We start from the raw sequence: 55,462 nt of genomic DNA on the forward strand, positions 1-55,462 counted from the left end.
TCCGGCGGCTCTTCTTCGTCATCTTCGCTCCTGATTCGCAGCAAGAATCCTCGCCGCTGTCAGGCAGAAAATCCACTCAAGCTACTGTCCGAATTTGCGGGGCCAGCTCTGTTGAACACCTTGCCGCTACCCTCATGAATGACGGTCGGCGGCGGCGGCGTGATCCGCCCGAGCTTGGCTTTGCCAGCGAGGAACTCGGCAACAGTGGTGCCCACGCCGCCCCGCTCGTACGGATAGACCTTGGTGAACTTCTTAATCGTCTCGGCTACCGGCTTGGGATCGCTGTGGTTCTCAAGGAATGACCGGCCGAACCACGCGATGGTGTTAGTGCGGGCGCGTGCGACAAAGAACCCGCCGTCTGGCAGCTCACCACTATAGTCCGGCGGCACGATCAGGTACTTGCCGCCCTCGCCGCGGTCGGGGCCGGGCAGGCCGAGGTCGATAACCCAGCGAAACCAGGCATCCTGCACAGTGCCCAGAAACTTGGGCGGCGTCTCCACCACCATGGGTCCTTTGCTGAGGTCGAGGGTGCCTATAACGTAAATGGTGTCGGCGTTGGCGGTCAGGAACAGCGACTTGGCATCCATCAGCTCGGAGAAGACGATTACCTCGTTGTCCTTTACGCCTATGTCCTGCAGGCCCTTGCGCAACGCGTGGATGCTGACGCCGCGCATGTTGTCCATGAACGCGCGATACGCGTAGGTGAAGTCGAGATTGTCGAAGACTTTCTCGGCGGTCGCCCTGTTCGGCGCGCCATCCTTGAACTCAAGTGTGCCAACGCGGGTCTCGACCTTGTCGGCTGTGGTGATCGATGGTGGAATCGAAGGGGCGGTCTGAGCGACAACAACGCGGGGCAGTATCAGTGTGGCGCAAACGACGATTGCTGCAAGTGGTCCGATCAGCTTCATGGGCCGCTCCCTTAGCAGTTACTAAGGACGGAAATTCCTGACATGCTATCTGACGGAGCTGTTCGTGTAATTTGTGAAAATGTGCGGTTGTTTGAGCTAAATCAATGTACCGATTGTGACACGGCCGCTTTGGGTCAAAATGCGAAGAACGCAGAGTGAGTAAAGTCAGTCCGCTCTACGCCACCAAGCGGACCTCAATGAAAGGTGTCGCCACTTCGCTGATGGGCCACAAGCTGACATCGCTGATGCCATACTCAATCACTTCATCTGCGATGCCCAGCGTGAGCGGTATCGTTACTCCCAGCGCCTTCGCGGTCTTCCGGAAATCAGCGCGCGAATTTGTAGTAAGCGAACGCCCCCGACGTGACCGTAAGCAATGCCGAAGCAATCCAAATCGGCCCCAGCAAAAAGATGGCTATCGCGCCCTGCCCACAGGCACCGCATGCAACCCAAAACAATATTGGAAACAAACATAGCAGGATGACTACGGCAAATCCCGTACTGAGCCAAACGCCTCTCGACCCCCATCGCGCACCCAAAAACCATGGCATGACGGGAAAGCCGAAGGACAGAATAACCAAGAGGGTCATCAGATTGTCGAACATGATTGGCTCTTGGTCGTTAACACGAGGCAGATGGTTCAAGCCCATACGAGAACCGCGCGAGCCCTTGTCATCACTGCTACCCTGACTCCGGGCGCATAAGTCGAATAACAGCAATTGACATTGCCGCTTGACGACCGCCTTGGGTCAAACGGCGAAATTGCCGGAGTGCGTGCCCAGCTCCGCTTCACATCATTAGGCGAACGTCGGATCTGAGAGGACACGCCTGAAGCCGCTTCCTCACTTCGACGGCAGCGCCGCTCCGTCCGCATTGTCCCGCACATGAATGACGGCGATGTCGTCCGCGTAGATCCGCTTCCAGCCCTTAAGCTGATCGAGGATTTGCGGGCCCGGCGCATCGGCGACCAATAGCGTCGCGTCGATCTTGTACTGGTCGAGCAGGCGCGGCAGCAGCTCGGGCTTCTTGCCCTCCGTCGCCTTGAAGAAGTCCATGACGAACTTTTCGCCATAGAGCTCGGCGCGGCCGTCGACGTAAACAGGGACGTCGCGCGAGATCAGATAGCCGCCGAACTGATAGGCGTTGAAGATGCGCTGCACCCTGAGTTTTTCGAGCAGGTCGACTGCCGCAACCGGGGTCTGCGTCATCGTGAACGTGAAGCGATGGTGTCCCATATAGAGCGAGGTCGAGGTCCAGCTCGCGGCCACGATCATGAGCGCGCCGAGCGCGGTGACATAGCGGACCGGCCAGCGGTCGGCGCCGGCGGTGTCCGCCGGCGGGCGGGGGAACATCTCGCCGAGCGGCTTTGCCAGCACCAGCGGCACCAGGAAGGCGAAGGCCTCGATATTCCTGACATGGGTCAGCGCGCTCCAGGTCAGGAACAGGATCAGGAAGATCCGCGGCGCCGACAGCACGAGGCCGCGATAATAGCCGAGCGCGATCAGGCCGAGCAGTGCGCCTTCGAACCCGGTGAAGGTGGCAAAGTTCGCCGGCATCCATTCGAAGATCAGTGTCAGCAATTCGCCGAGGCTGAGGATGTTGGTCGCACCCATCAGCGTCCGCCAGCCGTAAGGCGTGCAGCAGGCAGCGATCAGCGCGCCGACGCCGAACAGCACCCAGCGCATGAACAGCTTCAGCCGCTGTCCCTTCTCGGCATGCTCGACCGCTTCGAGCGAGATCGGACCGATCAGCGCGAGGCCCAGCACGAAGCCGCCATGAAGATTCGCCCAGAGCGCCATCGGCGGCAGCCAAGTCCAGGACGGCGCGCTTCTGCGGTCGGCCGCCGCCATCAGCAGGCCGACCCACGCCACCATGACGGGCAGCGCCAGGATATGCGGACGCGCCAGCACGTGATGGATCGACAGCAGCAGCGCCAGCATCGCGAACAGAACCGCGCGCGGCGCCTCGATCTGCGCGTCGAGCAGATAGACGAAGATCGCAGCCGTGAGCGCCATCCCGATCGCGGTGAGGATGACCGGACCTGCCCAGCCCCATTGCGCGTAGGAGAAGGCGAACAGCACCTGCGATAGCCACGACGTCGAGATCCAGGATTCCCCTGGGCGCGTGAAAGAATAGAAGTCGGTGTAGGGCAGGGCGCCGTGATCGAGGATCCATTGCCCGATCTTGATCTGCCAGAACGAGTCGGAGTCCTGAAGCAGCGTGTCGCCGACGAAGAGAAAGAACAGATAGGTGCCGGCACCAACGCAGAGCGGCAGCAGTGCTCGCGCGCGACTCTGCATCGCAATGCTGTTGGCAAAGGAAAGGGACATGCCGCCTCGTCGTCCTGCTTGTTCTTGTCGGTCGGAGCATGATCCGGACCCGAAGGGCCGCGTTAGCGCAAAGTGTGTAGCGGTTTTCCGAGAAGATCATGCTCAAACAATAACCTGAAGCGCGATGAACGATTCATCTCGTCGTGCTTCAGGCCGAGCGGGCGGCATTGGACCATGCGTGGTCATAACTTCGGGTAAATCGCGCCGCAGCGGCATTGCCGCGGATCGCTACGATTTAACGGATTGTTTTCAATTCTCCTTTACCATCGCCGAATACGTGCAATCCGCTTCGTGTTTCCGCAGTCGAATTAACTGCGGCGCAATTCTTTGCCTCTAGGTTCGGTTCCATGGTCGGGCGGCGCTGGGAAGCCGAAAAGACCAGACCATTTGTCAGCCTCGTGTACTCTTTGGGAGCAGTCTATGAAGAACCTCGTTTCGCGTTTCGTGAAGGACGAATCCGGCGCTACCGCCATTGAATACGGCCTGATCGCTGCCGGCATCGCGCTCGCGATCATCACCGTCGTCAACAACCTCGGCAGCTCGCTGAACACCAAGTTCGGCTCGATCTCGTCCAGCCTCAAGTAAGACCGGACGATCTGAGAGTTTCGAGAGCCCCGTCCCGGACGGGGCTCTTTTCTTTTGTGGGGTGGAGTGAGCCGGAGGGCTGCCCGGCCTGCATAGTTCGCCCGGCGATGCAAAGCATCGTCCGAAGATGCCCGCTTTGGCGGGCTCCTCACCATGAGGGTCTGATATCTTGCCGCGAAACGCGACCTCATCCTGAGGGCCCGCCGTAGGCGGGCGTCTTGAAGGATGGGCCCGCCGGCAAGCTTCCCGGCACGTTCTTCTTCAAAGCCCTCCAGCCGGTGTCACCAGGCTTGGCGCTCCCGTCCGTCCAGCGTGACGTTCTACGCATTTGCATCTTGTCATTCACTTTGAATAGTTGTTCAGTCCTTGCGGGACGATTTGCATCTATTGCAGGGACGACGCGTTCGGCCGCGCGGGGCGTGCGGCTGGCGTGTGGACAGGAAGCGCGCCATGGTTTATCGGCGAACGCATCAAGTGGTGAAGCGCCTTGCGGCAAGGCGCAGTGCGATCCTTGCTGCAGCGCGGGAAGCTGCGGCGGAAGGTGGGATGGCTGCGGTGCAGATCGCGCCGGTTGCGGTCCGGGCCAGTGTCGCGGCCGGAACGGTCTACCGCTACTTCCCGTCCAAGTCCGAGCTGATCTCCGAATTGATAGCCGAGGTGTCGCGCGACGAGCTCGCAGCGATCCGCCGGGCGGCCGATGCCGCGCCCGGCCCATCCTCGGCGCTGGCGGCGGCCGTCACCACCGTGGCGGTCCATACGCTGTCGCAGCGCAGGCTGGCCTGGGGCATCCTGGCCGAGCCGGTCGACGTCGATGTCAGCGCGTCCCGCCTGGCCAGCCGCCGCGAGATCGCCGGCGAGATCGCCGCGCGGATCGACGCCGCCGTGCGTGCCGGCCATTTGCCGGCGCAGGATACCGCGCTCGCCGCCACCGCGCTGTTAGGGGCGCTGCATGAGGCCCTGGTCGGGCCGCTCGCGCCCGACAATCTCGACGATCCCGCCAGGATGCGCGATGCGGTGCAGACCGTGACGCTGCTGGCCCTGCGCGCCGTAGGCGTGATGGATGCCCGTGCCCGCGGTCTGGTGGTGCAGCAGACGCTGCTGCCGACCACGAAAGCGCTGGTCGGAGCCTGAAGAGCAGGGCGCGGCCAGGGCCGAGACCTGATTCCGCTCAGGTCATTGCCTGAGCGCGCCTTTCCACGAAACCCGCGCACCTTCGCCGGCAACGCCGGCTACTGTGCATGGGGTTGTTTTCGACATTTTTGTCTTGGCCCGCACCTGCGGGCCTACAAATTCGCGTCGCCCTCGGGGCCGACGGAGGCGATGCGCACCATGTTGGTGGTGCCGGGGATACCGAGCGGCACGCCGGCGACGATGATCACGCGCTGGCCGGCGCGGACAAAACCGTCGCGGAAGGCGATCTGGCCGGCGCGGCTCACCATGTCGTCCTGGTCGCGGGCATCGTCCGCCACCACGCAATGCACGCCCCAGACGACGGCGAGACGGCGTCCGGCAGCCATGTTCGGCGTGATCGCCACGATCGGCGGCTTCGGCCGCTCGCGGGCCACGCGCACGGCGGTCGAGCCCGAGCTGGTCCAGCAGATCAGCGCCGGCAGGTCGAGCGTCTCGGCGATCTGCCGCGCGGCGTCTGCGATGGCGTCGCCGGCGGTGGTTTCCGGCGCGGGGCGCTGCGCGGTGATGACGGAACGATAGGTGGGGTCGCGCTCGACCTCCTCGCCGATGCGGTTCATGGTCGAGACCGCCTCGACCGGGAATTTGCCGGCCGCCGATTCCGCCGACAGCATGATGGCGTCGGCGCCCTCATAGACGGCGGTGGCGACGTCGGAGACCTCGGCGCGGGTCGGCACCGGCGACTGGATCATCGACTCCAACATCTGGGTTGCGATCACCACCGGCTTGCCGGCGCGACGCGCCATGCGCGTCATCTGTTTCTGCAGGCTCGGCACGCGTTCCAGCGGCAGCTCGACGCCGAGGTCGCCGCGCGCCACCATCAGCGCGTCGGAGGCGTCGATGATGTCGGCGAGACGGTCGATCGCCTGCGGCTTCTCGATCTTGGCCATGACAGCGGCGCGGCCGCGGATCATCTTCTTGGCCTCGATCACGTCGTCGGCGCGCTGCACGAAGGACAGCGCGATCCAGTCGACGCCGGTCACCAGCGCGGCCTCGAGGTCGGCGCGGTCCTTCGGCGTCATCGCCGAGACCGGCAGGTCAGTGTCGGGCAGGCTGACGCCCTTGCGGTCGGACATCCGGCCGCCGACCACGACACGCGTCACCGCGTGCTCCTTCGAGGTCTCCTCCGCGATCAGGCGCACCTTGCCGTCGTCGAGCAGCAGCGAATGGCCGGGCCTGAGTGCAGCGAGAATCTCCGGATGCGGGAGATTGACGCGCGTGGCATCGCCCGGCGTCTTGTCGGAATCGAGCGTGAAGATCTGGCCGTTCTGGAGCTGGACCGCACCTTCGGCGAAGGCACCGAGCCGGAGCTTCGGGCCCTGGAGATCGACCAGGATGCCGATCGGCCGGCCATAACTGCTCTCGACGTTGCGGATCGTCGCGACCAGCTCCCGCATCTTGTCATGCGGGGTGTGGCTCATATTGATGCGGAACAGATCGGCGCCGGCCTCGAACAGGCGGCGGATCATCGCGAGGTCCGAAGAGGCAGGTCCCAGGGTCGCGAGAATCTTGATACGGCGAAGACGCCTCATGGCTTATTTCCAGACGGTGGCGAGGGGGCTGGCGGAAGGCCAGGCGCGGCGGGGGGCGTACCACCGGGCGGACTATTGGGCAAACCCGGAACGCCGCCACCCGGGCCGACAGGGCCCGGCAGGCCGGGCACGCGCTGCTGCTGTGACGGCTGCTCGTTGGCGTCGGTGAGCTGAACCGTCCAGGCCCGCTGCTCGCCGGTATCGACCTCGAAATAGCCGGTCCGGTCGTAGCCGCGCGCGAGGCAATCCTCGGTGCCGCGGATGGTGAATTCCTTGTCGCGCGAGCACATGAAGGCTTGGCCCGACCATTCGCCGCCGCGGTCATAGTCGATCGCGTAGATGTAATAGTAGCGGGCGACCAGCGTTCCCCGCAGCAGGGTCTCGCAGGAGCGGGACGAAATGTTCCACCAGCCCTCGGTGGTCCAGCCCTCGGCATCCTTGTAGCCGAGCGCAATGCCGACCCGGCTCGAGGTGTTGTTGCAAAGCCGGAAGTCGGCGGAGGCCGGGCTGGCCCAGAGGCACAGCAGGCCAACCACCAGCACCGGGACCAACCGGGCGAGCAGGCGAAGGGGGGCGCGGGGAGATTCGGCGATCATTGTCGCGGAACGTATACCAGATGATTGACGATTTGGCGTAGGGCCGGGGGCACCGGCCTTCGGGTTGGCTCTGGCGCCGTTTGCGCCGCGATGTGGCAAAATCTGTGACAAGGACCCACCTGATCCCGTAAGGGTGACCCCCATCGGGGGCAGAACCAATTCAGGCCGAAGGGATCCAGCCATGGCAATCGACGACAAAACCAGAACGGAGCTCGAGGCGGCCGCTTTCCGGCGCCTGGTCGATCATCTGAAGACGCGGACCGACGTCCAGAACATCGATCTGATGAATCTGGCCGGCTTCTGCCGCAACTGCCTGTCCAACTGGCTCAAGGACGCCGCCGACGCGCAAGGCGTGAGCTTAAGCAAGGACGAGAGCCGCGAGGCCGTCTACGGCATGCCCTACGAGACCTGGAAGTCGAAATACCAGGGCACGGCCACGCCCGAGCAGGTCGAGGCGATGAAGAAGGTTCATCCCGGGCACTGAACGGCCTCGCCGGCAGTCCGGCGGTGAGTCGCACCACACAACAGCTTTCTTCGCTCCGCCGCAGGAAGGTGTGGGCGCGCTGTGGACGAGCGCGATGCTGCCTTGAACGCGAGAGCCGCGAACCCTAAGGGTCAACCAGCACGCGCGGTGAGGATGCCGGCGTCACCTCGTTTTGCCAGTTCCATTGGGAGTACCAAGATGGCCACCTCCGCCGCCGTCCGCGACGATGAGCCCGCGACGAAATTTGCCAAGGACCAGCTCAAATCCATCATCGAGCGCATCGAGCGGCTGGAGGAAGAGAAGAAGGCGATCTCCGACGACATCCGCGACGTCTATGCCGAGAGCAAGGGCAATGGCTACGACGTCAAGGCACTGCGCACCATCGTGCGCATGCGCAAGCAGGACCCGAACGAGCGCGCCGAGGCCGAGACGATCCTCGAGACCTACATGCAGGCGCTGGGAATGCTCTGAGGCCCCGCTGTCGTCCTGGCGAAAGCCAGGACCCATAACCACAGGACGTGGTTATTGCGGCGGCCGGCAGTTGCATTATCGTTGCGCGGGATTGATACCGCGCTTCACCGATAGATCCCGCGGTATGGGTCCTGGCGTTCGCCAGGACGACACCGGTGTTGTGGCTTCATCGGGAGAGACGCTGTGACTGCGCCGCCGCTGCCGCGCGAGGTGGACCGTGCCTTCCTCGCCCTTCCGGCGCCGATCGGCAAGCGGCTACTCCAGGTGCGTGCGCTGATCTTCGCGACCGCTGCGGCGCATCACGATGTCGGCAAGCTCACCGAAACGCTAAAATGGGGCGAGCCGGCTTACCTGACCGATGAGACCGGCAGCGGCAGCACGATCCGGCTCGGCCGCCTGAAGGACTCCGACCACGCTGCCATTTTGTTCAACTGCAAGACGACGCTGGTCGATACGTTCCGCGAGCGCTTTCCCGATGAGTTCGAATATCGGCAGACCAGGGCTTTGCTGTTGCCCCTATCCGGCGCGCTGCCGAAGCAGGAGCTCACCGTCTGCCTCTCGCTGGCGTTGACATATCATCTGGATCGGCGGGTCAGGAAAGCGAGATAGAAGCTGCAGGCTTCGACACTGTAGTCTTGGAAGTGGCGAGCACGCCATTGCGCCGGTCCGGCACGCAGCCTCGATCCGCAAGATTGTCGGTCTCGGTCTCAATTGCCGCGTCCGCGTTTGGCGTCTCGTCGGGCCTGCGCCCGCTTGTTGGCCTGCGAGACTCTTCCGATTTTTTCCGGTGGGAGTTTCTTGATCCGGCGACGGCTTGGGATGGACCGCATGCCGTCCTGCGAAGTTGGGGTCGTCTGCGGGCGAGAAAACTGACGCGCCCGACGGAGTGCTAACGCCCGTCGCGCCGCTTCCCCCCCGAGTTCCCGTCGTGCTTCAAACTTTCGGATGCGCCTCAGCTCGTTCTTGACGCGCTTGATGGCGGCAGCGAAAACCGATTGGCGCCGGTTTGCATGCTCTGCCGTGCCGGAGAAACTCTTGCCGCGCGGGTCGCCTGTTCCCTTTGTTTCGCGGCGTCGATGCCGCGACAATGTACGCTCCCTGTCGCGCAGATCCCGAAGTCGGGCGCGAAGGCTCTCAAGTCCATCGCGCTCCATCTCTCCGACCACGGGATGGTGCGTACTCAATATGACTTCGCGCTCGTCGTGGTTCAGAAGGCTGAGCTCAGACTTGCATGGAACTGACATCGCATGCTCCTACTTCGCTGTGGCGACTTCCCTTGAGATGCCGGCGCCGCTGCGGAAACGCGGAACACCAAGGCAAACGCAATCGCGTCCTCGGACTTTGTCATCGCGTCCGTTCTGGGCGCATTGCCACAATGCGCGTTTGGAATGCGTAGCGATACCGGGTGGATTACCCGTTGGAAGTGGGGGAATCTCCCTTAGTGCAGATGCGCACCAGGCCGGGACGACACTTGAGCGTGTGGCGCTGTCGTGCCCCAGGGATTGCGCGGAGCCTGTCATCGGGCGGCGCTTCGCGCCGACCCGTTGGCTTCATCCCGGCTTGCGGGACTACCGAACGGCGTGAGGGGAAAGATCTCAGCGCAGCGCGGCGGTGCGCATGACGAACGACGTCGTCTCGAGCTTCGCGGTCGCGCTGCCCGTAAAGCTGTCGCAGGACAGGCCCTGCATCGGATCGTCGGCAAAGCCCATCGCGATCACCGCCTGCGGCTTGACGAAATAGCCGCGCAGGGCAACCGTATCGAGCTCGCCCATCAGCGTGACCGACATCGCGCGGCTGGCGCTCGGCGACAGCATCACGATCTTGAGCCAGATGCTTTCGCCTCTGGCGGCGGAGAGGCGGGTCGCGGTTGCGATCCTGCCGTCGATGCTCTTGCCGACCACCGTGTTGATCTCGGTCGCGGGCGCAAGGCCGCGCGTCGCGGCAACGGGGCGGCCTGTGCGCGGGACCGGCGCGGAGGCGGCGACGACGTTGGCGCGGTCGACCGGGGAGGCGGACGCCGGCGCATAGGCCAGCGCCTGATAGGCCGCGCTGGAGACGCTCGCGGTCGCTTGCGGCTCGGTGGCGGCGGCGAGCGCCTGGCGGGCCTTCAGCGCCGCCACTTGAGCTGGCGTCGCCTGCTGCGGGGTCGCAGGGGTATCCCAGAAGCCGCGGGCATTGATGATGTCGGCCGGGGTCTCGGGCTTGCCCTCAACAGATTTGCCGGCCGCCGGCTTGTCAGCCACGGGCGCGGGCTTCGGCTTGGGCGCTGCAACGAGCTGCGCATCGGCCGAAGCGAGCTGGATCGCAGCGGCGATCTGCGGCTTGGCGCGCGGGGTCGGCACCGGATCGGCCGGCTTGGCCGCGGCGGCAACCACGGTCGGCGCAACAGGCTTCGCGGCCGGGGCGGGTGCGCTCTCGTCATCCTCGTCGCTGCTCGTGGCGGCCGGAGCCGACTTGCTCCTGAACAGGGCGGCAAAGAAACTCGGCTTGCTGCCGGAATCGTCGCTAGTGCCGCGGCGCTCGATGTCGGCCTTGGCCAGCTCATAGCCCTTCAGCGGCGTGCCGTCGGTCGGGACGTGGACCGTGCGGCCATCCGGGAACACGCGGGCGAGCTGGTCATGCGTCATGCGCGGCCAGTGCCGGATGCTGCCGGTATCCAGATGCACGAACGGCGAGCCGGACGTCGGATAGAAGCCGACGCCGCCGCGCTGCAGGCGCAGGCCGGCGAAGCGGATCTGCTCCAGCGGCACGCCCGGAATGTAGAAGTCCATCGCATGCCCCAGCATGTGCTGGCTGAAGCGCGCCACGCCCGAAGAGCGGCGGCGGAGCATGGCGTTGGTGGCGGGGGAGCGGTAGGAGGAGATGATCTGGATCGGCTGCTTGCCGTCGACGTCGCGATAGACTTCCCAGAGGATGTCGAACAGGCGGCGGTCCATGACCGTTTCGTCCTGGGTGCGCCAGTCGCGCAGGAAGTGGTTGAGCTGCTTCAGCGCGACCTCGTCGAAGCGGCCATCGCGCTTGAAGGTGACGGTGAGGTCTTCGCCGGAATGGGTGTGGTGGAACGAGAGCGTCTTGGTCTCGTTCAGCGCGGCGGCGTCATGGACCGAGCCCGCGGCAGCAAGCAGCAGTGCGGAAGCGAGGCCGATCCGGGATCCGGCCTTCACTCCCGCATGGGACAACGACAGCACTGCGAATTTGCGTGCGAGACCAGTCAGCACGAATGAGCCCACCCAGTCGACGAGCGTTCAAAATGGACTCTCCCGGCAACCCCGTTAGCGCGCGAAAGAGGATGAACGCTTTCTTAAAGCGAGAAGGTTAATTCGAGGTTGACCTTCCCGACCCCAAACCAAGTCAGAACACGAACCTAACCGGCTCAGTGTGGCAAAAAAACGCCCGCTGCCGGAGTTCGGGTCGAGAATGGTTAACGTTAAGCGACCCCATCCAGGGGGATGAGGTCGCTGATCTTACTAGAGAATTTCCGGCAAAATCCTGTCGGGGAGGCCTCAGCGGGTAAACACCCGCTGCTGCTGCGGCCGCCGGCCGACCGGAGCCGGCGGCGGGGCCAGGGTCGGGGCCCCGAACAGCCGTTCGAAGAAGTTCGGGCCCGACGAGCCGAAGCTGCTGCCACCGTTGTTGGCGATCGCCACGCCCGAGGGCAGCGTCGTCGCCGGGCGCGAATAGCTCGGCTGGGAGTGTGCGACGACGTTCTCGAGGTCCTTGCCGCGGCCGTTCTTCAGGATGTTGATCATGGTCGCGTCACGGCCATAGACGTCCTTGCGGATCTGCAGCTTGCCGCCATCGTCCACGAACGCGGTCTGATAGGTGATGTTGACCGGGATCGGCGTCGGGAATTTCAGGTCGATTTCGCTCTTGCCGTACATGCTGCGCACGCGCTCCGGCGTGTACTTCTCGTTCGGCATGGCGATGTTGAGCAGCACGGAGGCGTATTGATCCGGATTCTGCACGCGCATGCAGCCATGGCTGAAGGCGCGATCTTCCTTGGCGAACAGGTTCTTGTCCGGCGTGTCGTGCTGATAGACCAGGAACTTGTTCGGGAAGTTGAAGCGGATGCGGCCGAGCGCGTTGGCTTCACCGGGCGGCTGCGAGATGTGCACGGAGCCGTCGCGGTTCTGCTCGAGCTTGAGGCCCATGCGCTGGAGCACGGTCGGGTCCTGCTGAAGCGCCGGCAGGTATTCGTTGTAGACGATCGACGGCGGCACGTTCCAGGTCGGATTGACCGTGATGTACTTCATCGTCTCGGTCAGCAGCGGGGTCGCATGCGTGCCCGGCTTGCCGGTGACGACGCGGGTGGTCCAGACCTGCTGGCCGCGCTGCATCACCTTCAGCGTGTAGTCGGGAATGTTGAGGATGACATAGGCATCGCCCAGCGAGGGGACGCCGAGGTCGCGCGGCAGCCAGCGCCAGCGCTCCATGTTCACCAGCACCGTGTCGATCTGCTTGTCGCGCTTCGGGGTGTTGATCGCCTTGACGGTCTTGTCGTCGAGGATGCCTGTTACCTTCATCTCGGCGCCGCTCTGGAATTTGCGCACGGCTTCGGCGACGGTGGCGTCATAGCGGGTGTCGCTGGCGTTCTCGGCGAGGCCGAGCTTGGCGCGGAGCTGCGGCACGCGCGGATCTTCGACGACGATTTCAGCCTGCTTCTTGCCCGCCGGAGTGTATTTCAGCGCCGGACCGTCGGCGATCTCGATCACCGGGCCGCTGCCCAGGCCGCGCAGCTCGGCGAGCTTGGCCTTCAGCTCCTTGTAGAGCTTCTGCGGCGGGTTATAGCTGTCGAGCGCTGCGGAGGCGTCGGCCGCGGTCGTGACCTTGGCGAGCACCTCGCTCGGATCAACCGGATGCTCGGGATAGAGGATGTCGCCGCTGACCTGCGACCAGTGCATGCGGCCGCTCTGGGCCTGGCGCGCATAATCGAACATGCTGGCGGTGAGCTTCAGCTCGGCATCGGCGAGCGCATCGGGCGTCGTGGCGGCGGCGAAATCCGGCACCGGGTAGTCGGCGGGATTGAGGCCATCGGAGGCAGCATCCTTCAGCCGCGCGATCACGCCCTTGGCCGCGGCGGTCAGGCTGCCGGCCTGGGTCCAGACCGGCGCAAAGTCGCGTGCACCGTAAAACTTCTCGATCGCGGCGCGCTCGTTCTTGCGGTCGAAATGGCGCGAGGTCTTGGCGCCGATGATGTCCTTGAGCTTGTCGGCGACCGGCTGGTCGGCGGCGGGAACGTTGCTCGCGGCCTTCACGGGCTCGGCGGCCGGAGCCGCAGCGGGGGCCGCAGGCGCGGCCGGCGTTGCCGTCGCGGTGTCGGCCTTTGCCGGTTCGGATTTGGCAGGCTCGGTCTTCGCGGCCTCGGACTTGGCGGGCTCGGTCTTGGCGGGCTCGGTCTTGGCGGGCTCGATCTTGGCGGTTTCGCTCTTCGGCGCCTCAGGTGCAGGCGTGGTGGCGACGTCGGAAGGCTTGGTCTCGACCTTGTCGGGGGCCGGTGCGGCTTCGGCCTTCACCGGCTCCTTTGCGGAGTCCTGAACCGTTGCGGTGGTGTCGAGCTTGATGTCGGATGCGGTCGGGGGCGGAACGTTTGCGGGCTCGGGGCGCGGGATCGCGGCTTCGATCGCGAGCTCGGCGGCGCTGCTGCGCGCCTGATCCTGCGCCAGGGCCGAGCTGGCCGATACCGTGAGGAAGGTCGCCGCGACCGTCATCAAGACGCGGTCAAAGCCCGCACGGTGGTTCAAACAGTCACGCATTGTGTCGCACCCCTCGGGTGAACTGTCCCTCGTGGAACAGCTTCATTATCGCCTAATGAGCTTCGGGCTAAACTGCGCCGGCCGCTCGAAAGTTGCACGCCTGCACGCAACGATTCATACGCGGACGAACGAATCCTACGCAGACGATATACAGGCCCCGTTTGGGCGGCCAGCGCTACCCGGGACAACTCACGACAAACTGACTTCAAGAAAGCCCGTTTGCAACGGATTGTGCGGCTTTGGCAGACGCTTTTCCATGTGTCTGTCACTTCCAAGTCACGGTTCACGTCGCAGCCGGATTTTGCCGTAATGCGAAGGGCTTGCGGCGTCATCGCAACGCCGGGCGAACCTCCGTTCGCATGAGGCTCAGGGCGTCTCCTCGCCGCTTTTACCGCCATGTCCGGGAACCCCGGCTTCGTCGAGCTTGCGGTAGAGGGTGGACCGGCCGATCTTGAGGCGGCGGGCGACCTCGGACATCTGCCCCCGATAATGCGAGATCGCGAAGCGGATGATCTCGTTCTCCATGTCGTCCAGCGGGCGGACGTCGCCGGTGGGGGTCAGCATGGAAAGGGTGCCCGCCAACGGCAGCGGCGCGATCGGTATTTCACCACCCGACACCACCGAGGGCGCCGCGATCGGCTCGAGCATCAGCGGCGCGGTCGGGATGTCGGCCTCGAGATGCGGCTGCGGGGTGAGCAGGGGGAAGTCGGCAAGGTCAAGCTGGTCGCCCTCGCTCATCACCACCGCGCGGTAGACCGCGTTTTCGAGCTGGCGGATGTTGCCGGGCCAGTCGAGCTGGGCGAGGTGCGCCACGGCCTCGCCGCTGATGCCGGTGATGAGGCGGTTCTCCTCGGCGGCAAAGCGCGCCAGGAAATGCCGGAGCAGATGCGGGATGTCCTCACGCCGCGCCCGCAGCGAGGGGATCGTCAGCGGCAGCACGTGGAGCCGATAGAACAGGTCCTCGCGGAAATGGCCCTGCTTCACCCGCTCCAGCAGCCTGCGGTTGGTCGCGGAGATGATCCGAACGTCGACCTTCAACGGCTTGCGCCCGCCGACTGCTTCGACCGCGCCTTCCTGAAGTGCGCGCAGCAGCTTGACCTGCGCGGTGAGCGGCAGCTCGCTGACCTCGTCCAGGAACAGCGTGCCGCCATGAGCCTCGACGAACTTGCCGGTGTGCCGTTCGGTGGCGCCGGTGAAGGCGCCCTTCTCGTGACCGAACAGGATCGACTCGACCAAATTGTCGGGGATCGCGCCGCAATTGACCGCAACGAACGGCTTCGCCTTGCGCTCGCCGCTGCCATGGATGGCGCGTGCGAACATCTCCTTACCGACGCCGGACTCGCCCTCGATCAGCACGGGGATCGACGAGCCCGCGGCCTTCTGCGCGGCGCGCATCACGGCCGCCATCGCCTCGGCGCGGGTGATGATGTCGGAGAAAGTCAGCCGGCCCTCGCGGCTGTGACGGATGCGCTGCAACTCGCCCTTGAGCGCGGAGGCATTGAGTGCGTTGCGCAGAGAGACCTGGAGCCGTTCCAAGCCAACCGGCTTGACGACGAAATCGGCCGCGCCCGCGCGCATCGCCGAGATCACGTTGTCGATGCCACCATGGGCGGTCTGCACGATGACGGGGACGCCGATGCCGGCCTCGCGGATTTTCGCCAGCACGCCCAGGCCGTCGAGGCCGGGCATCACGAGATCGAGGATGACGGCGTCGATCGCCGGTGCATCGGGGGCGGTGAGGGCGGCGATCGCGGCGTCGCCGGAGTCCACGACGACCGTCTCATAGCCGCATTTCTGCACCATGTTCTCGACCAGCCGGCGGGCTACAGCGTCGTCGTCGGCGATCAAAATACAGGCAGCCATGGTGTTCCCCGCACGCTACTACTATCTGTCTCGAATCGGGTCACTCTGGCCGAAGCCGATTAACGCACTCTTAAACCTTGATGCCCCCGCCCGCCGTCGCGCTTGTTGAACACAGGTTTCCCACACAATGAATTCGCGCTCCAAATCCGCTCTCAAGAAATCTGCGTCCAGCAAGCCCGCTCTCCGCAAGCCAAGCACCAGGAAATCCGCCGCCAAGGCAAAATCCTCCAAATCTTTGCCCGCAAAGCCTGCGGGCAAGACCGGCAGGCTTCCGGAGTGGAACCTCGCCGACCTCTATTCCGGGATCGATGCGCCGGAAGTGGCGCGCGATCTCGAAAGGATGGACGCCGATTGCGTCGCGTTCGAGACCGACTACAAGGGCAAGCTCGCCACAGGGACAGCAAACGAAGATGGCGGAAAATGGCTCGCCGAGGCGGTGCGACGCTATGAGGCGATCGACGATCTCGCCGGGCGTCTCGGCTCCTATGCCGGTCTCGTCCATGCCGGCGACAGCGTTGATCCCAAGATTTCAAAGTTTTACGGCGACGTCTCCGAGCGGCTGACGGGGGCGTCCACGCATCTCCTGTTCTTCGCGCTCGAGCTCAACCGCGTCGATGACGATATTTTGAACCGCGCGATGCAGGCCGCCGAGCTCGCGCATTACCGTCCCTGGATCGAGGATCTGCGCAAGGAGAAGCCGTACCAGCTCGACGACAAGCTCGAGCAGCTCTTCCTGGAGAAGTCGCAAACCGGCTATTCCGCCTTCAACCGGCTGTTCGACCAGACCATCTCGGGCCTGCGCTTCAAGGTCGGCGCCAAAGAGCTCGCGATCGAGCCGACGCTCAATTTTTTGCAGGACCGCGACGGCGCCAAGCGCAAGGCCGCGGCCGAAGCGCTGGCCAAAACCTTCAAGGCCAATGAGCGCACCTTTGCGCTGATCACCAACACGCTCGCCAAGGACAAGGACATCTCCGACCGCTGGCGCGGCTTTCAGGATGTCGCGGATTCCCGCCACCTGAACAACCGCGTCGAGCGCGAGGTGGTGGATGCGCTGGTCGCCTCGGTGCGCGCGGCCTATCCAAAGCTGTCGCATCGCTATTATGCGTTGAAGGCGAAGTGGTTCGGCAAGAAGCGGCTGGCTTATTGGGACCGCAACGCGCCGCTGCCGTTTGCCGCGACCGACGTCATCGGCTGGCCCGATGCGCGTAACATGGTGCTAACGGCCTATCGCGGTTTCTCGCCCAAAATGGCCGATATCGCCGAGCGCTTCTTCACCGACCGCTGGATCGACGCGCCGGTGCGTCCGGGCAAGGCGCCGGGCGCGTTCTCGCATCCGACCACGCCGTCGGCGCATCCTTACGTGCTGATGAACTACCAGGGCAAGCCGCGCGACGTGATGACGCTCGCGCATGAGCTCGGCCATGGCGTGCACCAAGTGCTGGCGGCGAAGAACGGCGCGCTGATGGCGCCGACGCCGCTGACGCTGGCTGAGACCGCGAGCGTGTTCGGCGAGATGCTGACGTTCCGCCGGCTGCTGGCGCAGACCAAGAGCGCGAAGCAGCGCCAGGCGCTGCTCGCCGGCAAGGTCGAGGACATGATCAACACCGTGGTGCGGCAGATCGCGTTTTATTCGTTCGAGCGCGCGGTCCACACCGAGCGCAAGAACGGCGAGCTCACCGCGACGCGGCTCGGTGAGATCTGGCTGTCGGTGCAGGGCGAGAGCCTCGGGCCGGCGATCGAGATCAAGGCGGGCTATGAGAACTACTGGATGTACATCCCGCACTTCATCCATTCGCCGTTCTACGTCTACGCCTATGCCTTCGGCGATTGTCTCGTGAACTCGCTCTACGCCGTCTACGAGAATGCGGCCGAGGGCTTCGCCGAGCGCTATCTTGACATGCTCGCCGCCGGCGGCACCAAGCATTATTCCGAGCTGCTGCGGCCGTTCGGGCTCGATGCCAAGGATCCCAAATTCTGGGACGGCGGTCTCTCGGTCATCGCCGGGATGATCGACGAGCTCGAGGCGATGGGCTGAGGCGAAGCGCGAGTTCCTTCCCGGCGCACGGAATGCGGGTGTCGCAAGTTTTTGCGGCCCCAGTTCCATCCATGGGCGCGGGCGACCTTCGCGGCGGAGGCCGGCAATTTGCTACGTGCGATTGAACGTTCGCGCGGCCCGCAAGACTAACTCAACAGATACTCGGAAATGATTTTCTACTATTGATTGTGGATTGATCGGTTTCTCCCTGGGGAGGCACCCATGCTCCATCAAGGGCCCGCCACGCCGGTTCCGATGGCGAGAAATGCTGCCGCCGTCGATCAGGAAACGCCCTGGTGCGAGAAGCACCATCAGATCGTCTGCGATGAGACCGAGGCGATCAACACCCGACGCGAGCCGGAACGGCGCCTCGATGCCGACGGCCTGCAACCCTGCCAGTTGCTCGACGTCGTCGGGCTTGCGTTGTCCGGCGGCGGCATTCGCTCGTCGGCCGTTTGCCTCGGCGTGCTCCAGGCACTGAACCACCACAATCTGATCGGCCGGATCGACTATCTCTCCACGGTGTCGGGCGGCGGCTATATCGGCACCTCGCTCAGCGCCACCATGACGACCGCACGGCGCTTTGTGTTCGGCGAAAGACCCGCTGGCGTAACCGTCACGTCCGCCGAGATCAGCGATACGCCGTCGGTCGGACACCTGCGCAACTATTCCAACTATCTGATCCCTGCCGGGGCCCGCGATCTCCTGACCGGAGTTGCGATCGTCGTGCGGGGACTGGTCGCCAATATCGGGTTGACGCTGCCCATCGTGCTGCTGCTTGCCGCCATCACCATCTGGTCAACGCCGCTGCGGAGCTGCCTGACGGATGCGAACATCTTCGGCATCAGTCTCAACAACAGGTCGTTGTGCGAGCTGCACGATTTCAGCGACATCGATCGTTATGGATTCAGCACATTCGGCCTGGTCGTCGCGCTGGTGATGTTCGCTTGCAGCGGGCTCGCCTATTTCACCTCCCGCTCCGTCCGCGGCAGCGGTCCCAGCGTCGTGTTCGCCTATGTTGGCGGGATCGCGCTGTTGCTGGGCGTCGCGTGCGACTTCGCGCGGTTTCTCAAGGTCCAGCATTTTGCGTTGAGCCTGTCGATCGCGATCATCGGCGGCGTCCTGTTCTTCGGATGGGCGCTCAAGCAGTCGCTCGCGAGTCCCGGCAAGCGGCAGGAGTTTCGATCGCACTGGCCGAGCATGGGCGCGACCTTCCTGGTGCTGCTGGCGGTGATCGCCTTCTTCGAGTTTCAGCCCTTCATGCTGGAGCAGATGTTCGATGTCGCCGAGAGCAGCGCAATCGGTGGACCGGCTGCTGCGGTTGCGATCACCTGGATCAAGTCGCTCGCGGCGGTGGCTGCGCCAATCGGCGTCTTCGTCACCGCGTTCAGGCAGCAATTCGTAGAATTGCTGAAGGGCAACAGCGCATCCTCGCAATGGGGTTCGCTTGTGCTCGCGGTCGTCGCCAAGGTCGCGCTATGGATCGCGGGCCTTGCGCTTCCGCTCGTCATCTGGGTCGCATACCTCTATCTGTCCTATTGGGGCATCGCCAACGATCTGTTCGAGAGGTGCCCGTCCGTTATGGGCGCAACCTCCCAGCGAGAGTGCCTGGTCAATGCCAAATCGAACGCGCCGTCCGGCAGCCTCGCAGGCAGGATTCAGTTCGATGCCAGCAAGGGGACCTTGTCGGCGGAAATCACGCCGAAAGCCGCACCGCAGGTCGTGGCAGATGCCGAGCAGTTGACGCCGACCTGGCACACGCCCGCCTGGCTCCTGTTCCTGGCTCAGAAAGCGGGGCAGGTGGTTCAGGTGCGTTTTCCCAGCCTGTTCCAGGGCAATGCTTCGGAGCTCGCCTACTCCTACAGCCTGCACATGGTGATCCTCTACACGTTCGCCGGCGTCCTGCTGTTCGCCATCTCGTTCTGCCTGACGCCGAATGCGAACTCGTTGCATCGGCTCTATCGCGACCGCCTGAGCAAGGCCTTCCTGTTCGATCCGACGCGTTCGGCCGACGGGCGCGTCGCGCCCGCCGAAGCCAGTCTCGACCAGGGGCGCGATTTCAAGGCGCTCGATCGCATGAAGCTGACGGATCTCTACGCCGCTCCGGCCGCGACGGCCCGGACTCCAGGGCCGCCGGCTGCGCCGAAGCTGCACGCGCCCTATCAGCTCATCAATACGGCGCTGAATATTCAGGGCTCCGACTTTGCCAACCGGCGCGGACGCAACGCGGACTTCTTCGTGTTCTCCGCCCTGAACGTCGGCAGCGAGGCGACGGGCTATGCGCCCACCGCTCTGGTGCAGGACGACGAGCAAAGTCTCGATCTCGCCACCGCAATGGCAATTTCCGGAGCCGCGGCCTCCTCGAACATGGGGTCGAGCTCGATCAAGGCGCTGACGCCGACGCTTGCGCTCCTCAACGTCCGGCTCGGCTACTGGCTGAAGAACCCGCGTTACGTCGATGAGCGTGTCCGACCGCAGCGCCGCTCCACGCCGATCTATTTCTGGTCGGAGATCTCGGGGCGCCTGTACGAGAACAGCGACAGCGTCTATCTGACGGACGGCGGTCATATCGAGAATCTCGGCGTCTACGAGCTGTTGCGGCGCCGTTGCAAGGTGATCATCGCGGTCGATGCGGAAGCCGATGCGCCGATGAATTTCGGTTCCCTGATGACGTTGCAACGTTACGCCCGCATCGATCTCGGCGTCCGCATCGACCTGCCATGGACGCCGATTCGCGAGCGCACGCGTGCGCTGATGGCGCGCAATGCCGACAAGGCGGGTGATCCCGGCGCGGCCGACGAGCGCGACGACATTGCGCGAGACCACGTCCACGTCGCGATCGGCACCATCGACTATGGAGGCGACGAGCAGGGTTATCTCGTTTACGTCAAATCGTCGCTCAATGGCGACGAGAACGACTATATCCGGGACTACGCGCGGCGAAACGACCGCTTCCCGCACGAGACCACGGGTGACCAGTTCTTCTCGGAGGAGCAGTTCGAGGTCTACCGCGCGCTGGGCTTCCACATGGCGCACGGTTTCCTGTCCGGTGACAATCCGGTCGCGGTCGGGTCCGGCGTCGATCCGCATATGGCCCGATTCACTGAAGCGGGCGAGCCGGCGATCGACGCGGTCCGCGAGGCGCTCGGTCTTCCGATACCCCGGCGGCAAACCGCGAGCGTCACCGCCACGATGATCGATCAGGGCTGAGCAGCGCGCCAGCCGGATTCCCGGCAATCGGAATTCCAAATCACCTCATTTGCCCGAAAACCGGCCATCGGTGCCGTTGCCCTGCCCGAAGGTTTGCGGTATCCCAGCCCAAGAATTCGACTTTCGACTGGGGACAATACATGGCTGACCATAGCGAAGTGGCGTACACCACCGCCGACGGCAACGACTACGTTGCCCACGAGCAGACCTATGAGGGCTTCATCAAGCTGGTGAAGTACGGCACGGCCTCGGTCGCGCTCATCGTGATCCTGATGGCGATCTTCCTGACCTGACCTATCGGCAGCTGCACACGCCAGCAGCAGCTGCCGCCTACAAAATTTGCATCCAAGCCGGTCCCAAAACCGGTATCGAACGCTGCGGGAGTAACGCTTAAGTTTGCGCGCGCGCTGTCCCGCGTCGCCGGAGGGCCTATGAAGATCGCCGTTGCCAAGGAAATCGATCCGTCGGAGCCGCGTGTTGCCGCTTCGCCTGATACGGTGAAGAAGTTCAAGGCGTTGGGCGCCGAGATCGCCGTCGAGCCGGGCGCCGGCCTCAAATCGGGCCTGCCGGATTCCGAATTCACCGCCGTGGGCGCCACCGTCAGCGCCGATGCGCTGAAGGACGCCGACATCATCATCAAGGTGAAGCGTCCCGAAGCCTCCGAGCTCGCGCAGTACAAGCGCGGTGCGCTCGTCATCGCCATCATGGACCCCTACGGCAACGAGGCCGCGCTGAAGACGATCGCCGATTCCGGCGTCTCCGCCTTCGCGATGGAACTGATGCCGCGCATCACCCGTGCGCAGGTGATGGACGTGCTGTCGTCGCAGGCGAACCTTGCCGGCTACCGCGCCGTGATCGAGGGGGCCGAGGCCTTCGGCCGCGCCTTCCCGATGATGATGACCGCCGCCGGCACCGTGCCCGCCGCAAAGGTGTTCGTGATGGGCGTCGGCGTTGCCGGCCTCCAGGCGATCGCGACCGCGCGCCGTCTCGGCGCCATCGTCACCGCGACCGACGTGCGGCCCGCGACGAAAGAGCAGGTGGAATCGCTCGGTGCGAAGTTCCTCGCCGTCGAGGACGAGGAGTTCAAGAACGCGCAGACCGCCGGCGGCTACGCCAAGGAAATGTCCAAGGAATACCAGGCCAAGCAGGCCGCGCTCACCGCCGAGCACATCAAGAAGCAGGACATCGTGATCACGACCGCGCTGATTCCGGGCCGGCCTGCGCCGAAGCTCGTCAGCGCTGAAGTGGTCAAGTCGATGAAGCCGGGCTCGGTGCTGGTCGATCTCGCGGTCGAGCGTGGCGGCAATGTCGAGGGCGCCAGGCCCGGCGAGGTCGTCGACCTCGATGGCATCAAGATCGTCGGCTACACCAACGTCGCGGGCCGCGTCGCGGCCTCGGCCTCCAGCCTCTACGCACGCAATCTGTTCTCCTTCATCGAGACCATGGTCGACAAGAAAGAGAAGAAGCTCGCCGTGAACTGGGACGACGAGCTCGTCAAGGCCACCGCCCTGACCAAGGACGGCGCCGTGATCCACCCGAACTTCCAGCCGAAGGTTTAAGGAGAGCCGCCATGGAGCATGCAGCACAGGTCGTCGACCCCTTCATCTTCCGGCTGTCGATCTTCGTCCTCGCCGTCTTCGTCGGCTATTTCGTGGTGTGGTCGGTGACGCCGGCGCTGCACACGCCGCTGATGAGCGTGACCAACGCGATCTCCTCGGTGATCGTGGTCGGCGCGCTGCTCGCCGGCGGCGTCGCCAATGTATCGAGCGGCTCAGGCTGGGCACGCGCCTTCGGCTTCGTTGCTCTGATCTTCGCCTGCATCAACATCTTCGGCGGCTTCCTTGTCACCCAGCGCATGCTGGCGATGTACAAGAAGAAGTCGAAGTAAGCGGCCACCTCGGGCTGATGGGATCAATGGGGACCTGAGATGAGCGCCAACCTCTCTGCATTTTTGTATCTCGTGGCGGGAGTGCTGTTCATCCTGTCGCTGCGCGGGTTGTCGAGCCCGGCTTCGTCGCGCCAGGGCAATCTGTTCGGCATGATCGGCATGGCGATCGCGGTCGCCACCACGCTCGCCAACCATCCGCCGGCAGACGGCCTCGCCTGGGTGCTCGTCATCGTTGGTATCGCGATCGGCGGCGCGATCGGTGCGGTCATTGCCCGCCGCGTGCCGATGACCTCGATGCCGGAACTAGTCGCCGCCTTCCACTCGCTGGTCGGCATGGCCGCGGTGCTGGTCGCCGCCGGCGCGTTCTACGCGCCCGAGGCCTTCGACATCGGCACCCCCGGCAACATTCATCCGCAGAGCCTGGTCGAGATGTCGCTCGGCGTCGCCATCGGCGCGCTGACCTTCACCGGCTCGGTGATCGCGTTCCTGAAGCTGTCCGCGCGGATGAGCGGCGCGCCGATCATCCTGCCGTTCCGCCACATCATCAATATCGTGCTCGCCGTTCTGCTCGTCGTCTTCATCGTCGGGCTGGTGATGTCGGGCAGCGCGCTCGACTTCTGGCTGATCGTCATCATCGCGCTGGCGCTCGGCGTGCTCATGATCATCCCGATCGGCGGCGCCGACATGCCGGTCGTGATCTCGATGCTGAACTCCTATTCCGGCTGGGCCGCGGCCGGCATCGGCTTCACGCTGGGCAATTCCGCGCTGATCATCACCGGCGCGCTGGTCGGCTCGTCCGGTGCGATCCTGTCCTACATCATGTGCCATGCGATGAACCGGTCCTTCATCTCGGTCATCCTCGGCGGCTTCGGCGGCGAGACCGCCGCGGCCGGCGCTGGCGGCGGCGAGCAGAAGCCCGCCAAGCTCGGCTCGGCCGACGACGCCGCCTTCATCATGAAGAACGCGCAGAAGGTCATCATCGTGCCCGGCTACGGCATGGCGGTGGCGCAAGCCCAGCACGCGCTGCGCGAATTGGGCGACATCCTGAAGAAGGAAGGCGTCGAGGTGAAGTACGCCATTCATCCGGTCGCGGGCCGCATGCCCGGCCACATGAACGTGCTGCTCGCCGAGGCCAACGTCCCCTACGACGAGGTGTTCGAGCTCGAGGACATCAACTCCGAATTCGCGCAGGCCGACATCGCCTTCGTGATCGGCGCCAACGACGTCACCAACCCGGCGGCTGAAGAGGACAAGACCTCGCCGATCTACGGCATGCCCGTCCTCCAGGTCTGGAAGGCCGGCACCGTGATGTTCATCAAGCGCTCGCTCGCCTCCGGCTATGCCGGCATCGACAATCCGCTGTTCTATCGCGACAACACCATGATGCTGCTCGGCGACGCCAAGAAGGTCACCGAGAACATCGTCAAGGCGATGTAGCGCGGGAAGGCGAGCGGACCGTGGCCCTGAACAAGGAGTGGCACCGGTCCCATCGCATGCCACCGAAGGCGACCCGCGAGCAGCGTGTCGCATGGCACGTCGCCCATGCGGCGGCGTGCGGCTGCCGCGAGATTCCCTTGAGCATCCGGCCGGACGTCCTCAAACTGCTCAAGAGCCGCCGCAAGTCCTGAACTCCGGAATGGCGGGCCGCGATGACATTCCTGAAATGGACCGCCACCATCCTTGCGGCCGGCTACCTCGCCGGTCTCGTCCTGCTGTTTGCCAAACAGCGCGCCATGCTGTTTCCGATACCGACGGCCGAGCGCACGGCGCCCGCGGCCGCGGGACTTCCAGACGCCGAAGAGCATGTCCTGACGACGTCTGACGGCGAGAAGGTCATCGTCTGGCACGTGCCGCCAAAGCCTGGCCGTGCCGTGGTGCTGTTCTTCCACGGCAACGGCGATTCTCTCGCCGGCCTTGCCGGGCACTTCAAGGCCATCACGGCCGACGGCACCGGTCTCGTCGCGCTGTCCTATCGCGGTTATTCGGGCTCCAGCGGCGCACCGGGCGAAGATGGCCTGCTGCGCGATGGCGCGGCTGCGTACGCGTTCGCGACGGCGCGCTATGACGCCCGGCGCCTTGTCGTCTGGGGCTTCTCGCTCGGGACCGGCGTTGCGGTCGCCGTCGCCTCCGAACATCCGGTCGGGAAGCTGATCCTCGAGGCGCCCTATACGTCGATCGCCGACGTCGCCGCCGCGCATTTCTGGTTCGCTCCGGTTCGCCTCCTGATCCGCGACCCCTTCCACTCGGACGAGCGCATCGCACGCGTCGCGGCTCCGCTCCTGATCATGCATGGCGCGCAGGACCAGACCATCCCGATCGCATTCGGCGAGAAATTGTTTGCGCTGGCCCGCGAGCCGAAGCAGTTCGTCCGCATTCCCGGCGGCGGGCACGACGATCTCGGCAGCTTTGGCGCCATCGAGATCGCGCGAAACTTCATCAATAGGTCCTGAGGGCTGACGTGCGCGATCTTCTCGCGCATAATCGGTCTCCCATTGGAAGGAATCGCCCGCATGAGCGCACACGGACCGATGCCGCGGTCGTCCTGGATCTTCCCCGCTCTGGCGGTGCTGCTGTTCCTGATCGTGACCGCGACTGGCTACGGCTTCACGCTGACGGCCGGCGGCGGCCTGTTCGCGATCGTCCTGCTGGTGATCCTGTTCGGCACCGTGTTCGCGGCCGTTCATCATTCCGAGGTGATTGCCGAACGCATCGGCGAACCCTACGGCACGCTGCTGCTGACGCTGGCGGTGACTATCATCGAGGTCGCGCTGATCACCACGATCATGCTGGGCGACAAGCCGGCACCGGAACTCGCGCGCGACACGGTGTTCGCGGTCGTGATGATCGTCTGCAACGGCCTGGTCGGCCTCTGCGTCTTCATCGGCGGCATGCGCTATCGCGAGCAGGGCTTTCAGGTCTCGGGCGCCAACGTCTATCTCAGCGTGCTGATTGCGATGGCAACCATCACCCTGATCATGCCAAACTACACGCTGACCACGCCGGGCCCGATCTATTCGACGCTCCAGCTCGGCTTCGTCGATCTCGCAACGATCGTGCTCTACGGCGTGTTCCTCTACACCCAGACCGTCCTGCACAAGGACTACTTCGTCCACGAGCGGGCGGACGGCGAAGGCGGGGAGGCCCATCTGTCGGGCAGGATGCTGGCGCTCAGCATCGCGCTGCTGCTGATCTCGCTGCTGGCCGTGGTGCTCCTTGCCAAGAAGTTCTCGCTGGTGGTCGATGCCGTTGCCGCCAAGATCGGCGCTCCGCCGGCGTTCGCCGGCCTCCTGGTGGCGCTCCTGATCCTGATGCCGGAGGGCGTCTCGGCGATTGCGGCGGCGCGCAAGAACGACCTCCAGAAGAGCATCAACCTGGCGCTCGGGTCCTCGCTCGCGACCATCGGCCTGACCATTCCGGCGGTCGGGCTCGCCACCTACGCGCTCGACCAGCCGCTGGTTCTGGGCCTGAACCCGGCGAACACCGCACTCCTGTTCCTGACATTCTTGTTGAGCATGCTGACCTTCGGCACCGGCAGGACCAATGTCCTGTTCGGGCTGGTCCATATGGTGGTATTTGCCGTCTACGTGTTCATGGTTTTCGTGCCGTAGAAGGAAATTCCCGATGCTTGCCGCCAAATCCGAGGTTCAGGTCGACAACGAGCAGGTCCGGGTGACCGAATGGCGGCTCGCCCCGGGCAGCGCGACCGGGCATCACACCCACGGCATGGACTATGGCATTGTTCCCGTCGTCGCCGGCGAGATGACCATCGTGGCGCCCGGCGGCGAGCGTTCCAAGGCGCAGCTCGCGGCCGGAAAATCTTACTTTCGCAAGGCCGGCGTCCAACACGACGTACTTAACGAAACCTCAACCGAGATCGTGTTCCTTGAGATCGAGCTGAAGCCGTAAGGCGAGCGAACCCTTTGCCATCGATCCGTCGCAGTTGATCCCTTACAATGCCCCAAAGTTCCCGCATCTGATCGCGCGGGGAGTGGCCGAGAAATGCTGAAATACCTCGCTAAAATCTCGATGGATATTTTCCCCTCGGTGCTCGCGACGATCATCGGGGCATACATCGTTAACCACTACATCAACGCCAGGCCGGCGGCCGATGCCCCCGCAGCCGTGGTAGCGCCTGCCGATGCCGGCAAGAGCGGCAAGCCCTCCGATGTGGCCAACCTCCCGGCCCCCGGCGTCAAGGCCAAAGGCGTCTCCGAGAAGAGCGTGACCGACAAGGCGGCGGCCGAGAAGCCCGCCGACAAATCCGGCGAACACCCGGCCGAGACCAAGGCCGCGGACGTTGCTCCCGCCGAGACCAACCCGCGCGGTCGCAACCCGGCGCGTGAGAAGGCGGCCGCCAAGTCCGCTCCGGCTGTCACGGCTCCCGCCACCACCCCGGTGGTCGAGGCCAATTCGGCGCCGGCGTCCCCGGCTGCGACCCCTGACGCCAACGATCTCGCGCGCGCCGCCATCGAGCGCCTGCGCAAGTCGCCTGAGGGCAAGGCCGCCGAGGCCAGATCTTCCGAAACCAAGTCTTCCGAAAGCAAGTCTACCGAGAGCAAGCCTTCCGAAGCCCGGCCGGCTGAAACCAAGTCGGCCGAGAGATCGCCGGAGCCTGCGGTTCGGGAAGCCTCCCGCACCCCGGAAGCCCCGCGTGTCATTCCTGCGGAGCCGTCCGCGCTCCGTCCGCTGCCGCCGCCGATCACGGTGTCGACGCCTTCGTCCGAAGCCTATGGCAATGGCGGCGTGTCGCCGGTCAATCCGCCCTACACCGCCTCGATCGGCAACGACGATCCGAACCGGATGACGCCACCGGCCGACATTCCGGTGCCGGTGATCGCGCCGCCACTCGACCTGCGTGCCGATGCCGGCGCGACCATGCCGCGGCCGAAGAAGACCAATGTTGCCGACGAGATGCTGTCGGGCATGAAGTCGATGTTCAACTCCGTCCTGCCGAAGAGCGCCACCCCCGATTAAGGCGGTGGCTGAGAGCGTTTTCGAGCGAAGTGGACACCGTTTCGCGTGAAGAAAACCCGTCAAAACAAGGATCTCTAGGAGCGCTGTCAGCCGCCGACGCGGGCGAGACCGCTGCGGGCGGTATCGTCGCGTGGACGAAGGGCGACCGCCTTGTTGTAGGACGTGGCCGCCTTGGCCTTGTCACCCAGCCGCTCATAGGCCTGTCCCCGCGCGGTCCACACCTGCGCGTTGTGTGGATCGACCTCGGAGGCCTCATCGAGATCGGCCGCCGCTTCCTTGACCTTGCCGATGGCGAGATAGCTGATGGCGCGGCCGAGCAACGGCTCGACCTTTTGCGGATTGAGCCCGTTGGCGGTGCTGAAATCGGCGATGGCGAAATTATGCTCGTTGTTGCCCTGATAGATCAGGGCGCGACCATAAAGTGCCTGCGCGTTGTAGGGATCGAGCGTGACGGCCCGGTTGAACTCGTCCAGCGCCCCAGCCGTCTCCCCCGCCTTTGCCAGGGTCTGGCCTTTTGCGGTGTGAGCCTGGGCCTCGCTGACATTACCCGCGCTGACCGCGCTGTCGGCGGCCGTCGCAGCGGCCTTGGGCGCTTCCTGCGGCTTCTCCTTCTCGGGCATCATGGAGCCGAGGTCGAAGGAGCAGCCGCACAGCACGATCCCCATCAAGCCGAGCGCGAACGGCTGTCGCCAGATCTGGCGTAGCCGCGCCAGGCGGCGTTCGGGGAAAGGGGAGGCCATCTACGGTTCGCTCGCGCTGGTGCCGCATCGGTAGTGCCCCCGTCCCAGAGAAGGCACCGCTCACAAAACAATAACGCGGGCCAGGGGCCCGCGTCATCGAAAACCGAAGTCTTGGAAAACTGAAGTCTTGCAGGCAGAATCAGCGCGGTCCGCGCGGACCTGCACCCGGGCCGCTGCGGCCGCCACGATCACCACCGGGACCGGCGCCGAACACCGGCTTCGGCTTCATCGGCAGCAGGCCTTCGCGCTGCAGCTTCTTGCGGGCCAGCTTGCGCGCGCGGCGCACAGCCTCGGCCTTTTCACGGGCCTTCTTCTCGGAGGGCTTCTCGTAGTGACCGCGGAGCTTCATCTCGCGGAAAATTCCCTCGCGCTGCATCTTCTTCTTCAGCGCCTTAAGGGCTTGATCGACATTGTTATCGCGAACGAGAACCTGCACGCGGCATCCTCTTCAGTGGATCGGATTTGAATTCTGATAAGTCAAAGGGGATGGCGAAACGCACAAGCCCTTAACCTTGAGGGCGCGGATGTATCAGACAAAACCCGCGATGTCCACCTGCCAAGCAGGTTTTCGGGCCAAGTTCAGCCATTAAATAAGGCGAAAATACCTCCGTACGGCCCCGATTTGGGTGATTCGGCGCCAAGGGTGGGGCAGTTCCCGGAGCTTTGCTCAGGAAATTCCTGGAGTTAGGGGAGACGTCACATGGATATGAAGAAATACGCTGCCGAGGCGATCGGCACATTCTGGCTCACATTCGCAGGCTGCGGCAGCGCGGTGATCGCCGCCGGCTTTCCGCAGGTCGGAATCGGCCTGGTCGGCGTGTCCCTGGCGTTCGGCTTAAGCGTCGTCACCATGGCCTATGCGATCGGGCACATCTCGGGCTGCCACCTCAACCCGGCCGTCACCGTCGGGCTTGCCGCCGGAGGACGCTTCCCGGCGGGACAGATCCTGCCTTACGTGATCGCGCAGGTCTGCGGCGCAATCGTCGCCGCCCAGCTGCTTTACATCATCGCCAGCGGTGCTCCCGGATTCGATGTCAGCAAGGGTTTTGCGTCGAACGGCTACGACGCGCATTCGCCCGGCCAGTACAGCTTGATCGCCTGCTTCGTCACCGAGGTGGTGATGACCATGATGTTCCTGTTCGTCATCATGGGCGCCACCCATGGCCGCGCGCCCGCGGGCTTCGCCCCGCTCGCGATCGGGCTCGCGCTGGTGATGATCCATCTCGTCAGCATCCCCGTCACCAATACGTCGGTGAACCCGGCGCGCAGCACGGGGCCCGCACTGTTCGTCGGCGGCTGGGCGCTGGCGCAGCTCTGGCTGTTCTGGGTCGCACCGCTGATCGGCGGCGCGCTGGGCGGGGTGCTCTATCGCTGGCTCAGCGAGGAGCCCTCAGGCGTCGTCGCGGGCGCGAAGACGGCCTGATCGAAAGGCGGGATCGCGGCATGCGCCGTGGTCCCGCTACTTGCCCTTTGTCGGCCTGACTTCGGTGACGTGGCCCATCTTGCGGCCGGGGCGCGGTGCGCCCTTGCCGTAGATATGCACGGTCGCGCCCGGCGCGCTCAGCCACTTCTCGTAATCGTTGATCTCGTCGCCGATCAGATTGGTCATGGTGACGATTTCGCCGTGGCGCACGGCCTTGCCGAGCGGCCAGCCGGCAATGGCGCGGATGTGCTGCTCGAACTGCGAGACCGAGGCGCCGTCGAGCGTCCAGTGTCCGGAATTGTGCACGCGCGGGGCGATCTCGTTGACCAGCACCTTCGGCCCGGTGCCGTTAGCGAGCACGAACATCTCAACCGCGAGCACGCCGACATAATCGAGCGCGCCGGCGATCTTGCCGGCGATGCTGCGCGCTTCTTCCGCGAGCGCATCTGGAATCTGTGCGGGGGCGCGGGATATCTTCAGAATGTGGTCGCGGTGCTCGTTCTCGGTGACGTCGAAGCACTCGACCTGGCCCGTCGCCGAGCGCGCCGCAATCACGGAGATCTCGCGCTCGTACGGGATGAAGGCTTCCAGGATCGCCGATTTGGTGGCGAGGCTGGTCCACACCTTGGCGATGTCGTCGCCCTCGCGGATGATGGCCTGGCCCTTGCCGTCATAGCCGAAGCGGCGGGTCTTCAGCACCGCCGGAAGGCCGATCCGGGCGATCGCCTCGCGCAGCGAGGAGACCGAGGTGACGTCGGCATAGGCTGCGGTGCCGATGCCGAGCCGCGTCACGAAATCCTTCTCGGCGAGCCGGTCCTGGGTGGTCTCGAGGATCTTGCGGTTGGGCAGCACCGGGCGGCGCGCGTCCAGCACCATCGCGGCGGCAGACGGCACGTTCTCGAATTCGTAGGTGATGACGTCGACGTCGTTGGCGAACAGCTCGAGCGCTTCGACGTCGGCATATTCGGCGCAGGTCGCGTTCAGCACGACGTCGAAGGCGGGCGAGTCCGGATCGGGCGAGAATACCTGGCAGCGCAGGCCGAGCCGCGCCGCAGCCATAGCGAGCATCCGCCCCAATTGTCCGCCGCCGAGGATTCCGATGGTGTCGCCGGGCTTCAGCTTCACCTGCTTTGCGTCAGTCACGCCTTGTCCTCCGGGCGCTCCGCAACCGCCTCGGTCTGTGCCTTGCGCCAGGCGGCGAGACGGTCGGCCAGGGCCGGGTCGGACAATGCGAGCACTGAAGCTGCAAGCAGCGCCGCGTTGATCGCGCCGGCCTTGCCGATGGCGAGGGTGCCGACCGGGATGCCCGCGGGCATCTGCACGATCGAATAGAGCGAATCGATGCCCTTGAGCGTCCTGGATTCGACGGGAACGCCGAACACGGGCAGTTCCGTCAGCGCCGCCGCCATGCCGGGCAGATGCGCAGCGCCACCCGCGCCGGCGATGATGACCTTATAGCCTGCCGCCTTGGCGCCCTTGGCGAATGCAAACAGCCGGTCGGGGGTGCGGTGTGCCGAAACGATGCGGGTCTCGGCGGCAACGCCGAGCGCTGCGAGCGTGTCGGCGGCATGCCGCATCGTCTCCCAGTCCGACTGGCTTCCCATGATGATGGCGATCGGCGCGGTCATGACGTCAATTGTGCTGGAAAACAGAAAGATAGGCCAGATTAACGGTTCCGGCCGGTGGCTCGCAAGGCGGTGGCAAGGAGAAGGGAATGCACTATCCTGTCTTGGTGAATCCCCGCAAGCCTTCATTGAGCAGGATGCCCATGAAGAAACCAAAAAGGGCAAGCGCTGCGAAGGCCAAAAAGGGCCGAAAGACCAGCGCCAGCCGCTCCAAAGCCGCTCCCAGGCGGCTGGCGAAGCGCTCGGCCAAGCCGGCGCGGCGCGGAGCGTCGGCCGCCGACGACACCAGGGCGACCATCCGCGGCTTGCGGAGCAAGCTCAAGGAGGCGGAGCGGCGGATCGCGGAACTGGAAGCCGCGGCCGACACCGATTTCCTGCTCGAGATTCCGAACCGGCGCGGCTTCGAGCGCGAGCTCGCGCGCGCCATCGCCTACATGAAGCGCTACCGCGCCAGCGGCGCGCTGATCGTCCTCGACGTCGATCGCCTGAAGCCGATCAACGATTCCTTCGGCCATGCCGCCGGAGACGAGGTGCTCAAGGCGATTGCGGCCACCCTGACGCGGCAGGTCCGCGCCTCGGACGTGGTCGGCCGGCTTGGTGGCGACGAGTTTGCGCTGCTGCTCTGGAATCTCAGCGAGACCGACGCCAAGGCGAAGGCTGCGACCTTCGAGCAGGCGATCGACGAATTGTCGTTTGCCTTTCGCGGTCAGCGCGTGACCGCGGGCGCCTCCGCAGGTGTCGCGCTGCTGGGGGCGCAGTCCGATGCAGGTCGCGCGCTGGAGGAGGCTGATGCCGCCATGTATGTGCGCAAGGCGCACCGGCGGCACGAGCCGCTGATCAGGCTGGTCGGCAACTAGGGCACGATCTTCGCGACAAACGCGGACCGCGCTACGCGGAGATCATGCTCGAGCCACAACCCTTACAGCGTGGCCAGATCTTCCGGCACGTTGCCGAATTTGCGCAGCAGCGTGGCGTCGCCGAATTCGCCGGTCATGGGATCGCCGCTGCGGCTGAACGCAACCGCGCCGATATGGCCGGCACCGTGCGCCATGATCTCGGCGCGCCGCAACGCGGCCGCCGAGCTCTGGCATTCCTCCGCGGCGCCCGCGACAGGCGATCCGTCGGCATCGATCAGGAAGGGCATTGCAACGTAGTAGGTCACATCCGACATGGCGTTGCTCCGATGTTGAACTCAGGCGGCGCTGCTGTTGCTCCGCACTTTGCCGCGTGCGGTCTCGGGAATGCAGCCGGCTGAAATCGCCGCCTGTAATTCTTCCAGCTCTGCTTCCAGATATTCGTTGGCCATGATCAGCGCCTTGATGGTGCTGCGCAGATTGCCGTCGCACATCGCGATCGCCTGGTCGCAGGCCTGTTCATAATGGCTGTTGTCGAGAAGGGCGGTTGCCGACATCTGCGTTGTCCTCGGGGGTTCCTGGGCGTTTCCTGGGGCGGTGGGATACCCAAATGTTCCTATTTTGTTCTTTTCGAGTCAAGCGGATTCGGATGCGGCGAGCTGCCACAAAAAGGGCCTCGCGGATCAGGCGATGATGTCCGGCGTGATCTGGTCTTCGATGAACGCGATACGGTCGCGCAACAACAGCTTGCGCTTCTTCAACCGTTGTAACCGCAACAGGTCGGGGGCTGGCGATTGATGCAGCGCATCGATCGCGGCATCGAGATCTCGGTGTTCTTGCTGCAACCGGGTGAGCTCGGCTTCGAGCTCACGCTCGTCTTCATTGGTCATGTTCGCGGTGGCCGAAACCCGATGGGCGTGAGATTCAAGGCTGTGGATGCCCTGTGGAAATTATCGTCCTTGCGCGCCGTGATCGCAAGCGATCTCGGGCCGTCGCTCACCGAACTCTCGCAAGATATTTCGACGATTCGTTACGGCATTGCGCAAGCACGTTGATATCATGGATTTTTCCAGCGCGGTTCCTTACTCACGATTCGTTACATATGAATTTTCAAAAATGACGCTGCGACGACGGATACTTATCGACAGAATGAATCGGTGATGTACACTTGCTCGTCCGGATCGAATCCAAGGTTTCCCCCTACCGAGGAGGTTTCGAATGACAATTCAGGCACATCTGGTTGAATTGGAACGGAAGCACAAAACGCTCGAAAACGAATTGCACGAAGCTCTCGTGCACCTTTCAACAGACGACCTGCAAATTGTTGAGTTGAAGCGACGTAAGTTGATGGTCAAGGACCAGATCGAGCGTTTGAAGCACACCGGCGACACGCTCCACTAGTAACCCCGTAACAGCGTAGAATTGAATCTACCCTTCACGCAGGGGTGAGAGCTATTGCTCATCCCTGCCGGAAGGTGCGCGCCGTGCAAAGCTATTTGCGCGGCGTTCTTTATGCTAGCCGGTATCCACTTCGTGCGAAAACGCTCTAGATGTTTGCGAGCTCGGCGACGTGATCCGCGATCGCGAGCGACGACGTCAGTCCCGGCGATTCGATGCCGAACAGGTTGATCAGGCCTTCGACGCCGTGATCGCGCGGGCCCTGCATCAGAAAATCCTGCGTGGCCACCGCCGGCGGCACGATCTTCGGGCGAATGCCTGAATAGCTCGGCATCAGCGCGCCGTCGGGCAGCGTCGGCCAGTATTTCCGGATCGCCGGATAGAAGCGCTCGGCGCGTGATGGATCGACCTCGTAATTGATCGTCTCGATCCACTCGACGTCGGGGCCGAAGCGTGCCTGCCCGGCCATGTCCAGCGTCAGATGTACGCCGAGCCCACCAGGCTCGGGCACCGGATAGATCAGGTGCGAGAACGGTGCCCTGGCGTTGCAGCTGAAATAGTTTCCCTTGGCGAGATAGGCCGGTGGAATCCGGTCGATCGGCATGCCGTCGATGTGGCGTGCGACCGTTGTCGCCGAGAGCCCGGCGGCGTTGACGAGCAGGCCGCATTGCAGCGTCATCGGCGCTTCGCCGCCAGCCTCGATCTCGATCACATCGCCGGCTGCCTTGGCGCGGACCAGCGGGGTGTGAAACGCAAAGGCGGCGCCGGCCGCCTCGGCCTCGCCGCGCAGCGAGAGCATGTAGGCGTGGCTGTCGATGATGCCGGTCGATGGCGAGAGCAGCGCGGCATCGCAGGCGAGCGCCGGCTCCAGCGCGCGCGCGGCTTCGCCCGTGAGCAGCTGCATGTCGAGCACGCCATTGGCCTCGGCATGCGCCTTGATCGATTGCAGCTTCTCGGTCTCCTTGGCGCTGGTCGCGACGATCAGCTTGCCGCAGTTCTTGTGCGGGATGCCGCGCTCGCCGCAGTAGCGGTACAGCGCATGCTTGCCGCCGACGCACATGCGCGCCATCCAGCTGCCGGCGCGGTAATAGATCCCGGCATGGATCACCTCGCTGTTGCGCGAGGAGGTGATGGTGCCGATGGCCTCGGCTTCCTCGAGCACGATCACCTCGCGCCCGGCCTGGGCAAGCTTTCGAGCCACCGCGAGCCCGACCACGCCGGCTCCGATGACGACGCAGTCGACCTTATCCATGGTTGTGCAGTGTGTCCGTTGAAAGCATCGGTGGCATCAGGCCTGAGAACCACGGCACCGGGCCGTTTTCCATTAAGGAAGCATTTATCATGTCAGGGCAATTGCCGTATTTGGCGTCACATTTTCTGTTGCGCGTACAGGCGTTTACCCGATCCAAACCCGTGAAGCCAGACAATCCGACGTTGAAATCGCGGGTGGCTGATGGCTGAGAAGAACTGGCACGTGGGCAGCACGCTTCCGATTGCTGTGCAGGCCGTCGTGTGCCTGGGCAGCGCGGTCGCGCCCGCGCGCGCCTTCGCGCTTTCGGACAGTTTCGCGCCGCCGAGCTATCTCGGCAAGCTCGATCCCAATTTGATCTGGGAAGCGCTGATTGGCGGCATCGTCGTCTGTGCGTTCCTGGCCGCCATCGCGCTGTGGATCCATTCCTCGCTGCGCCGCACCAAGCGCTTGCAGCTGCGGCGCAACGCCTTCGTCTCCTCCGCCATGAACAATCTCAACCAGGGCGTGGTGATGACGGATGCGCAACGACGCATCATGTTCTGCAACGACCGCTATCTCGAGATCTACGGCTTGGCGCGCTCGGATCTGTGGACCGGGATGACCGGCTACGACATCCTCGAACTCAGGCGCAAGCGCGACGTCCTCGGCGGTGTCTCCGACGATGAGTTCTACGAGAAGGCGGCGAGCCCCAACGGCCTGATCACCGAACTGCCTGATGGCCGCGCCATCCTGGTGAAATATTTCGTGTTGCCGAACGGCGGCTCGGTCGCGACGCATCTGGACGTCAGCGATCAGCGCAAGCTGTCACGGCAGCTCGCCTCCACCAAGCAATTCCTGGAAACCGTGTTGGACCACGTGCCGGCCTGCGTCGCCGCGAAGAACATCGAGGACGGTCGCTACATCTTCGCCAACAGCGCCTATGAACGGTTCTGGGGGTTCTCGCGCGACCACGCCGTCGGCAAGAATGCGCGTGAGCTCTTCGCGCCCATCTCGGCGGCCAGCATCGAGGCGGCCGACAAGGCGGCCCTGAATTCGCCGGACGGCCAGTTCCGCAATGAATTCGAGGTCGACCGCGCCGGTGAACGGCGCATGGTTGCCTCGATCCGGATCGTGGTCCGCGACGAGAGCAACAAGCCCGAATTCCTGATGCTCGTGTTCGAGGATATCACCGACCGCCGCTCGCTGTCGCAAGAGCTGGAGAGCACGAAGAAGTTCCTGGAGCTCGTGGTCGACAACATTCCGGTGGCGCTGATCGTGGAGCAGGTCAAGGACGGCCGCTATTTGCTCGCCAATCGCAGCGCGGAGACGATCCTCAACCGCCGGCGCGAAGAGGCCACGGGCCTGACCGCCTCCGACATCTTCAATCCCAAGGAAGCCAAGCTGATCATCGCGCGCGACGAGGCCGCGATCAAGAAGCGCGGGATGATCACCGAGGAGCACCCGATCTCCACCAAGGACGGCCTGCGGCTGTTCCTGACCCGGCGGGCGACCGTGCTCAGCGATGCCGGCGAGCCGCAATATCTGATCAAGACCCACGAAGACGTCACCGATCGCCGGCAGACCGAGTCGCGCATGGCGCACATGGCCTATCACGACGGCCTCACCGATCTGCCGAACCGCGCCGCCTTCCTTCAGGCGCTGACCCAGATGATCGAGGCCTGCGAAGGCACCAGCGAGGAGTTCGCCGTGCTCTGCCTCGACCTCGACGGCCTCAAGGAGGTCAACGACGTCTTCGGTCATGCGCTCGGCGACAAGCTGTTGATCGAGGTGGCCCAGCGGCTTCAGGATTCCGCGCGCGGCGGCGTGGTGGCGCGCCTGTCCGGCGACGAGTTCGGCCTGATCATCGACGGCAAGCAGCCGGAGGCGGGCCTTGCGCTGGCGCAGCAGCTCGGCGAGGCCGTTGCCCAGGAATTCCAGATCGACGGCCGGGCGGTCCGCGCCGGCGTCACCACCGGCATGTCGATCTTCCCGCATAATGGTGCCGACGGCGCATCGCTGCTGGCCAATGCCGGCGCGGCGCTGTTCCGCGCCAAGCAGAAGTCGCGCGGCACGATCGGCCTTTACCAGCCGGAGATGGACCAGCAGATCCGCGACCGCCGCGTGCTGCACCAGGACCTGTCGAAAGCGATCAAGAACGGCGAATTGTCGCTCGCGTTCCAGCCGCAGGGCATCGCGCGCCACAGCGTCGCCGAGAGCGAGATTATCGGCTTCGAAGCGCTGGCGCGCTGGCAGCATCCGGTGCGCGGTCAGGTCTCGCCGGCCGAGTTCATCCCGATCGCGGAGGAGAGCGGCCTGATCGTCGAGATGGGCGAGTGGATCCTGCGCGAGGCCTGCCGCGAGGCGGCGTCCTGGCCGAAGCCGCTCCAGGTGGCGGTCAACCTGTCGCCGGCGCAGTTCATGCACGGCGACGTGGTCGGGCTGGTCCATTCAATCCTGATCGAGACAGGCCTCGCACCCGGCCGGCTCGAGCTGGAAATCACCGAGGGCGTGCTGATCGAGGATTTTGATCGCGGCCTTGCACTGCTGCGCCGGCTGAAGGCGCTCGGCGTGCGCATCTCCATGGACGATTTCGGCAGCGGTTACTCTTCGCTGAGCTATCTCCAGGCGTTCCCGTTCGACAAGATCAAGATCGATCGCGCCTTCATCATGAATCTCGGCCGCAACCCGCAATCGGCGGCTATCGTCCGCGCCGTGATCGATCTCGGCCACGGCCTCGAAATGTCGATCATCGCCGAGGGCGTCGAGACCCTCGATCAGCTCGTCTTTCTTGCCAAGGAGGGCTGCGACGGCGTGCAAGGCTACCTGCTCGGCAAGCCGCTGCCGATCGGCAAATATGCCGGCCTCGTCGGCCGCGCCGAGACCTTGGAGCTTGCGCTCAAGACTGGCTAGAGCGTTTTCGAGCCAAGTGGATACCGGCTCGCGCAAAGAAAACACGTCAAAACAAGAATCCAAAGCCCCGTTCCGATTTCATCGGAATGGAAATGGCTCTAGTGATGGCGGGCGCTAGCTCCCATTCGACGGCTTCATGGCGGATTACGACCTTGCGATCATCGGCGGCGGCCTGAACGGGGTCAGCCTCGCCCGCGATGCGGCCGGCCGTGGCCTGCGGGTCATTCTGCTGGAACAGGGCGATCTCGGTGGCGCGGCGTCATCCGCGACGCCGCGGCTGATCCATGGCGATCTGTCGGTGCTGGAACGTCGCGGTTTTTGGCGGGTGCGCCGGGCTTTGGCCGAGCGCCGGACCTGGCTTGCCATCGCGCCGCATCTGGTCCGGCCGATGCGTTTCGTGATCCCGGCCCATTCCGAGGAGCGTCCACCGTGGCTGCTGCGCGCCGGCTTGTACCTCTATGACGGCCTCACCGGTCGGAGCGGCCTGCCTGCCGCGACCACCCTCGACATCACGCATCATCCGGTCGGCAACGCGCTGAAGCGCCCGTTCGGAACGGCTTTCGAATATTCGGACTGCGTCGTCGATGATTCCCGCCTGGTGGTGCTGACGGCGCTGGACGCCGCCGAACGTGGCGCTGCGATCCGGACCGGGGCTCGCTGTGCCCGCGCCGATCGAACCGACACATGGCGCCTCGCGGTGGTCGATCGTGGCCATCGCCGCGTGCTCACGGCCCGGGCGCTGGCCAATGCCAGCGGCGGCTGGACGTCGATCGTCGCAGAAACCGTGCTGCGCCAGCCGCAGCCCGCCATGGCGGCCATGCAGATGAACCAGATCATCGTGCCCAGGCTGTTCGAGTCCGATAACGTCTACGTCTTCCAGAACAGCGATGGGCGGCTGATCTTCGCGAGCCCCTTTGAGCGCGATTTCACGCTGATCGGCACGGTCACGCGTGATTTCACCGGTGATCCCGCGATCGTGGCGATGTCTGGGACCGACGTCAGCTATCTCTGCGAGGCGGCCAGCCGCTATTTCCGTGAGCGCGTCGCGCCCGCCGACGTGGTGCGCGCGGTCTCTGGCGTCAACCTGACGCTGGCGTCCGTGCGGCGGCGCGACGGGACGACGCTGTTCCACGCGCGCCGGCGCAAGGCGCCGCTGATCACGATGTTCGGCGGCGACGTCACCACCTCGCGCCTGCGCGCCGAGCGGGCCGTGACGAGGCTGACGCCGTTCTATCCGATGTCGCCGCCCTGGACGGCTGGCGCAGCGTTGCCCGGCGGAGACTTTGCCTGGGACCGTTTCGACACCGAAGTCGACCTCGCCCGCGACCGCTGGCGCTTTCTGTCGGAGCCGCAGGCCCAGCGTCTGGTCGCGGCCTACGGCTCGCGCTTGCCGGCCGTGCTCGGCGAGGCGAAGACCCGCGACGAGCTCGGCCCCGCCTTCGGCCCCGAACTGACCGGCGCCGAGGTGCGCTATCTGATGACCCGCGAATGGGCGCGTTTTCCCGAGGATATTCTGTGGCGGCGTTCCAAGCTCGGCCTGACGATGCCCGCGGCGGATCGCGACGCGCTGGCCGCGTTCATGGCGGATGTGAGCTAGTGGCGTAGCCCGGATGGAGCGTAGCGCAATCCAGTCTCACCACCGTCCCGGATTACGCTTGCGCTCCATCCGGGCTACGGGACTGCAGTGGAAGTTACCCCTGAACCGGTTGAGCTGCGGACGATCGGCCGCTAGCGTGCGGCGGAATCGGGGTTGGCAGGGACCATGACGGACGAATTGCCCAAGATAGGCGCCGGCGCGGATGCACTTCCTGCGGCGGGGCAGCCGCTGTTGCGCATCGAGGGCGTCGCCAAGACGTTCGGTACGTTCCGGGCCGTGGACGGCGTGTCGCTCGACATCAATTCCGGCGAGTTCTTTGCGCTGCTCGGGCCCAGTGGCTGCGGCAAGACCACGCTGCTGCGCATGCTCGCCGGGTTCGAGGCGCCGGACGAGGGGCGCATCCTGCTCGGCGGCCGGGACATCGCGCAGGCGCTGCCGCATGAACGCCCGATCAACATGATGTTCCAGAACTACGCGCTGTTTCCGCATCTCTCCGTGCGCGACAACATCGCGTTCGGCCTGAAGCGGGCCGGCATGGCGCGCGCCGACATCGCCACGCGCGTGGCGGAAATGATCGCGCTGGTGAAGCTCGAGGGGCTGGAGAAGCGCAAGCCCGACCAGCTCTCCGGCGGTCAGCGTCAGCGTGTGGCGCTGGCGCGTGCATTGGCGCGCCGGCCGCAGCTTCTCCTGCTCGACGAGCCGCTGGCGGCGCTCGACAAGAAGCTGCGCGAGAGCACGCAGGGCGAGCTGATGGAGCTGCAGCGTCGGCTCGGCATGACCTTCATCATCGTCACCCACGATCAGGAGGAAGCCATGACGATGGCGAGCCGGATCGGCGTGATGAAGGCCGGCAAGCTCGCCCAGGTCGCGAGCCCCCGCGAACTCTACGAGGCGCCGCGCTCGCGCTGGATCGCGGAGTTCGTCGGCGACATCAATCTGTTCGACGGCGAGTCCAAATTGCGCGACGGTCATCGTCTGATCATCGGCACGCGTGGTGCAGGTGCGCTGGTGGTGGCCGAGCCGCGCGAAGGCGTCGGCGCGGGAAAACTGTCGGTCGCGATCCGCCCCGAGAAGGTCAAGCTGTCGCGCCGCGGTCCGGTCAGCGAGGCCGGTCGTGAGACGGCGATCAACAGCCTGGACGGCGTGGTCGCCGACATCTGCTATCTCGGCGGCACCACCACCTACAAGGTGAAGCTCGATGCCGGCGGAATCGTGCAGGCGTCGGTCCCCAACAGCGCGCGCCTCGACGTCGACGCCTACAGCCTGAACCAGCATGTCGTCGCCTGGTTCACGCCCGACGACTGCGTGGTGCTGCAATCATGAGCTCGCGCCGCATCTTCGCAAGGCCGGCGCGCTTTGCCGCGATCGCGCCCTATGTCTGGATGCTGCTGTTCTTCCTGGTGCCGTTCGGCTTCGTGCTCAAGATCAGCCTGTCGCAGACGGCGATCGCGCAACCGCCCTACGAGCCGGTGTTCGACCTGATGGCGGGATGGGAGGCGCTCAAGGCAGCGTTCTCTGCGCTGTCGATCGACAATTTCAAGCTGCTCGCCTCAGACGACATCTATGTGTTCGCCTATGCGCGCAGCCTCACCGTCGCCGTCACCGCGACTGCGCTGTTGCTCGTGATCGGCTATCCCATCGCCTACGGCATGGCGCGGTTGCCGAAGCGCTGGCAGGCGGTGGCGATGGTGCTGGTGATCGTGCCGTTCTGGACCTCGTTCCTGATCCGCATCTATGCCTGGATCAACATCCTCCAGCATGACGGCCTGCTGAACCAGATCCTGCTCGCGCTGCATCTGGTCAGCCAGCCGGTGGTGTGGCTCTCGACCGACACCGCGATGTATATCGGCATCGTCTATTCCTATCTGCCGTTCATGATCCTGCCGCTCTACGCCACGCTCGCGAAAATGGAGCCGGTGCTGGAGGAGGCGGCCTCTGATCTCGGCGCGCCGCCCTGGCAGGTGTTCTGGCTCGTCACCTTTCCGCTGTCGCTGCCCGGCGTCGGGGCCGGCGTGCTGCTGTGCTTCATCCCCATCGTGGGCGAGTTCGTGATCCCGGACCTTCTGGCCGGCTCCAATTCGCTGATGATCGGCCAGACCCTGTGGCTCGAATTCTTCACCAACAAGGACTGGCCGGTTGCCTCCGCTGCGGCGATCGTGCTGCTGGTGGTGCTGCTGGTGCCGCTGCTGCTGTACGAACGCCTGCAGAAGCGGCAGCTGGAACAGGGGCGCTGAAGCGATGCGCAAGGTCTCCCGCCTGTCCCGCTTCAACATCGCCTCGCTCGCATTGGGCCTGGCATTCCTCTATCTGCCGATCCTCATCCTCGTCATCTACTCCTTCAATGCCTCGCGGCTGGTGACGGTGTGGGGCGGCTGGTCGCTGCGCTGGTACCACGAGTTCTTCAACGACCGCGCCATGATCGAGGCGGCCTGGATGAGCCTGCGGGTCGCGGTCTCCTCCGCGACCATCGCCACGCTGCTCGGCACGCTCGCGGCCGTTGCGCTGTCGCGCGGCGAGCGCTTTCGCGGCCGCACGCTGTTCTCCGGCATGCTCTACGCGCCGCTGGTGATGCCGGAGGTGATCACCGGATTGTCGCTGCTGCTGCTGTTCGTCGCGCTCAACGCCGAGCGCGGCTTCTGGACGGTGACGATCGCCCACACCACGCTGACGATGTGCTTCGTCGCGGTGGTCGTGCAGTCCCGCCTCGGCTCGCTCGACCGTTCGCTGGAGGAGGCGGCGATGGATCTCGGCTGCAACCCGGTTCGCGCCTTCGTCGCCGTGACGCTGCCGCTGATCGCGCCCGCGATCGTGGCGGGCTGGATGCTGGCCTTCACGCTGTCGCTCGACGATCTCGTGATCGCGAGTTTCACCACCGGCCCGGGCTCGGCGACGCTGCCAATCCGGATCTATTCGGAGGTGCGGCTCGGCGTGAAGCCCGAGATCAACGCGATCTGCACGCTGGTGATCGCCCTGATCGCGGTGGTCATCGTCATCGCCTCGCTTGCCTCGAAACTGTCGAGCTCGCAGGGCGAGAGCGCGGCGCCGCTGTAGGCTCGGAGCAATCATGACATTCGCCTACCATGCGGGCGACCGCGCGCTGGCGATCGTCGCCGGCCGCGCCATCTCGGGCGCGACCGCCGGCTACTTCATCGGCTCGACGATCGCCCTGCTGGTCGCGTATCGACGCAAGAGCGCCGAGAGATGATCAGCGTGACCGGGTTGTGCGTTTCGCGGCCTTGGTGCCCGTAGGACGCGACCGCGTCGCGGAGGCCGCGATGGGCCCCGCGTATCGCGCGCGCACCGCGCCCTGCATCGCGGCACCGAGCTGCCGCAGCGCGAGGCTGTCGAGCGGAAACTCGAGCAGGATGTGAATCAGGCTCAGCGCCAGCAGGAAGGTGAAGCCGAAAGCGTAGTCGTAGAAGTACAGCGCGGTGGAGGCGGCGCTTGCGGCGGCCATCGCCGCCAGCCGCGCCTTGGGCACCTCAGTCCAGCGGATGACGTCGGCTTTGATGAACCAGTTGAGGTAGTGGTAGGTGTAGACGAAAGCGAGCAGGCTCGTCAGCCGGGTGTCGAGGACGAGGCCGGGGACTCCGAACAGCCGGCCCAGCGCCGGACCGACATTGCCGAAATAGTCCTGCCCGACCCGGGCAAAGCTCGAGATCCGGATTTCGGCCGTTGGCGGCAGCAACAGGATCGTGGCGACCGCAAGCAGATAGACGACCACCAGCGCAGCCTGCACGCGGCTGCCCGACCGATGCGCGCCGAGCACCATGAAGATCAGCGTGAACAGCGAGACGTGGATCAGGGTCGGAATCAGGATGCCGATGACCGCAAGCGACGATCCGCTCGAATACATGATCGCGGACAGGGCGATCGCCACCATGAACAGCAGCATGCTCTCGATCGCGGAGGTGGTGGCTGCCAGCATGGCGCAGACGACCAGCGCGCCCCACATCGCAAGGCCGAACCACGAGGCGTTGTCGATCAGCACCGCGACCACGGCGACGATCGCGAGCACCGCCGCGATCCCGCGGTGGGGCAGATAATAGCTGCGATCGTGCAGCCACGAGATCTCGGTGAAGTAGTGCGCCGGGCCGAGCACGACATAGGCCAGCAGCAGCAGCTCAAATGGCACCAGATAGGACGCCGCGAACGCCAGCAGCATCAGGCCGAGATGGATCGCGTCGTTGCCGCGCATGGTGACGTGCCCCGTGACAGGGCTGCGAGGTTAGAGCAGGCGTGGACAACCCGCAATTGTCCACGTCGTCGCTCGAACGCCCTGCTTGCGGCGACGCGACGCGTCGCGGAGCGTTTTCGAGCGAAGTGGATACCGGTTCGCGTAAGGAAAACGCGTCAAAGCGGGAATCGAGAGCCCCGTTCCGATTCCATCGGAACGAGGCTCTCGATTGTCAGGACTTCACCGCGCCTGCCGTGAGCCCGCCCACCATGTAGCGGCGGAAGGCGTAATAGACCGCGGCCGGCGGCAGCGCGTAAATGAAGCCGGTGGTCATCAACAGCTCCCAGGGCGAATCGTCGGCAGCGAGGAAGTTGCCGAGCGCGACGGGGAGGGTGATCTCGCGGTCGTTGGACAGAAGCAGGAACGCGTAGAGATACTCGTTCCAGGCGAGCAGCACCGCATAGGTGCCGATCGCGACCAGCGAGGGCATCATCAGCGGCAGATAGACCAGGCGGAAGATCTGGAGCGTCGTGGCGCCATCCATCACCGCGGCCTCGTCCAGCTCGACCGGCAGCTTGTCGGAGGCCTGCTTGAGCACCCAGATCGCGTAGGGGCTGGCGATCGTCACCATGGCCAGGATCAGCGACCAGTGATTGTTGAGCAGGCCGTAATTGCCCATGGTGCGGTACATCGGCACGGCGAGGAACGCCGCGGGGATGAAATAGGTGAAGAGCGCGAGGTTCAACACGGTGCGGCCGCCCGGCACCTTCAATCGCGAGATCGCGAACGCCGCGGCGGTGGCGATGAACAGCGTCAGCACGCCGACGGAGACTGCGATCACCGTCGAGTTCCAGAACTGGATGTAGAAGTCGCGCAGGAAGTAGTGCTGCTGCTTGAACACGATCTCGAAGTTGTGGAGCGTCGGGTGATCCGGCCACAGCTTGCCCGAGAACGCGTCCTCCTTCGGGGAGATCGCGAACAGGAACATGTGGTAGATCGGAATCATCGTCCACAGGAAGACGGGAATACCGATCAGCAGCAGCCGCGCTTCGATCGCGACGTCGCGCCAGGAAAATTCGCTTACGCCGGGAAGCTTCATCGCGACAACCGTTTCATCATAAAGTACACGAGCGGCAGGACGAACGGCATCGCGCAGACGATGGAGGCCATCGCAAGCGAGAGTTGGTCGAGCCGGAGATAGCGGATACCGAGCGTCGCCAGCACGTGCGTGAGGTCAGCCGGGCCACCGCCGGTGAGCAGATAGACGCTGTTGAAATCGCCGAGCGTCCAGATCATCGAGAGCAGCGTGCAGGTGATGTAGAGCGTCTGCATCGACGGCCAGGTGATGTAGCGGAATTTCTGCCACCAGCTCGCGCCATCGACCTCGGCGGCCTCGAACAGATCGTGCGCGATCGCAAGGCGTCCGGTGATCAGGATCAGCGTCCAGAACGGCAGTGATTTCCAGATGTGCACGCCGATGGCCATGCTCAGCGCCACGGCGGGGTCGTTCAGCCAGTTCGGGCCGTCATCGCCGGTGAGGGAGAAGATGAGGTGGTTGACCACGCCCCATTCGGGATTGAACATGAAGCGCACCGACAGGATGGTCGGGATCGACGGCACCGCCCAGGGCAGGATGAAGATTACCGAGAGCCATTTGATCCAGGTGCGCTGCTGCGCGAAGAAGCCGGACAGGAACAACGCGATCAGCATCTTGATGTTGATGCCGATGACCAGGAAGATCAGCGTGTTGACCGCGGCGCGCGCGAAGATCGGATCGTGAAACAGCGCGACATAATTCGACGGCGCCCGCGCCAGCCACAGCCCGTAGCAGACGGGGTAGACGACGAAGGCGAGGAAGACGAGCAGATAGGGCGCGAGCAGCACGATGCCCCAGACCTGCGCCGGGGTCAGCCGCGACGACAAGGGCGGAGCGGGCATCGACTGATCGCCAGAGAGCGTAATCGCCATTCTTCAGGACTCTTTGAAAGGACTTCCGGCCGCACGAGGCGGCCGGTATTAGCGTTTCGCCTCTCCCCGCGCCAGCGGGGAGAGGAAGAAAGAAGATTTAGCCTGCAACCTGCTTGATGCGGACGATCAACTCGTCGACGGCCTTGTCGACCGGGACCTTTTCGCTGACGACCCGGTTCATCGCCTTGGCCCAGACGTTCTCGTTGTTGAGGATCGTGAACTTCCAGTTCTTGGTGAAGTCGAACGCGGCGGTGCCGCCGGTGAACTGGGCGTAGACCGCCTTGCGATGCTTGTCGGCCTGCCAGAACGGGCTGGCCTGGCTTTCCTTGGTCACCGGGAACCAGCGGCCGAGCGCGCCCTCGATATAGGGGCGAACATTCTCTTCCTGGAGCAGGAAGCTGATGAACTGCTTGGCCTCGGCCTTGTTCTTGGCCGCAGTGAACACCAGCCCGGTCTTGACGTCGGAGCGGTAGCGGATGGTCGAACCGTCGGGCGCCTTCGGGAAGGACGCCGTGACGATGTCCTGCTCATAGGCCTTCTTGCCAGCGTCGCGCTGCTCCTGCGTGAGCGCCTGGTTCTGCGAGTCCTCGAACCACTTCGCCGCGATCGAGATCGTGAAGTTGTGGGTCATCACGATGGTCTTGTTGTGGAAGGCGACGTTGTTGTCGGGGTCCTTCCAGGTTGTGGAGGAGGGCGGCGTGCAGCCCTTGATATAGGTGTCGGTGTAATCCTTCAGCGCGCTGATCAGATTCTCGCGCACCTTGGGATCGTCGACCAGGAGCTTGCCATCGTCGTCGACCAGCTTGACGTGGTAGGCGTCCATGAAGGTGTAGAACGACTGGAAAGCGTCGGTGGATTCCACGCCCATCGGCTGGCCGACGCCGTAGATGCGCTGGCCGGTGGCTTTGCGGATCCCCGGCTGCACCTTGTCGCACCAGAACGTCCAGTAGCCCGCCCAGTCGGTCGGAATGTCGCTCAGCTTGAAGCCGGCCTTCTCCAGCATGTCGTTCCAGATCTCGACATGCATGCTCTGCTGCTTCAGCGGGAAGCCGTAATAGGCCTTCTTCTTGGTGACGTCGTTATAGAGGATCGACGCGTCCAGGGTGTTCTGCACGAACCGGCCCTTGATCGGCTCCATGACGTCCGTGAGGTCCTCGAGCTTGCCCTCATAGGCCCACTTGCCCTGCGCCTGCACGTCGTAGGAATCGGAATAGGCGACATCGGGCACGGTGCCGGCATCGAGCGCGGCGACCGTCTTCGGAATCATGTCCTGGATCGCGTACTGCGACAATTCGACCTTGATGCCGGTCTTGGCTTCGAACTTCTTGATCGTCTCGATCAGCGCGTCGTCTTCGGACCGATAGAAGCCCTTGCCCCACCAGACCGTGATCGTCTTCTGCTGCGCAAAGGCGGGTGCAGTGGCCGCAAAAAGCCCAACCGCAGCGACCGCCAATGAAACTGCGCCAATAACCTTGGATCTCACGTTTTTCTCCCTCAAACGGCCGGTGTTTTTAACCGGTCGTATAAAACACTAGCGCATGGCCGTCAGCCGATCTAGCGGCTTCTTGTCAGACCTAGGTCGTGGGGTGTCGGGCCAGCGGAGATGCTTAATCCGCGCATCGATCCAATCGCCGCATCAATTCGGCCGGATCAATTCGCGATGGTCCGGCAGCGCCGGACGATCGCCGTCCTCAGTTGGACTTCGCGTTGTCCTTGGCGTTCTCGGCCGTCGGCGAATCTGGCGGCGCAGGGTGTTTCTCGCCGGTGATGCGCCGCTTCAGGAGGTCCAGGAAGGGGGACGCCGCAGGCGACTGGCGGATCAGGCTTTCGGGGTCGGGGAAGATCAGCGGATCGTCCCAGGGACCCTGCACCATGAAGGGCAATTGAAAGCCGGATGTCGTGTTGAGGCTCGCCACGCCCTTCATGTCGTATTCGCGCGTCGGCACCGAGGCAGTGCCCGTCAGCGTGATCTTCGCAGCCGGCCCCTCGATGCGGATGTCCTCGGCGGTCGCGATCCCATCGGAGAATTTCACCGCGACGGTGAGGGTGTCATAAGGGGTCGAGCCGTTGCGGAAATTACCGCCACCCGACAGCGGCCGCCGCTCCAGCCGCTTCAGGAGCTGCTCGGCGTTGAAGCCCGAGATCGCACCGTCGTGCCCGGTCACGGTGGCAGTGCCGTCGAGCGACTGCACGAGGCCGAACGGGCTGGAGCCGGAGGCCAGCAGCGAGACGTTGATGTTGCCGCGGCCGGACAGCTTGTTGAGGCCGAACAATTCGGAGGCGCAGGCCTGAAGATCGACATCGGTGAACTGGAATTGCGCCTTGACGTCGGCGACGGTGTCGGAGCGCGCGATCCCGAACGAGCCCTTGGCGATGCCGCCATAGACCTGAGCTTCGCCGACCGAGAGCGCCAGCGTGCCGTTGCGCAGATTGGCGCCGATCGCGGTGCGGCCGAGCTTCGACGTCCCGACTGTCAGCCTGGCTGCGGACAGGCGCATGTCGAGGTCGGTGGTCGAAAGCCCGTTGAGATCGAACAGCTGCCTGTTCCAGTCGCGGGCGCCGCTGGCGAGCAGGCGGAAGGTCGAGATATAGGGTGTGAAGTCGAGCGCGTCGGCGGCAAGCGTCGCTTGCAGCGTCTGCCGGCCGTTATTGGCGTAGGTCATCACGCCCTCGGCAGCGTTGCCGTCGAGCTCGACATTGACGTTGGTGAGCGCGATCGAGGCGCCGACGACATTGGCGCGCGCCTTCAGTGCGAAGCGGCCGAAGCCGCCGCTGCCGGGCTGCGGCTGACCGGTCCAGCGCAGCGCGTTGCGCAAGGACGGGCTGTCGATGGTGAGCGTGCCTTCCATCATCGGGCTGGTGCGGTTGGCGACGCTGCCGTCGAAGGCGAGCTTGAGCGGGGCGCTGGCGATCCGCGCCTTCAGTCCGGAGCGGTCGCCGGAGAGGGCGGCGACGAAATCGGCGAAACTGATCGAGCCGTCGACGCGCTCGCCGCGCCAGTCGAATTGTCCAGTCGCGGCGAAGGACCGCGAGATCGAGGGCCAGGCCAGCGACAGGTCGATGTCCTCGAACTTCTCGGCGGCGTGGGTGGTGGCGTCCTCGTAATTGAGCACACCGTCCTGGATCCTGATCTCGGAGAACGACACCTGGTTCTCGGCGCCCGGCTTCATGGTGCGCGCAATAGTCTGGATGAAGGGCGTCCAGTTGCTTTCGCCATCCTGCTTCAGGCTGACATGGATGCGCGGCCGCAGCAGGGTCAGGTCGGCGATCTCGAACCGCTGCAGCAGCAGCGGCAGCAGCCGGAGATTGGCGGTGAGCACGTCGACATGGAGCGCGGGATCGCTGGTGCCGCCGCCCTTCAGGCCGACGTCATGGAAGGAAATGTAGCTCGCCGGCAGCAGCGAAATGTCGATGCTGCCTGCCACGCTGAGCTCGAGCCCGGTGACGTCGCGGATCTGCGTTTCCACCGCCTTGCGCAGCGCGTCGCGGTTGATGAGCCAGGAGGTCGCGATCAGGGCGATCAGCGCGAGGCCGAGCAGCGCCGCGATCGGCGTCCCGAGGCGCTTCATTCCTTGGGCCATGGTCAATGGCATGTCCTGATCGGGTTGGTCGCTGGAGCCAGAAGAGCGGACCGGGAAACCTGCGTGCCCACGCCCAACCCCCGCAACTTGATGGGTTTTCTTGTCGCTTTCAAGGCCGCGGACGGTTCTGCCCACGGCGTGGGCAGCTTCTATCACCGGAGGGCGGAACGGAGAACCCCGTATCATTGACGGCTTTGGAGGATTTCGCCTAATAATCGCCGCCAATGAGGCGCGACGCCTGCCAGCCGAAGGTTCACCCGAAGGTTATTTGCATGAACAAGGTCTATCCCGACGCCAAGTCGGCTCTCGAAGGCGTTCTGAAAGACAATATGATGATCATGTCGGGCGGCTTCGGCCTCTGCGGCATCGCCGAGGAGCTGTCGGACGCGATCCGCGAATCCGGCGTCAAGGGCCTGACGGTCGTCTCCAACAATGCCGGCGTCGACGGCATCGGCCTCAGCCGCCTGCTCGAAACCCGCCAGATCAAGAAGATGATCTCGTCCTATGTCGGCGAGAACAAGCTGTTTGCCCAGCAATTCCTGGCCGGCGAGCTGGAACTCGAATTCAATCCGCAGGGCACGCTGGCCGAGCGCATCCGCGCCGGCGGCGCCGGTATCCCGGCCTTCTACACCAAGACCGGCGTCGGCACGCTGATCGCCGAAGGCAAGGAAGTGAAGGAGTTCGACGGCGAGAAGTACCTGATGGAGCGCGGCCTGTTTGCCGACCTCGCCATCGTGCACGCCTGGAAGGGCGACACCGCCGGCAACCTGATCTACCGCAAGACCGCGCGCAACTTTAATCCGATGATGGCGACCGCCGCCAAGATCACGGTGGCCGAGGTCGAGCATCTGGTTCCGGCCGGTGAACTCAATCCCGACCACATCCACACGCCCGGCATCTTCGTGAAGCGCATCGTCGAGGTCGGCACGGCCAAGAAGCGCATCGAATTCCGCAACACCCGCCCGCGCACCGCCGCTTAAGCGTCAGGAGACTCACATGGCCTGGACCCGTGAACAGATGGCTGCGCGCGCCGCCAAGGAACTGCGTGACGGCTACTACGTCAATCTCGGAATCGGCATCCCGACGCTGGTCTCGAACTTCATCCCCGACGGCGTCGATGTCAGCCTCCAGAGCGAGAACGGCATGCTCGGCATGGGCCCGTTCCCCTATGAGGACGAGGTGGATGCCGACCTCATCAATGCCGGCAAGCAGACCGTGAGCGAGCTGCCGTCGACCTCGTATTTCTCGAGCGCGGATTCCTTCGGGATGATCCGCGGCGGCCACATGGACCTGTCGATCCTCGGCGCCATGCAGGTGGCCCAGAACGGCGATCTCGCCAACTGGATGATCCCCGGCAAGATGGTCAAGGGCATGGGCGGCGCGATGGATCTCGTCGCCGGCGTCAAGCGCGTCGTCGTCGTGATGGAGCATTCGGCCAAGGACGGCTCGAAGCTGCTGAAGAAGTGCAACCTGCCGCTGACCGGCGAGCGGGTTGTCGACATGGTCGTCACCGATCTCGCCGTCTTCACCATCGACAAGCATGGCGACGGTGGCATGGCCCTGATCGAGCTCGCCGACGGCGTCTCGCTCGACGAGGTCAAGGCCAAGACCGAAGCCGAATTCCGCGTCGCGCTGAAGAACACGTAAGAGAGCAGTCGCGAATGATTGTGAAATGGCCGGGCTTCGTCCCGGCCATTTTGGTTTGTGGAGTAACCCGGGCGGGGCGTTGTTTGACACTCGCGCCTCCCGCATTTGACGCTGTCATGCCCCGCCTAGTGCGCAATTGCGCACGGGGGGCGGGGCATCCAGTACGCCGCGGCCTATCGATTCCAGCACAACCGTCTCGGAGTACTGGATTGCCCGCCTTCGCGGGCAATGACAGCAGCGGCGTGTCGCTACGACCTCGCCGCCCACACCTTGCCCCACCGCGCCGACACGCTTGCGACCCATGACGGCTCCTCGCGCACCAGGCGGAAGCCGAGATTGGCGGGCGGCACGCCCTGTGCGCAGCCGCCGGCGCGGGCGTCGCGGATGAAGTCGGTGACGTAGGCGCGGTGCGCACCCTCGGCGACGCGCACGCCGCAATTCACGGTCGCGCGGCCGGCATTGCCGGCTGCGTCGATGCGCGAGCGCACGAAGCAGGTCGAGGTCCATTCCCAGACATTGCCGGCGAGATCTTCGATTCCATGCTCGTTCGCGCCGAACTTGCCGAATGGATAGGCCGTGGTGTCGGAGAGGTCGCGCTCGGATTCACGCTCGTAGCGGCTGAGCCAGCGCTTTGAAGGATCGTCTGCGTCCACAGGCGCGCCGTCGTCCCTGAACCGGGAGCCGGCTGCAAAGGCCCATTCCGCGTCGCTCGGCAGGCGATAGGTGCGGCCGGTCTTGCGCGACAGCCAGCCCGCATAGGCCTGCGCATCGTGCCAGCTCACCTGGACCGCGGGACGATCGGACCCGATCGCGACGCCGCGATCGAGCGCGCGGCACGCGCCATCCTGCACGCAAAGCTGATAGTCGGATGACGAGACCTGGTGCCGCATGATGTGCAGCGGCCGGTTGAAGCGCATCGCGCGCAGCGGCACTTCGGCCTGCAGCCCCGCGCGGGTGAAATCGCCGGCCTCGCGATAGGAGAGACCGCCCGGCGCGACCCTGACGATGGCAGGCTCCGTCGCCGGGCCATGGACCGCCATGTCCGAGACCAGCGGCGCCACGGCGATCGGCCCTGCGAGCCCGGCGGCGCAGGCGAGCAGCATTTTCAGCTTGAATGCGATCAGCATGGTCGTCCCCCGAAGAAGGAAGGGGCCGGTGATGACCGGCCCCCTGTCGCGTCTAGTTGGTGTTGGGAGCCGGTTTCTCCGCGGGCGCCTTCACCTGGGTCATCAGATCGTCGTTCCACTTGCCTTCGACCTTGAAGTGCGCGGTGGCGCCGAGGTCGGCGGCCTCGATCAGATTATGCGTGACATAGGCGTAGATGCCGGGCTGCAGGAACTTGTACAGCGCGGCGCCCGCCGAGCCGCCGCGGATGAACCAGGTCTCGAGGCCCGTCTCAGGCGCGTTGGAGAATTTGCCGGTCTCCCAGACATAATCGCCATGGCCGCCGATCAGATGCGGACGGCTGTCGCGATTGGCCTGCGAATGCACGATCAGCACGTTCTCGCCGACCTTGGCCGTCAGCGCGTTCTTGCCGGTGAGCGCGCCGACCTTGCCGTTGAACACCACATGCGTGGGAATCAGCTTCTTCATCACCTCTTCGGTCTCGGTGAAGGCTTCGCCCGGCGAATCATAGGACTTGAACTTGCCCTTCTCGTCGCGCGGTACATACATGTCCTGTTCGCCGACATAGTAGACCTTGTCGTATTTCAGCGCATGGCCCTTGCCGTCGTTCAGTCCGTCGCGCGGCAGCACCATCACCGCGCCGTTCATGCTGGAGACGACATGCCAGGGGATCATCGGGCCGCCCGGAGCGCAGTGATAGACGAACACGCCGGTCCGCGTTGCCTTCCAGCGCAGCACGACCTGCTCGCCGGGATTGACCAGCGTGAGCTCGGCACCGCCGAGCGCGCCGGTCGCGGAGTGGAAGTCGATGTTGTGCGGCATGGTGTTGGTCGCGGGATTGACCAGCGTCACCTCGACATAGTCGCCCTCATGCACGACCATCAGCGGGCCCGGCATCGAGCCGTTGAAGGTCATGGCCTGGAACGTGGTGCCCTTGTCGTCGATGACGACCTTCTTCTCCTCGATGTTGAGCTTGAACTCGACGATCTTGGGCCCCTGTGTCGTGGCCTGCTCGTGCGCGTGCACGAAGGGCGGGGCGACCAGCTCGACCTTCTGCCGCGGCAGCTTGAGATCGCCGGCGGCGAACGTGGGTGTCGCGAGCATCAGGGCGGTCGCGGCGGCGCTGATCAATGCGGCTCTGCGGGTGAACATCGGAAGCATCCTTCATCTGAAAGGGTTTTGATGACGGATGCAGTCTGCGCCTGTTACGGCAAGAGTGTTTGCGCTGCGACAAGCTTTTGCCGAATTCGCCTCCGGTAAAATCCTTAGGAGGTTTGCCGAAGCGCGTATCGGCCGTGCGAAGCACGCTGCGTCGCGTGACATCCGTCGCGCCAGCGGCAAATCGTTCGCATGTTCAGCTGCGCTCGATTGTGAATCTATGGTTAGTCGATCAGAGAAGCTGGATCGCAATCCAGACCGTGCCCCATAGCGCGAGCGACAGCGCGGCAAAGATGGCGGCGGTGATCGCCAGCACCCGCACGAGATAACCTGCGCCGACGGAGGGTGCCGCGGGGGCAGGACGAAAATCGTCGAAGCGCGGGATATGACCGCGAACGCCGGTGAGCCAGAGAACGAGATCGAGCGCGAGCGACGCCATGGCCTATCTCCAGTGAGTCATGATTGGACGCCACCATGGCTCCGATCCGGCGCCCGGACTTTGAGCGAGCGCAAGGTGGTCCGCCCGAAAACGGGTCATCCAATGCCATCCGGGATTTGCCGCGCCACCGCGCGGCATCGATTTACGAATGGGTAAGACATGAGGACCGATCTCGCAGCGAGCTACGGCGAAGAGAGATTGCCGCGCTACACGAGCTATCCGACCGCACCGCATTTCTCGCCGGCGGTCGGCCCGGATACTTATGCCGAATGGCTCGCCGGGCTCCCGGCAGGCGCCAGCGCGTCACTCTACCTGCACGTGCCGTTCTGCCGCGAGATGTGCTGGTATTGCGGCTGCCATACCCAGATCGTTCGCCGCGACGGGCTCATTGCAGCCTATCAGCGGACGCTGCGCAGCGAGATCGCGCAGGTGTCTGAGACCATCGGTCGCCGCATCAAGGTCGAGCACATCCATTTCGGTGGCGGCACGCCGACCATCATGGCGCCGGAGGCTTTTGCCGAGTTGATGGCGGCGATGCGCCATTCGTTCTTCGTGCTGCCCTCGGCCGAGATCGCGGTCGAGATCGACCCGCGCACGCTGACATCAGAGATGGTGGAGGCCATGCGGCTCTCCGGCGTCAACCGCGCGAGCCTGGGTGTGCAGAGTTTCGATCCGGTCGTGCAGCGTGCGATCAATCGCGTGCAGAGCTATGAGCAGACGGCTTCCGTCGTCGATAGGCTGCATTGCGCCGGCATCAACGGGATCAACTTCGACCTCATCTATGGGCTGCCGCACCAGACCGTCGCGTCCTGCCTGGACACCGTTCGGCGCAGCCTCGAGCTCGGGCCCGACCGCTTCTCGGTGTTCGGCTATGCGCACGTGCCTGACTTCAAGAAGCACCAGCGCATGATCAACGAGGCCGTGCTGCCCGACGGCCTCGCGCGTCATGACCAGGCCTGCGCGATCGCCAATGCACTGAAGGAGGCCGGCTACGTCCAGATCGGGCTCGACCATTTCGCGCGCCCCGACGACGCCATGGCCGTGGCCTTCGAGGAGCGGACGCTGCGGCGCAATTTCCAGGGCTATACCACCGACAAGGGCGAAGTCCTGCTCGGTTTCGGCGCGAGCGCGATCGGGCATCTGCCGCAGGGCTATGTGCAGAACCAGGTGCAGATCGGCGCCTACGCGCAGAGCGTCGCCGCCGGCCGCCTCGCCACCGCGAAGGGCTACGGGCTCACCGACGACGACCGGCTGCGCGCCGATATCATCGAGCGCATCATGTGCGAGTTCAGCGCCGATCTCGGCGACATCTGTGCGCGCCATGGTGCGGAACCCGAAGCGATGCTGCAATCGGCCGCGCGCCTGAAGCCGTTGATCTCGGACGGCATCGTCAGGCTCGACGGCGACCGTCTCGCCGTCGCAAGCGACTCGCGCTTCCTGGTCCGCAGTGTTGCAGCGGCGTTCGACGCGCATCTGGATCCGGGCAAACAATTGCACAGCAGGGCGGTGTAATCTCTATCCGTCATTCCGGGGCGCGCCCCTTGGCGCGAGCCCGGAATCCATTTCACCTCTTGGTCTGCTGCCCGATGGATTCCGGGCTCGCGCTTCGCGCGCCCCGGAATGACGGGGCAGCTTGCGCTTCAACAAAGAAGCTCGGACCCCCTCCGCTATCGTCACTTCGGAACGGAGTTGTCCATGCCTTTCCGATCCGACGATCTGGTCGATGACATCATGCGTGCGGCACCGCACACGATCCGCGTGTTCCTCGCCTT

The 55,462-nt window shown here is 64.6% G+C and carries 54 protein-coding genes (1 of these 54 cut by a window edge); 30 read left to right on the forward strand and 24 right to left on the reverse strand.

The genetic code is table 11. The features are described from left to right. Positions 1-59: 59 nt before the first annotated feature. The 3 genes from QJT78_RS10515 to QJT78_RS10525 form a co-directional block, all read right to left on the reverse strand. Positions 60-908 (reverse strand): DUF1254 domain-containing protein, encoded by an 849-nt coding sequence (locus QJT78_RS10515; protein WP_281460229.1) that lies wholly within the window; start codon positions 906-908, stop codon positions 60-62. A 326-nt stretch (positions 909-1,234) separates the two neighbouring features. After that, on the reverse strand, positions 1,235-1,513 hold the full coding sequence (locus tag QJT78_RS10520; protein WP_155258240.1) for a hypothetical protein: 279 nt from the start codon (positions 1,511-1,513) through the stop codon (positions 1,235-1,237). A gap of 237 nt (positions 1,514-1,750) precedes the next feature. Then, positions 1,751-3,238 (reverse strand): hypothetical protein, encoded by a 1,488-nt coding sequence (locus QJT78_RS10525; RefSeq protein ID WP_028154105.1) that lies wholly within the window; start codon positions 3,236-3,238, stop codon positions 1,751-1,753. Between the two features lie 420 nt (positions 3,239-3,658). On the opposite strand from QJT78_RS10525, the gene QJT78_RS10530 reads away from it, so the two are divergent. Next, positions 3,659-3,823 (forward strand): Flp family type IVb pilin, encoded by a 165-nt coding sequence (locus QJT78_RS10530; protein ID WP_014492421.1) that lies wholly within the window; start codon positions 3,659-3,661, stop codon positions 3,821-3,823. Between the two features lie 450 nt (positions 3,824-4,273). Further along, the gene (locus tag QJT78_RS10535) at positions 4,274-4,954 is read left to right on the forward strand and encodes a TetR/AcrR family transcriptional regulator (RefSeq protein WP_028154104.1); all 681 of its coding nucleotides are present in this window, start codon (positions 4,274-4,276) and stop codon (positions 4,952-4,954) included. A 152-nt stretch (positions 4,955-5,106) separates the two neighbouring features. Here the strand turns inward: QJT78_RS10535 and pyk are convergent, their stop codons facing one another. Both pyk and QJT78_RS10545 read right to left on the reverse strand, forming a co-directional pair. Next, complete coding sequence (gene pyk / locus QJT78_RS10540; protein ID WP_028154103.1) at positions 5,107-6,543, reverse strand: pyruvate kinase; 1,437 nt, start codon at positions 6,541-6,543, stop codon at positions 5,107-5,109. Next, positions 6,540-7,139, reverse strand: a complete 600-nt coding sequence (locus QJT78_RS10545; RefSeq protein WP_014492424.1) for a DUF1036 domain-containing protein — start codon at positions 7,137-7,139, stop codon at positions 6,540-6,542. Before QJT78_RS10545 ends, pyk begins: the two co-directional genes overlap by 4 nt. A gap of 181 nt (positions 7,140-7,320) precedes the next feature. Here QJT78_RS10545 and QJT78_RS10550 point away from each other — a divergent pair, with 181 nt between their 5' ends. The 3 genes from QJT78_RS10550 to QJT78_RS10560 all read left to right on the forward strand — a co-directional run bounded on the left by QJT78_RS10550 (position 7,321) and on the right by QJT78_RS10560 (position 8,703). Next, positions 7,321-7,623 carry a DUF1244 domain-containing protein gene (locus QJT78_RS10550; protein ID WP_028154102.1) on the forward strand — a complete coding sequence of 101 codons (303 nt, stop codon included), beginning with the start codon at positions 7,321-7,323 and terminating at the stop codon, positions 7,621-7,623. A 198-nt stretch (positions 7,624-7,821) separates the two neighbouring features. Next, a complete protein-coding gene (locus QJT78_RS10555) occupies positions 7,822-8,094 on the forward strand; it encodes a DUF2312 domain-containing protein (protein ID WP_014492426.1) in 273 nt (90 codons plus the stop codon). 183 nt (positions 8,095-8,277) lie between these two features. Next, entirely contained in the window at positions 8,278-8,703 is a 426-nt protein-coding gene (locus QJT78_RS10560) for a DUF1801 domain-containing protein (protein ID WP_028154101.1), read from the forward strand. 986 nt (positions 8,704-9,689) lie between these two features. Here QJT78_RS10560 and QJT78_RS10565 read toward each other — a convergent pair. From QJT78_RS10565 to QJT78_RS10575, 3 genes are all read right to left on the reverse strand, one after another. Continuing rightward, positions 9,690-11,312, reverse strand: coding sequence for a DUF882 domain-containing protein (locus QJT78_RS10565; RefSeq protein WP_244433385.1), 1,623 nt, complete (start codon positions 11,310-11,312; stop codon positions 9,690-9,692). A gap of 285 nt (positions 11,313-11,597) precedes the next feature. Further along, positions 11,598-13,847, reverse strand: a complete 2,250-nt coding sequence (locus tag QJT78_RS10570) for a L,D-transpeptidase family protein (protein WP_212481191.1) — start codon at positions 13,845-13,847, stop codon at positions 11,598-11,600. 366 nt (positions 13,848-14,213) lie between these two features. Beyond that, positions 14,214-15,710: a sigma-54 dependent transcriptional regulator gene (locus QJT78_RS10575; RefSeq protein ID WP_028151684.1), complete on the reverse strand. Its 1,497-nt coding sequence runs from the start codon at positions 15,708-15,710 to the stop codon at positions 14,214-14,216. Between the two features lie 127 nt (positions 15,711-15,837). On the opposite strand from QJT78_RS10575, the gene QJT78_RS10580 reads away from it, so the two are divergent. The 11 genes from QJT78_RS10580 to QJT78_RS10630 all read left to right on the forward strand — a co-directional run bounded on the left by QJT78_RS10580 (position 15,838) and on the right by QJT78_RS10630 (position 27,817). Beyond that, positions 15,838-17,745, forward strand: coding sequence for a M3 family oligoendopeptidase (locus QJT78_RS10580; protein ID WP_028151683.1), 1,908 nt, complete (start codon positions 15,838-15,840; stop codon positions 17,743-17,745). 222 nt (positions 17,746-17,967) lie between these two features. Further along, positions 17,968-20,955 (forward strand): cell division protein, encoded by a 2,988-nt coding sequence (locus QJT78_RS10585; protein ID WP_028151682.1) that lies wholly within the window; start codon positions 17,968-17,970, stop codon positions 20,953-20,955. Between the two features lie 140 nt (positions 20,956-21,095). Beyond that, a complete protein-coding gene (locus QJT78_RS10590) occupies positions 21,096-21,248 on the forward strand; it encodes an aa3-type cytochrome c oxidase subunit IV (protein ID WP_008136857.1) in 153 nt (50 codons plus the stop codon). A 138-nt stretch (positions 21,249-21,386) separates the two neighbouring features. Then, positions 21,387-22,514 (forward strand): Re/Si-specific NAD(P)(+) transhydrogenase subunit alpha, encoded by a 1,128-nt coding sequence (locus QJT78_RS10595; RefSeq protein ID WP_028151681.1) that lies wholly within the window; start codon positions 21,387-21,389, stop codon positions 22,512-22,514. An 11-nt stretch (positions 22,515-22,525) separates the two neighbouring features. Beyond that, on the forward strand, positions 22,526-22,843 hold the full coding sequence (locus tag QJT78_RS10600; RefSeq protein ID WP_014492434.1) for a proton-translocating transhydrogenase family protein: 318 nt from the start codon (positions 22,526-22,528) through the stop codon (positions 22,841-22,843). Between the two features lie 39 nt (positions 22,844-22,882). Then, a complete protein-coding gene (locus QJT78_RS10605; RefSeq protein ID WP_038943165.1) occupies positions 22,883-24,280 on the forward strand; it encodes an NAD(P)(+) transhydrogenase (Re/Si-specific) subunit beta in 1,398 nt (465 codons plus the stop codon). A gap of 20 nt (positions 24,281-24,300) precedes the next feature. After that, positions 24,301-24,471, forward strand: coding sequence for a hypothetical protein (locus QJT78_RS10610; RefSeq protein WP_193375942.1), 171 nt, complete (start codon positions 24,301-24,303; stop codon positions 24,469-24,471). Between the two features lie 21 nt (positions 24,472-24,492). Beyond that, a complete protein-coding gene (locus QJT78_RS10615) occupies positions 24,493-25,293 on the forward strand; it encodes an alpha/beta hydrolase (protein WP_028151679.1) in 801 nt (266 codons plus the stop codon). 60 nt (positions 25,294-25,353) lie between these two features. Next, a complete protein-coding gene (locus QJT78_RS10620; protein WP_028151678.1) occupies positions 25,354-26,451 on the forward strand; it encodes an ionic transporter y4hA in 1,098 nt (365 codons plus the stop codon). 13 nt (positions 26,452-26,464) lie between these two features. After that, positions 26,465-26,749, forward strand: a complete 285-nt coding sequence (locus QJT78_RS10625; RefSeq protein WP_038943164.1) for a cupin domain-containing protein — start codon at positions 26,465-26,467, stop codon at positions 26,747-26,749. A gap of 93 nt (positions 26,750-26,842) precedes the next feature. Then, positions 26,843-27,817, forward strand: a complete 975-nt coding sequence (locus QJT78_RS10630; RefSeq protein WP_028151677.1) for a hypothetical protein — start codon at positions 26,843-26,845, stop codon at positions 27,815-27,817. Between the two features lie 86 nt (positions 27,818-27,903). On the opposite strand, the gene QJT78_RS10635 is transcribed toward QJT78_RS10630, so the two are convergent. Then, positions 27,904-28,557, reverse strand: a complete 654-nt coding sequence (locus QJT78_RS10635; protein WP_038943162.1) for a tetratricopeptide repeat protein — start codon at positions 28,555-28,557, stop codon at positions 27,904-27,906. 139 nt (positions 28,558-28,696) lie between these two features. Continuing rightward, a complete protein-coding gene (gene rpsU, locus QJT78_RS10640; protein WP_014492442.1) occupies positions 28,697-28,993 on the reverse strand; it encodes a 30S ribosomal protein S21 in 297 nt (98 codons plus the stop codon). Positions 28,994-29,257: 264 nt separating this feature from the next. Here rpsU and aqpZ point away from each other — a divergent pair, with 264 nt between their 5' ends. Continuing rightward, positions 29,258-29,980 (forward strand): aquaporin Z, encoded by a 723-nt coding sequence (aqpZ, locus tag QJT78_RS10645; protein WP_028151675.1) that lies wholly within the window; start codon positions 29,258-29,260, stop codon positions 29,978-29,980. 36 nt (positions 29,981-30,016) lie between these two features. Here the strand turns inward: aqpZ and QJT78_RS10650 are convergent, their stop codons facing one another. Both QJT78_RS10650 and purE read right to left on the reverse strand, forming a co-directional pair. Further along, complete coding sequence (locus QJT78_RS10650; RefSeq protein WP_028151674.1) at positions 30,017-31,123, reverse strand: 5-(carboxyamino)imidazole ribonucleotide synthase; 1,107 nt, start codon at positions 31,121-31,123, stop codon at positions 30,017-30,019. Continuing rightward, positions 31,120-31,608 carry a 5-(carboxyamino)imidazole ribonucleotide mutase gene (purE, locus tag QJT78_RS10655; protein WP_028151673.1) on the reverse strand — a complete coding sequence of 163 codons (489 nt, stop codon included), beginning with the start codon at positions 31,606-31,608 and terminating at the stop codon, positions 31,120-31,122. Before purE ends, QJT78_RS10650 begins: the two co-directional genes overlap by 4 nt. A 140-nt stretch (positions 31,609-31,748) precedes the next feature. On the opposite strand from purE, the gene QJT78_RS10660 reads away from it, so the two are divergent. Beyond that, entirely contained in the window at positions 31,749-32,462 is a 714-nt protein-coding gene (locus QJT78_RS10660; RefSeq protein ID WP_028151672.1) for a GGDEF domain-containing protein, read from the forward strand. Positions 32,463-32,524: 62 nt separating this feature from the next. On the opposite strand, the gene QJT78_RS10665 is transcribed toward QJT78_RS10660, so the two are convergent. From QJT78_RS10665 to QJT78_RS10675, 3 genes are all read right to left on the reverse strand, one after another. Beyond that, on the reverse strand, positions 32,525-32,776 hold the full coding sequence (locus QJT78_RS10665) for a hypothetical protein (protein ID WP_028151671.1): 252 nt from the start codon (positions 32,774-32,776) through the stop codon (positions 32,525-32,527). 21 nt (positions 32,777-32,797) lie between these two features. Next, positions 32,798-33,016, reverse strand: a complete 219-nt coding sequence (locus QJT78_RS10670; protein ID WP_028151670.1) for a hypothetical protein — start codon at positions 33,014-33,016, stop codon at positions 32,798-32,800. A gap of 126 nt (positions 33,017-33,142) precedes the next feature. Further along, the gene (locus QJT78_RS10675; protein ID WP_008546179.1) at positions 33,143-33,349 is read right to left on the reverse strand and encodes a DUF465 domain-containing protein; all 207 of its coding nucleotides are present in this window, start codon (positions 33,347-33,349) and stop codon (positions 33,143-33,145) included. Between QJT78_RS10675 and QJT78_RS10680 the strand changes: the two genes are divergently transcribed. Together QJT78_RS10680 and QJT78_RS10685 are read left to right on the forward strand one after the other, a co-directional pair. After that, complete coding sequence (locus QJT78_RS10680; RefSeq protein WP_049807599.1) at positions 33,257-33,514, forward strand: hypothetical protein; 258 nt, start codon at positions 33,257-33,259, stop codon at positions 33,512-33,514. The two genes, QJT78_RS10675 and QJT78_RS10680, sit on opposite strands and share 93 nt — an antisense overlap. A gap of 163 nt (positions 33,515-33,677) precedes the next feature. After that, the gene (locus QJT78_RS10685; protein WP_008131172.1) at positions 33,678-33,860 is read left to right on the forward strand and encodes a DUF465 domain-containing protein; all 183 of its coding nucleotides are present in this window, start codon (positions 33,678-33,680) and stop codon (positions 33,858-33,860) included. A gap of 145 nt (positions 33,861-34,005) precedes the next feature. Here QJT78_RS10685 and QJT78_RS10690 read toward each other — a convergent pair whose 3' ends face one another. Continuing rightward, positions 34,006-35,109, reverse strand: coding sequence for an NAD(P)/FAD-dependent oxidoreductase (locus QJT78_RS10690; RefSeq protein ID WP_028151669.1), 1,104 nt, complete (start codon positions 35,107-35,109; stop codon positions 34,006-34,008). A gap of 201 nt (positions 35,110-35,310) precedes the next feature. Here QJT78_RS10690 and QJT78_RS10695 point away from each other — a divergent pair, with 201 nt between their 5' ends. The 6 genes from QJT78_RS10695 (at position 35,311) to QJT78_RS10720 (ending at position 42,800) form a co-directional block, all read left to right on the forward strand. Continuing rightward, positions 35,311-37,998: an EAL domain-containing protein gene (locus tag QJT78_RS10695; protein WP_028151668.1), complete on the forward strand. Its 2,688-nt coding sequence runs from the start codon at positions 35,311-35,313 to the stop codon at positions 37,996-37,998. 136 nt (positions 37,999-38,134) lie between these two features. After that, positions 38,135-39,595, forward strand: coding sequence for a glycerol-3-phosphate dehydrogenase (locus QJT78_RS10700; RefSeq protein WP_028151667.1), 1,461 nt, complete (start codon positions 38,135-38,137; stop codon positions 39,593-39,595). A gap of 165 nt (positions 39,596-39,760) precedes the next feature. After that, the gene (locus QJT78_RS10705) at positions 39,761-40,918 is read left to right on the forward strand and encodes an ABC transporter ATP-binding protein (RefSeq protein WP_028151666.1); all 1,158 of its coding nucleotides are present in this window, start codon (positions 39,761-39,763) and stop codon (positions 40,916-40,918) included. Next, positions 40,915-41,829 (forward strand): ABC transporter permease, encoded by a 915-nt coding sequence (locus tag QJT78_RS10710; RefSeq protein ID WP_038943156.1) that lies wholly within the window; start codon positions 40,915-40,917, stop codon positions 41,827-41,829. Before QJT78_RS10705 ends, QJT78_RS10710 begins: the two co-directional genes overlap by 4 nt. Positions 41,830-41,833: 4 nt before the next feature. After that, positions 41,834-42,646 carry an ABC transporter permease subunit gene (locus QJT78_RS10715; RefSeq protein ID WP_028151664.1) on the forward strand — a complete coding sequence of 271 codons (813 nt, stop codon included), beginning with the start codon at positions 41,834-41,836 and terminating at the stop codon, positions 42,644-42,646. Between the two features lie 13 nt (positions 42,647-42,659). Next, the gene (locus tag QJT78_RS10720; protein ID WP_155257941.1) at positions 42,660-42,800 is read left to right on the forward strand and encodes a hypothetical protein; all 141 of its coding nucleotides are present in this window, start codon (positions 42,660-42,662) and stop codon (positions 42,798-42,800) included. On the opposite strand, the gene QJT78_RS10725 is transcribed toward QJT78_RS10720, so the two are convergent. The 5 genes from QJT78_RS10725 to QJT78_RS10745 all read right to left on the reverse strand — a co-directional run bounded on the left by QJT78_RS10725 (position 42,801) and on the right by QJT78_RS10745 (position 49,321). Continuing rightward, positions 42,801-43,793 carry a hypothetical protein gene (locus QJT78_RS10725; protein ID WP_028151663.1) on the reverse strand — a complete coding sequence of 331 codons (993 nt, stop codon included), beginning with the start codon at positions 43,791-43,793 and terminating at the stop codon, positions 42,801-42,803. It abuts the gene before it with no gap. Between the two features lie 211 nt (positions 43,794-44,004). Continuing rightward, positions 44,005-44,871, reverse strand: a complete 867-nt coding sequence (locus QJT78_RS10730; protein ID WP_028151662.1) for a carbohydrate ABC transporter permease — start codon at positions 44,869-44,871, stop codon at positions 44,005-44,007. Beyond that, positions 44,868-45,740, reverse strand: a complete 873-nt coding sequence (locus tag QJT78_RS10735; protein ID WP_028151661.1) for a sugar ABC transporter permease — start codon at positions 45,738-45,740, stop codon at positions 44,868-44,870. The genes QJT78_RS10730 and QJT78_RS10735 overlap by 4 nt, the downstream gene beginning before the upstream one ends. A 97-nt stretch (positions 45,741-45,837) precedes the next feature. Further along, positions 45,838-47,223, reverse strand: a complete 1,386-nt coding sequence (locus QJT78_RS10740) for an ABC transporter substrate-binding protein (RefSeq protein ID WP_028151660.1) — start codon at positions 47,221-47,223, stop codon at positions 45,838-45,840. Between the two features lie 208 nt (positions 47,224-47,431). Further along, entirely contained in the window at positions 47,432-49,321 is a 1,890-nt protein-coding gene (locus QJT78_RS10745) for an AsmA family protein (protein ID WP_028151659.1), read from the reverse strand. A 272-nt stretch (positions 49,322-49,593) separates the two neighbouring features. Here QJT78_RS10745 and QJT78_RS10750 point away from each other — a divergent pair, with 272 nt between their 5' ends. Beyond that, a complete protein-coding gene (locus tag QJT78_RS10750; RefSeq protein WP_028151658.1) occupies positions 49,594-50,301 on the forward strand; it encodes a CoA transferase subunit A in 708 nt (235 codons plus the stop codon). A gap of 16 nt (positions 50,302-50,317) precedes the next feature. Continuing rightward, positions 50,318-50,968 (forward strand): 3-oxoacid CoA-transferase subunit B, encoded by a 651-nt coding sequence (locus QJT78_RS10755; protein ID WP_011089829.1) that lies wholly within the window; start codon positions 50,318-50,320, stop codon positions 50,966-50,968. Positions 50,969-51,216: 248 nt separating this feature from the next. Here QJT78_RS10755 and QJT78_RS10760 read toward each other — a convergent pair whose 3' ends face one another. The 3 genes from QJT78_RS10760 to QJT78_RS10770 form a co-directional block, all read right to left on the reverse strand. Then, a complete protein-coding gene (locus tag QJT78_RS10760; protein WP_038943153.1) occupies positions 51,217-52,095 on the reverse strand; it encodes an SUMF1/EgtB/PvdO family nonheme iron enzyme in 879 nt (292 codons plus the stop codon). Between the two features lie 52 nt (positions 52,096-52,147). Next, a complete protein-coding gene (gene nirK / locus QJT78_RS10765; protein ID WP_038943152.1) occupies positions 52,148-53,245 on the reverse strand; it encodes a copper-containing nitrite reductase in 1,098 nt (365 codons plus the stop codon). A 238-nt stretch (positions 53,246-53,483) separates the two neighbouring features. Beyond that, the gene (locus QJT78_RS10770; RefSeq protein ID WP_028154538.1) at positions 53,484-53,690 is read right to left on the reverse strand and encodes a hypothetical protein; all 207 of its coding nucleotides are present in this window, start codon (positions 53,688-53,690) and stop codon (positions 53,484-53,486) included. 159 nt (positions 53,691-53,849) lie between these two features. On the opposite strand from QJT78_RS10770, the gene hemN reads away from it, so the two are divergent. Together hemN and QJT78_RS10780 are read left to right on the forward strand one after the other, a co-directional pair. Beyond that, complete coding sequence (hemN, locus tag QJT78_RS10775; RefSeq protein WP_028154539.1) at positions 53,850-55,202, forward strand: oxygen-independent coproporphyrinogen III oxidase; 1,353 nt, start codon at positions 53,850-53,852, stop codon at positions 55,200-55,202. Between the two features lie 183 nt (positions 55,203-55,385). After that, positions 55,386-55,462: the 5' portion of a DUF1858 domain-containing protein gene (locus tag QJT78_RS10780; protein WP_014492467.1), read on the forward strand. The gene runs 121 nt beyond the window's last position; only the first 77 of its 198 coding nucleotides appear in the window; its start codon is at positions 55,386-55,388; the stop codon falls past the right edge of the window.

The organism is Bradyrhizobium sp. Mp27 (genome assembly GCF_029953005.1).
Lineage (GTDB): Bacteria > Pseudomonadota > Alphaproteobacteria > Rhizobiales > Xanthobacteraceae > Bradyrhizobium > Bradyrhizobium barranii.

What these genes read in the sequence shown, in the direction of transcription:
- QJT78_RS10615 (WP_028151679.1), top strand. Translation starts at nt 24,493, where the DNA reads ATGACATTCCTGAAATGGACCGCCACCATCCTTGCGGCCGGCTACCTC.
- QJT78_RS10730 (WP_028151662.1), bottom strand. Translation starts at nt 44,871, where the DNA reads ATGAAGCTTCCCGGCGTAAGCGAATTTTCCTGGCGCGACGTCGCGATC.
- QJT78_RS10525 (WP_028154105.1), bottom strand. Translation starts at nt 3,238, where the DNA reads ATGTCCCTTTCCTTTGCCAACAGCATTGCGATGCAGAGTCGCGCGCGA.
- QJT78_RS10710 (WP_038943156.1), top strand. Translation starts at nt 40,915, where the DNA reads ATGAGCTCGCGCCGCATCTTCGCAAGGCCGGCGCGCTTTGCCGCGATC.
- QJT78_RS10735 (WP_028151661.1), bottom strand. Translation starts at nt 45,740, where the DNA reads ATGGCGATTACGCTCTCTGGCGATCAGTCGATGCCCGCTCCGCCCTTG.
- QJT78_RS10770 (WP_028154538.1), bottom strand. Translation starts at nt 53,690, where the DNA reads ATGGCGTCGCTCGCGCTCGATCTCGTTCTCTGGCTCACCGGCGTTCGC.
- QJT78_RS10660 (WP_028151672.1), top strand. Translation starts at nt 31,749, where the DNA reads ATGAAGAAACCAAAAAGGGCAAGCGCTGCGAAGGCCAAAAAGGGCCGA.
- QJT78_RS10690 (WP_028151669.1), bottom strand. Translation starts at nt 35,109, where the DNA reads ATGGATAAGGTCGACTGCGTCGTCATCGGAGCCGGCGTGGTCGGGCTC.
- QJT78_RS10550 (WP_028154102.1), top strand. Translation starts at nt 7,321, where the DNA reads ATGGCAATCGACGACAAAACCAGAACGGAGCTCGAGGCGGCCGCTTTC.
- QJT78_RS10535 (WP_028154104.1), top strand. Translation starts at nt 4,274, where the DNA reads ATGGTTTATCGGCGAACGCATCAAGTGGTGAAGCGCCTTGCGGCAAGG.
- QJT78_RS10520 (WP_155258240.1), bottom strand. Translation starts at nt 1,513, where the DNA reads ATGTTCGACAATCTGATGACCCTCTTGGTTATTCTGTCCTTCGGCTTT.
- QJT78_RS10620 (WP_028151678.1), top strand. Translation starts at nt 25,354, where the DNA reads ATGAGCGCACACGGACCGATGCCGCGGTCGTCCTGGATCTTCCCCGCT.
- QJT78_RS10760 (WP_038943153.1), bottom strand. Translation starts at nt 52,095, where the DNA reads ATGCTGATCGCATTCAAGCTGAAAATGCTGCTCGCCTGCGCCGCCGGG.
- QJT78_RS10745 (WP_028151659.1), bottom strand. Translation starts at nt 49,321, where the DNA reads ATGGCCCAAGGAATGAAGCGCCTCGGGACGCCGATCGCGGCGCTGCTC.
- QJT78_RS10580 (WP_028151683.1), top strand. Translation starts at nt 15,838, where the DNA reads ATGAATTCGCGCTCCAAATCCGCTCTCAAGAAATCTGCGTCCAGCAAG.
- QJT78_RS10685 (WP_008131172.1), top strand. Translation starts at nt 33,678, where the DNA reads ATGACAATTCAGGCACATCTGGTTGAATTGGAACGGAAGCACAAAACG.
- QJT78_RS10750 (WP_028151658.1), top strand. Translation starts at nt 49,594, where the DNA reads ATGAACAAGGTCTATCCCGACGCCAAGTCGGCTCTCGAAGGCGTTCTG.
- QJT78_RS10755 (WP_011089829.1), top strand. Translation starts at nt 50,318, where the DNA reads ATGGCCTGGACCCGTGAACAGATGGCTGCGCGCGCCGCCAAGGAACTG.
- QJT78_RS10595 (WP_028151681.1), top strand. Translation starts at nt 21,387, where the DNA reads ATGAAGATCGCCGTTGCCAAGGAAATCGATCCGTCGGAGCCGCGTGTT.
- QJT78_RS10590 (WP_008136857.1), top strand. Translation starts at nt 21,096, where the DNA reads ATGGCTGACCATAGCGAAGTGGCGTACACCACCGCCGACGGCAACGAC.
- QJT78_RS10670 (WP_028151670.1), bottom strand. Translation starts at nt 33,016, where the DNA reads ATGTCGGCAACCGCCCTTCTCGACAACAGCCATTATGAACAGGCCTGC.
- pyk (WP_028154103.1), bottom strand. Translation starts at nt 6,543, where the DNA reads ATGAGGCGTCTTCGCCGTATCAAGATTCTCGCGACCCTGGGACCTGCC.
- QJT78_RS10675 (WP_008546179.1), bottom strand. Translation starts at nt 33,349, where the DNA reads ATGACCAATGAAGACGAGCGTGAGCTCGAAGCCGAGCTCACCCGGTTG.
- QJT78_RS10635 (WP_038943162.1), bottom strand. Translation starts at nt 28,557, where the DNA reads ATGGCCTCCCCTTTCCCCGAACGCCGCCTGGCGCGGCTACGCCAGATC.
- QJT78_RS10625 (WP_038943164.1), top strand. Translation starts at nt 26,465, where the DNA reads ATGCTTGCCGCCAAATCCGAGGTTCAGGTCGACAACGAGCAGGTCCGG.
- QJT78_RS10725 (WP_028151663.1), bottom strand. Translation starts at nt 43,793, where the DNA reads ATGCGCGGCAACGACGCGATCCATCTCGGCCTGATGCTGCTGGCGTTC.
- QJT78_RS10720 (WP_155257941.1), top strand. Translation starts at nt 42,660, where the DNA reads ATGACATTCGCCTACCATGCGGGCGACCGCGCGCTGGCGATCGTCGCC.
- QJT78_RS10705 (WP_028151666.1), top strand. Translation starts at nt 39,761, where the DNA reads ATGACGGACGAATTGCCCAAGATAGGCGCCGGCGCGGATGCACTTCCT.
- QJT78_RS10575 (WP_028151684.1), bottom strand. Translation starts at nt 15,710, where the DNA reads ATGGCTGCCTGTATTTTGATCGCCGACGACGACGCTGTAGCCCGCCGG.
- QJT78_RS10600 (WP_014492434.1), top strand. Translation starts at nt 22,526, where the DNA reads ATGGAGCATGCAGCACAGGTCGTCGACCCCTTCATCTTCCGGCTGTCG.
- QJT78_RS10605 (WP_038943165.1), top strand. Translation starts at nt 22,883, where the DNA reads ATGAGCGCCAACCTCTCTGCATTTTTGTATCTCGTGGCGGGAGTGCTG.
- aqpZ (WP_028151675.1), top strand. Translation starts at nt 29,258, where the DNA reads ATGGATATGAAGAAATACGCTGCCGAGGCGATCGGCACATTCTGGCTC.
- QJT78_RS10555 (WP_014492426.1), top strand. Translation starts at nt 7,822, where the DNA reads ATGGCCACCTCCGCCGCCGTCCGCGACGATGAGCCCGCGACGAAATTT.
- QJT78_RS10530 (WP_014492421.1), top strand. Translation starts at nt 3,659, where the DNA reads ATGAAGAACCTCGTTTCGCGTTTCGTGAAGGACGAATCCGGCGCTACC.
- nirK (WP_038943152.1), bottom strand. Translation starts at nt 53,245, where the DNA reads ATGTTCACCCGCAGAGCCGCATTGATCAGCGCCGCCGCGACCGCCCTG.
- QJT78_RS10630 (WP_028151677.1), top strand. Translation starts at nt 26,843, where the DNA reads ATGCTGAAATACCTCGCTAAAATCTCGATGGATATTTTCCCCTCGGTG.
- QJT78_RS10585 (WP_028151682.1), top strand. Translation starts at nt 17,968, where the DNA reads ATGCTCCATCAAGGGCCCGCCACGCCGGTTCCGATGGCGAGAAATGCT.
- QJT78_RS10515 (WP_281460229.1), bottom strand. Translation starts at nt 908, where the DNA reads ATGAAGCTGATCGGACCACTTGCAGCAATCGTCGTTTGCGCCACACTG.
- QJT78_RS10680 (WP_049807599.1), top strand. Translation starts at nt 33,257, where the DNA reads ATGCAGCGCATCGATCGCGGCATCGAGATCTCGGTGTTCTTGCTGCAA.
- QJT78_RS10570 (WP_212481191.1), bottom strand. Translation starts at nt 13,847, where the DNA reads ATGCGTGACTGTTTGAACCACCGTGCGGGCTTTGACCGCGTCTTGATG.
- QJT78_RS10700 (WP_028151667.1), top strand. Translation starts at nt 38,135, where the DNA reads ATGGCGGATTACGACCTTGCGATCATCGGCGGCGGCCTGAACGGGGTC.
- QJT78_RS10715 (WP_028151664.1), top strand. Translation starts at nt 41,834, where the DNA reads ATGCGCAAGGTCTCCCGCCTGTCCCGCTTCAACATCGCCTCGCTCGCA.
- QJT78_RS10665 (WP_028151671.1), bottom strand. Translation starts at nt 32,776, where the DNA reads ATGTCGGATGTGACCTACTACGTTGCAATGCCCTTCCTGATCGATGCC.
- hemN (WP_028154539.1), top strand. Translation starts at nt 53,850, where the DNA reads ATGAGGACCGATCTCGCAGCGAGCTACGGCGAAGAGAGATTGCCGCGC.
- QJT78_RS10545 (WP_014492424.1), bottom strand. Translation starts at nt 7,139, where the DNA reads ATGATCGCCGAATCTCCCCGCGCCCCCCTTCGCCTGCTCGCCCGGTTG.
- purE (WP_028151673.1), bottom strand. Translation starts at nt 31,608, where the DNA reads ATGACCGCGCCGATCGCCATCATCATGGGAAGCCAGTCGGACTGGGAG.
- QJT78_RS10695 (WP_028151668.1), top strand. Translation starts at nt 35,311, where the DNA reads ATGGCTGAGAAGAACTGGCACGTGGGCAGCACGCTTCCGATTGCTGTG.